Source organism: Rudaeicoccus suwonensis (assembly GCF_007829035.1).
Lineage (GTDB): Bacteria > Actinomycetota > Actinomycetes > Actinomycetales > Dermatophilaceae > Rudaeicoccus > Rudaeicoccus suwonensis.
In genome coordinates, this window is the sequence record NZ_VIVQ01000001.1 from 1832312 (window position 1) to 1888709 (window position 56398).

At 66.7% G+C, this 56398-nt stretch carries 56 protein-coding genes and 5 tRNA genes (2 of these 61 cut by a window edge); 16 read left to right on the plus strand and 45 right to left on the minus strand.

All coding sequences use genetic code 11. From position 1 onward, the window contains the following. The 12 genes from BKA23_RS08365 to BKA23_RS08420 all read right to left on the minus strand — a co-directional run. A protein-coding gene (locus tag BKA23_RS08365; RefSeq protein WP_145227199.1) for a RelA/SpoT family protein crosses the window boundary here: on the minus strand, nucleotides 1-608 show its start. The gene continues 1711 nt to the left of window position 1, outside the view; the window shows 608 of its 2319 coding nt (coding positions 1-608); the start codon lies at nucleotides 606-608; the stop codon falls past the left edge of the window. A gap of 31 nt (nucleotides 609-639) precedes the next feature. Beyond that, nucleotides 640-1161 (minus strand): adenine phosphoribosyltransferase, encoded by a 522-nt coding sequence (locus BKA23_RS08370; protein ID WP_145227201.1) that lies wholly within the window; start codon nucleotides 1159-1161, stop codon nucleotides 640-642. A 12-nt stretch (nucleotides 1162-1173) separates the two neighbouring features. Next, nucleotides 1174-2325, minus strand: coding sequence for a protein translocase subunit SecF (secF, locus tag BKA23_RS08375; RefSeq protein ID WP_145227203.1), 1152 nt, complete (start codon nucleotides 2323-2325; stop codon nucleotides 1174-1176). Next, nucleotides 2325-4355: a protein translocase subunit SecD gene (gene secD / locus BKA23_RS08380; RefSeq protein WP_145227205.1), complete on the minus strand. Its 2031-nt coding sequence runs from the start codon at nucleotides 4353-4355 to the stop codon at nucleotides 2325-2327. Before secD ends, secF begins: the two co-directional genes overlap by 1 nt. Further along, entirely contained in the window at nucleotides 4356-4751 is a 396-nt protein-coding gene (gene yajC / locus BKA23_RS08385) for a preprotein translocase subunit YajC (protein ID WP_145227207.1), read from the minus strand. Nucleotides 4752-4869: 118 nt separating this feature from the next. After that, nucleotides 4870-5961 (minus strand): Holliday junction branch migration DNA helicase RuvB, encoded by a 1092-nt coding sequence (ruvB, locus tag BKA23_RS08390; protein ID WP_145227209.1) that lies wholly within the window; start codon nucleotides 5959-5961, stop codon nucleotides 4870-4872. Between the two features lie 34 nt (nucleotides 5962-5995). Beyond that, complete coding sequence (gene ruvA, locus BKA23_RS08395; protein WP_145227211.1) at nucleotides 5996-6592, minus strand: Holliday junction branch migration protein RuvA; 597 nt, start codon at nucleotides 6590-6592, stop codon at nucleotides 5996-5998. Beyond that, nucleotides 6589-7122 (minus strand): crossover junction endodeoxyribonuclease RuvC, encoded by a 534-nt coding sequence (gene ruvC / locus BKA23_RS08400; protein WP_145227213.1) that lies wholly within the window; start codon nucleotides 7120-7122, stop codon nucleotides 6589-6591. The genes ruvA and ruvC overlap by 4 nt, the downstream gene beginning before the upstream one ends. Before the next feature lie 167 nt (nucleotides 7123-7289). Next, the gene (locus BKA23_RS08405) at nucleotides 7290-8048 is read right to left on the minus strand and encodes a YebC/PmpR family DNA-binding transcriptional regulator (RefSeq protein ID WP_145227215.1); all 759 of its coding nucleotides are present in this window, start codon (nucleotides 8046-8048) and stop codon (nucleotides 7290-7292) included. 45 nt (nucleotides 8049-8093) lie between these two features. Further along, nucleotides 8094-8708, minus strand: coding sequence for a pyridoxal 5'-phosphate synthase glutaminase subunit PdxT (pdxT, locus tag BKA23_RS08410; protein WP_145227217.1), 615 nt, complete (start codon nucleotides 8706-8708; stop codon nucleotides 8094-8096). Between the two features lie 66 nt (nucleotides 8709-8774). Then, nucleotides 8775-10784, minus strand: coding sequence for a vWA domain-containing protein (locus BKA23_RS08415; RefSeq protein ID WP_145227219.1), 2010 nt, complete (start codon nucleotides 10782-10784; stop codon nucleotides 8775-8777). 6 nt (nucleotides 10785-10790) lie between these two features. Beyond that, on the minus strand, nucleotides 10791-12197 hold the full coding sequence (locus BKA23_RS08420) for a sigma 54-interacting transcriptional regulator (protein WP_145227221.1): 1407 nt from the start codon (nucleotides 12195-12197) through the stop codon (nucleotides 10791-10793). Between the two features lie 178 nt (nucleotides 12198-12375). Here BKA23_RS08420 and BKA23_RS08425 point away from each other — a divergent pair, with 178 nt between their 5' ends. From BKA23_RS08425 to BKA23_RS08435, 3 genes are all read left to right on the plus strand, one after another. Then, nucleotides 12376-13170, plus strand: coding sequence for a deoxyribonuclease IV (locus BKA23_RS08425; RefSeq protein ID WP_145227223.1), 795 nt, complete (start codon nucleotides 12376-12378; stop codon nucleotides 13168-13170). An 80-nt stretch (nucleotides 13171-13250) separates the two neighbouring features. Continuing rightward, nucleotides 13251-13781, plus strand: coding sequence for a GNAT family N-acetyltransferase (locus tag BKA23_RS08430; RefSeq protein ID WP_170226426.1), 531 nt, complete (start codon nucleotides 13251-13253; stop codon nucleotides 13779-13781). Nucleotides 13782-13908: 127 nt separating this feature from the next. Beyond that, entirely contained in the window at nucleotides 13909-15216 is a 1308-nt protein-coding gene (locus BKA23_RS08435; RefSeq protein WP_145227227.1) for an MFS transporter, read from the plus strand. Between the two features lie 97 nt (nucleotides 15217-15313). Here the strand turns inward: BKA23_RS08435 and pdxS are convergent, their stop codons facing one another. From pdxS to BKA23_RS08465, 6 genes are all read right to left on the minus strand, one after another. After that, nucleotides 15314-16216, minus strand: coding sequence for a pyridoxal 5'-phosphate synthase lyase subunit PdxS (pdxS, locus tag BKA23_RS08440; protein ID WP_145227229.1), 903 nt, complete (start codon nucleotides 16214-16216; stop codon nucleotides 15314-15316). Nucleotides 16217-16412: 196 nt separating this feature from the next. Next, complete coding sequence (locus tag BKA23_RS08445) at nucleotides 16413-16988, minus strand: LemA family protein (RefSeq protein WP_145227231.1); 576 nt, start codon at nucleotides 16986-16988, stop codon at nucleotides 16413-16415. Further along, nucleotides 16988-18166, minus strand: a complete 1179-nt coding sequence (locus tag BKA23_RS08450; RefSeq protein ID WP_145227233.1) for a glycosyltransferase family 4 protein — start codon at nucleotides 18164-18166, stop codon at nucleotides 16988-16990. Before BKA23_RS08450 ends, BKA23_RS08445 begins: the two co-directional genes overlap by 1 nt. Further along, nucleotides 18166-19074 (minus strand): phosphatidylinositol mannoside acyltransferase, encoded by a 909-nt coding sequence (locus BKA23_RS08455; protein ID WP_145227235.1) that lies wholly within the window; start codon nucleotides 19072-19074, stop codon nucleotides 18166-18168. Before BKA23_RS08455 ends, BKA23_RS08450 begins: the two co-directional genes overlap by 1 nt. Beyond that, nucleotides 19071-19694, minus strand: a complete 624-nt coding sequence (gene pgsA / locus BKA23_RS08460; protein WP_145227237.1) for a phosphatidylinositol phosphate synthase — start codon at nucleotides 19692-19694, stop codon at nucleotides 19071-19073. The genes BKA23_RS08455 and pgsA overlap by 4 nt, the downstream gene beginning before the upstream one ends. 29 nt (nucleotides 19695-19723) lie before the next feature. Further along, nucleotides 19724-20269 carry an HIT family protein gene (locus tag BKA23_RS08465; protein WP_145227239.1) on the minus strand — a complete coding sequence of 182 codons (546 nt, stop codon included), beginning with the start codon at nucleotides 20267-20269 and terminating at the stop codon, nucleotides 19724-19726. Nucleotides 20270-20376: 107 nt separating this feature from the next. On the opposite strand from BKA23_RS08465, the gene BKA23_RS08470 reads away from it, so the two are divergent. Further along, a complete protein-coding gene (locus BKA23_RS08470) occupies nucleotides 20377-20811 on the plus strand; it encodes a nitroreductase family deazaflavin-dependent oxidoreductase (protein WP_145227241.1) in 435 nt (144 codons plus the stop codon). A 33-nt stretch (nucleotides 20812-20844) separates the two neighbouring features. Here the strand turns inward: BKA23_RS08470 and BKA23_RS08475 are convergent, their stop codons facing one another. Both BKA23_RS08475 and thrS read right to left on the minus strand, forming a co-directional pair. Continuing rightward, a complete protein-coding gene (locus BKA23_RS08475) occupies nucleotides 20845-21324 on the minus strand; it encodes a GNAT family N-acetyltransferase (protein WP_145227243.1) in 480 nt (159 codons plus the stop codon). Between the two features lie 94 nt (nucleotides 21325-21418). Then, nucleotides 21419-23401: a threonine--tRNA ligase gene (thrS, locus tag BKA23_RS08480; RefSeq protein ID WP_145227245.1), complete on the minus strand. Its 1983-nt coding sequence runs from the start codon at nucleotides 23399-23401 to the stop codon at nucleotides 21419-21421. Nucleotides 23402-23555: 154 nt separating this feature from the next. Between thrS and BKA23_RS08485 the strand changes: the two genes are divergently transcribed. Next, complete coding sequence (locus tag BKA23_RS08485) at nucleotides 23556-24794, plus strand: glycosyltransferase 87 family protein (RefSeq protein ID WP_145227247.1); 1239 nt, start codon at nucleotides 23556-23558, stop codon at nucleotides 24792-24794. Here BKA23_RS08485 and BKA23_RS08490 read toward each other — a convergent pair. Together BKA23_RS08490 and BKA23_RS08495 are read right to left on the minus strand one after the other, a co-directional pair. Continuing rightward, complete coding sequence (locus BKA23_RS08490; RefSeq protein ID WP_145227249.1) at nucleotides 24766-25869, minus strand: serine/threonine-protein kinase; 1104 nt, start codon at nucleotides 25867-25869, stop codon at nucleotides 24766-24768. The two genes, BKA23_RS08485 and BKA23_RS08490, sit on opposite strands and share 29 nt — an antisense overlap. Further along, on the minus strand, nucleotides 25866-26315 hold the full coding sequence (locus tag BKA23_RS08495; RefSeq protein WP_145227251.1) for a DUF2269 family protein: 450 nt from the start codon (nucleotides 26313-26315) through the stop codon (nucleotides 25866-25868). The genes BKA23_RS08490 and BKA23_RS08495 overlap by 4 nt, the downstream gene beginning before the upstream one ends. 253 nt (nucleotides 26316-26568) lie before the next feature. Here BKA23_RS08495 and BKA23_RS08500 point away from each other — a divergent pair, with 253 nt between their 5' ends. Together BKA23_RS08500 and BKA23_RS08505 are read left to right on the plus strand one after the other, a co-directional pair. Continuing rightward, on the plus strand, nucleotides 26569-27849 hold the full coding sequence (locus BKA23_RS08500) for a cytochrome P450 (protein ID WP_246104524.1): 1281 nt from the start codon (nucleotides 26569-26571) through the stop codon (nucleotides 27847-27849). Continuing rightward, nucleotides 27846-28961 (plus strand): glycosyltransferase family 4 protein, encoded by a 1116-nt coding sequence (locus BKA23_RS08505; protein WP_145227253.1) that lies wholly within the window; start codon nucleotides 27846-27848, stop codon nucleotides 28959-28961. Before BKA23_RS08500 ends, BKA23_RS08505 begins: the two co-directional genes overlap by 4 nt. A 28-nt stretch (nucleotides 28962-28989) precedes the next feature. Here BKA23_RS08505 and BKA23_RS08510 read toward each other — a convergent pair whose 3' ends face one another. Next, nucleotides 28990-29520: a type 1 glutamine amidotransferase domain-containing protein gene (locus BKA23_RS08510; RefSeq protein ID WP_145227255.1), complete on the minus strand. Its 531-nt coding sequence runs from the start codon at nucleotides 29518-29520 to the stop codon at nucleotides 28990-28992. Nucleotides 29521-29659: 139 nt separating this feature from the next. On the opposite strand from BKA23_RS08510, the gene BKA23_RS08515 reads away from it, so the two are divergent. Together BKA23_RS08515 and BKA23_RS08520 are read left to right on the plus strand one after the other, a co-directional pair. Then, the gene (locus tag BKA23_RS08515) at nucleotides 29660-30361 is read left to right on the plus strand and encodes a cobalamin B12-binding domain-containing protein (protein WP_170226428.1); all 702 of its coding nucleotides are present in this window, start codon (nucleotides 29660-29662) and stop codon (nucleotides 30359-30361) included. Between the two features lie 9 nt (nucleotides 30362-30370). After that, nucleotides 30371-30811, plus strand: coding sequence for a hypothetical protein (locus BKA23_RS08520; RefSeq protein WP_145227258.1), 441 nt, complete (start codon nucleotides 30371-30373; stop codon nucleotides 30809-30811). A gap of 39 nt (nucleotides 30812-30850) precedes the next feature. Here the strand turns inward: BKA23_RS08520 and BKA23_RS08525 are convergent, their stop codons facing one another. Further along, nucleotides 30851-31576 (minus strand): hypothetical protein, encoded by a 726-nt coding sequence (locus BKA23_RS08525; protein ID WP_145227260.1) that lies wholly within the window; start codon nucleotides 31574-31576, stop codon nucleotides 30851-30853. A gap of 515 nt (nucleotides 31577-32091) precedes the next feature. Here BKA23_RS08525 and BKA23_RS08530 point away from each other — a divergent pair. After that, nucleotides 32092-32637, plus strand: a complete 546-nt coding sequence (locus BKA23_RS08530) for a hypothetical protein (protein ID WP_145227262.1) — start codon at nucleotides 32092-32094, stop codon at nucleotides 32635-32637. 7 nt (nucleotides 32638-32644) lie between these two features. Here BKA23_RS08530 and BKA23_RS08535 read toward each other — a convergent pair. Together BKA23_RS08535 and BKA23_RS17975 are read right to left on the minus strand one after the other, a co-directional pair. Beyond that, nucleotides 32645-32718, minus strand: a tRNA-Val gene (locus BKA23_RS08535). Nucleotides 32719-32903: 185 nt separating this feature from the next. Beyond that, nucleotides 32904-33218, minus strand: a complete 315-nt coding sequence (locus tag BKA23_RS17975) for a hypothetical protein (protein ID WP_246104618.1) — start codon at nucleotides 33216-33218, stop codon at nucleotides 32904-32906. On the opposite strand from BKA23_RS17975, the gene BKA23_RS17980 reads away from it, so the two are divergent. Beyond that, entirely contained in the window at nucleotides 33217-33594 is a 378-nt protein-coding gene (locus BKA23_RS17980; protein ID WP_246104606.1) for a DUF4232 domain-containing protein, read from the plus strand. The two genes, BKA23_RS17975 and BKA23_RS17980, sit on opposite strands and share 2 nt — an antisense overlap. Before the next feature lie 41 nt (nucleotides 33595-33635). On the opposite strand, the gene BKA23_RS08545 is transcribed toward BKA23_RS17980, so the two are convergent. The 12 genes from BKA23_RS08545 to BKA23_RS08600 all read right to left on the minus strand — a co-directional run bounded on the left by BKA23_RS08545 (nucleotide 33636) and on the right by BKA23_RS08600 (nucleotide 45137). Beyond that, nucleotides 33636-34145, minus strand: a complete 510-nt coding sequence (locus BKA23_RS08545; protein WP_246104525.1) for a TIGR02611 family protein — start codon at nucleotides 34143-34145, stop codon at nucleotides 33636-33638. Continuing rightward, nucleotides 34108-34938 (minus strand): aminotransferase class IV, encoded by an 831-nt coding sequence (locus BKA23_RS08550; protein ID WP_145227266.1) that lies wholly within the window; start codon nucleotides 34936-34938, stop codon nucleotides 34108-34110. The genes BKA23_RS08545 and BKA23_RS08550 overlap by 38 nt, the downstream gene beginning before the upstream one ends. Nucleotides 34939-34980: 42 nt before the next feature. Then, on the minus strand, nucleotides 34981-35994 hold the full coding sequence (locus BKA23_RS08555) for a chorismate-binding protein (protein WP_246104526.1): 1014 nt from the start codon (nucleotides 35992-35994) through the stop codon (nucleotides 34981-34983). 56 nt (nucleotides 35995-36050) lie between these two features. Continuing rightward, nucleotides 36051-37145, minus strand: a complete 1095-nt coding sequence (locus tag BKA23_RS08560) for a hypothetical protein (RefSeq protein ID WP_211841629.1) — start codon at nucleotides 37143-37145, stop codon at nucleotides 36051-36053. A 59-nt stretch (nucleotides 37146-37204) separates the two neighbouring features. Continuing rightward, entirely contained in the window at nucleotides 37205-37426 is a 222-nt protein-coding gene (locus tag BKA23_RS08565; protein WP_342783597.1) for a DUF4236 domain-containing protein, read from the minus strand. A 43-nt stretch (nucleotides 37427-37469) separates the two neighbouring features. After that, nucleotides 37470-38474: a Gfo/Idh/MocA family protein gene (locus BKA23_RS08570; RefSeq protein WP_145227273.1), complete on the minus strand. Its 1005-nt coding sequence runs from the start codon at nucleotides 38472-38474 to the stop codon at nucleotides 37470-37472. A gap of 59 nt (nucleotides 38475-38533) precedes the next feature. Continuing rightward, nucleotides 38534-39511, minus strand: a complete 978-nt coding sequence (locus BKA23_RS08575) for a sugar phosphate isomerase/epimerase family protein (protein ID WP_145227275.1) — start codon at nucleotides 39509-39511, stop codon at nucleotides 38534-38536. 2 nt (nucleotides 39512-39513) lie between these two features. Then, the gene (gene iolB, locus BKA23_RS08580) at nucleotides 39514-40425 is read right to left on the minus strand and encodes a 5-deoxy-glucuronate isomerase (RefSeq protein WP_145227277.1); all 912 of its coding nucleotides are present in this window, start codon (nucleotides 40423-40425) and stop codon (nucleotides 39514-39516) included. Beyond that, nucleotides 40422-41294, minus strand: coding sequence for a Cgl0159 family (beta/alpha)8-fold protein (locus BKA23_RS08585; RefSeq protein ID WP_145228373.1), 873 nt, complete (start codon nucleotides 41292-41294; stop codon nucleotides 40422-40424). Before BKA23_RS08585 ends, iolB begins: the two co-directional genes overlap by 4 nt. 4 nt (nucleotides 41295-41298) lie before the next feature. After that, on the minus strand, nucleotides 41299-42249 hold the full coding sequence (gene iolC, locus BKA23_RS08590; protein ID WP_211841685.1) for a 5-dehydro-2-deoxygluconokinase: 951 nt from the start codon (nucleotides 42247-42249) through the stop codon (nucleotides 41299-41301). A 100-nt stretch (nucleotides 42250-42349) separates the two neighbouring features. Further along, a complete protein-coding gene (iolD, locus tag BKA23_RS08595; protein ID WP_145227281.1) occupies nucleotides 42350-44290 on the minus strand; it encodes a 3D-(3,5/4)-trihydroxycyclohexane-1,2-dione acylhydrolase (decyclizing) in 1941 nt (646 codons plus the stop codon). Between the two features lie 136 nt (nucleotides 44291-44426). Next, nucleotides 44427-45137 (minus strand): SDR family oxidoreductase, encoded by a 711-nt coding sequence (locus BKA23_RS08600; protein ID WP_145227283.1) that lies wholly within the window; start codon nucleotides 45135-45137, stop codon nucleotides 44427-44429. Nucleotides 45138-45264: 127 nt separating this feature from the next. Here BKA23_RS08600 and BKA23_RS08605 point away from each other — a divergent pair, with 127 nt between their 5' ends. Further along, a complete protein-coding gene (locus BKA23_RS08605; RefSeq protein ID WP_145227285.1) occupies nucleotides 45265-46167 on the plus strand; it encodes a LysR family transcriptional regulator in 903 nt (300 codons plus the stop codon). A gap of 150 nt (nucleotides 46168-46317) precedes the next feature. On the opposite strand, the gene BKA23_RS08610 is transcribed toward BKA23_RS08605, so the two are convergent. From BKA23_RS08610 to BKA23_RS08630, 5 genes are all read right to left on the minus strand, one after another. After that, nucleotides 46318-46392: transfer RNA gene (locus BKA23_RS08610), tRNA-Val, on the minus strand. A 19-nt stretch (nucleotides 46393-46411) separates the two neighbouring features. After that, nucleotides 46412-46484: transfer RNA gene (locus tag BKA23_RS08615), tRNA-Gly, on the minus strand. Between the two features lie 167 nt (nucleotides 46485-46651). Further along, nucleotides 46652-46725 (minus strand) — tRNA-Cys (locus tag BKA23_RS08620). Nucleotides 46726-46773: 48 nt separating this feature from the next. Beyond that, nucleotides 46774-46846, minus strand: a tRNA-Gly gene (locus tag BKA23_RS08625). 40 nt (nucleotides 46847-46886) lie between these two features. Continuing rightward, nucleotides 46887-48176: a YihY/virulence factor BrkB family protein gene (locus BKA23_RS08630; protein WP_246104527.1), complete on the minus strand. Its 1290-nt coding sequence runs from the start codon at nucleotides 48174-48176 to the stop codon at nucleotides 46887-46889. Here BKA23_RS08630 and glgX point away from each other — a divergent pair. Both glgX and BKA23_RS08640 read left to right on the plus strand, forming a co-directional pair. Then, nucleotides 48169-50289 carry a glycogen debranching protein GlgX gene (glgX, locus tag BKA23_RS08635; RefSeq protein ID WP_145227287.1) on the plus strand — a complete coding sequence of 707 codons (2121 nt, stop codon included), beginning with the start codon at nucleotides 48169-48171 and terminating at the stop codon, nucleotides 50287-50289. The two genes, BKA23_RS08630 and glgX, sit on opposite strands and share 8 nt — an antisense overlap. A 2-nt stretch (nucleotides 50290-50291) precedes the next feature. Further along, a complete protein-coding gene (locus tag BKA23_RS08640) occupies nucleotides 50292-50957 on the plus strand; it encodes a dihydrofolate reductase family protein (protein ID WP_145227288.1) in 666 nt (221 codons plus the stop codon). On the opposite strand, the gene BKA23_RS08645 is transcribed toward BKA23_RS08640, so the two are convergent. After that, entirely contained in the window at nucleotides 50929-52077 is a 1149-nt protein-coding gene (locus tag BKA23_RS08645; protein WP_246104528.1) for an alpha/beta hydrolase family protein, read from the minus strand. The genes BKA23_RS08640 and BKA23_RS08645 overlap by 29 nt on opposite strands. 90 nt (nucleotides 52078-52167) lie before the next feature. Between BKA23_RS08645 and BKA23_RS08650 the strand changes: the two genes are divergently transcribed. Next, the gene (locus BKA23_RS08650) at nucleotides 52168-53223 is read left to right on the plus strand and encodes an ATP-dependent DNA ligase (protein WP_145227292.1); all 1056 of its coding nucleotides are present in this window, start codon (nucleotides 52168-52170) and stop codon (nucleotides 53221-53223) included. A gap of 148 nt (nucleotides 53224-53371) precedes the next feature. Here the strand turns inward: BKA23_RS08650 and BKA23_RS08655 are convergent, their stop codons facing one another. Further along, the gene (locus tag BKA23_RS08655) at nucleotides 53372-54472 is read right to left on the minus strand and encodes a DNA polymerase domain-containing protein (RefSeq protein WP_145227294.1); all 1101 of its coding nucleotides are present in this window, start codon (nucleotides 54470-54472) and stop codon (nucleotides 53372-53374) included. 132 nt (nucleotides 54473-54604) lie between these two features. On the opposite strand from BKA23_RS08655, the gene BKA23_RS08660 reads away from it, so the two are divergent. Continuing rightward, nucleotides 54605-56398 carry the 5' portion of a lamin tail domain-containing protein gene (locus tag BKA23_RS08660; protein WP_145227295.1) on the plus strand. Its footprint extends 603 nt past the window's final position, so the window shows 1794 of its 2397 coding nt (coding positions 1-1794); its start codon is at nucleotides 54605-54607; its stop codon lies beyond the right edge, outside the window.

Below are 56398 nucleotides of genomic sequence, written 5' to 3' on the forward strand. Positions count from 1 at the left end.
CCGAGCCGGTGCGCCAGCGGAGCGTAGATCTCGAGGGTCTCGGTGGCCTTGCGCTGGGCGGATTCCTCCGAGACGTACCGCCACGTGCGCGCGTTGTGCAGCCGGTCGGCGAGTTTGATCACCAGCACACGTATGTCGCGGGCCATCGCGATGACCATTTTGCGAACAGTTTCGGCCTGGGCGGCATCGCCATACGTCACCTTGTCCAGCTTGGTGACGCCGTCGACGAGCATGGCGATCTCCTCGCCGAACTCGTCGCGCAACTGCGTGAGGCTGTACGGAGTGTCTTCGACGGTGTCGTGCAGCAGCGCCGCCGCGAGGGTGGCGGGCGTCATACCGAGCTCGGCGAGGATCGTCGCGACTGCCAGCGGGTGCGTGATGTAAGGATCGCCGCTCTTGCGCATCTGGCCGCGGTGCGCCTTCTCGGCGACGGCGTACGCACGTTCGATGACGCTGGTGTCGGCCTTGGGGTGCGTGGCGCGAACGATGCCCAGCAGCGGCTCGAGTTCGCGATTGCCACTGGGGCGGGGAGCCCCGAAACGCACGAGCCGGGCACGGACGCGGGACGCCTGTGAAGCTGCGCTGCCGACGCGTTCGTCCTGACTCATGGAGGGAGTCTAGTCATCGCGCCTGAGGCGATCAGTCCACCTGTATGGCGTTGACGACGTACCCGTCGAGCTTGTCGCGACCGGCAAGGAAACGCAGTTCGAGCAGCATCTCGATCCCTGCGATCCGGCCTCCGGCACGCTCGATCAGCTCGCAGGCGGCGGCAGCCGTGCCGCCGGTGGCCAGCACGTCGTCCACGAGCAGGACGCGATGTGCGTCGGCGAAAGCGTCGGCTGCGACCTCGACCACGGCGCTGCCGTACTCGAGGTCGTATTCGCAGGACACGGTCTCACCCGGCAATTTGCCGACCTTGCGGATCGGCACGAAACCGATGTCCATCCGCTGGGCCAGCGGAGCGCCGAGGATGAAACCGCGCGCTTCGACGCCGGCGACGACGTCGACCTGGCCCCGCCACCGGCCGGCGATGTCCTCCAGCACCTCCGCAAAAGCCGCGGGAGCCGCGAACAACGGGTTGAAGTCCTTGAACAGCACCCCCGCTTTGGGGAAGTCGGGCACCTCAGCTGTGTGGGCCGCCAGTGTCTCTGCAACGGTCATCGAGCGTCTGCCTCAGGAGTCGTCGCGCTTGGCGAGCGGGTGGATCTCCCGTTTGCGGACCTTGGTCGCCATCGCAGACGCGGCTGCCTTGGCGCGCTCCGGCTCCACCACACCCGAGACGGTCTCGCCGGGCGTGTCGACCTCGGCGCCCGAGGTGGCCAGCACCGCGTGCTGGCTGGTCTGGAATGCCTTCGCGCGCTTGGCGAGTTCCTGCATCTGCGGCTCACGGCCGCGCAAGGTGACCAACAGCGGGGTGGCGATGAAGATCGAGGAGTAGGTGCCGACGGCGATACCGAAGAACAACGCCAGCGCGAGGTCGAGCAGCGTGCCGGGTCCAAGGAACAGAACACCAACCACGAGGATCGCGGTGATCGGCAGCAGCGCCACCACCGAGGTGTTGATTGACCGCACCAGCGTCTGGTTGACCGCGTAGTTGGCGGCCTGACCGTAGCTGCGATTGCCCTTCTTAATCGCCTCGTCGGTGTTCTCTCTGACCTTGTCGAAGACGACGACGGTGTCGTAGATCGAGTATCCGAGGATCGTCAGGAATCCGATCATGGTCGCCGGCGAGATCTCGATGCCGGTGAGGGCGTAGATACCGACGGTGAAGAACAGGTCGTGGACCAGGGCCACCAGCGCGGCAGCAGCCATCTTCCACGTGCGGAAGTAGATCGCCAGCAGCGCACTGAGCAGGGCAAGGAAGACGATCAGCGCCTGGATCGCCTTGTGGGTGACGCTGGATCCCCAGGAAGGTCCGATGAACTCGGTGTTGACCGACTTCGGGCTGGCGTTGAAGGTCGTTGCCAGGGCGTTGGCGACCTTGTCTGTGTCGGCCGAACTACCGTTGCCCAACTTCTTGGACTCGACGCTGATCGTGTCGCTGCCGACCTTGGTGATGACCAGGTTGGCGCTGTCGCCGACGGCCTTCTGCACGGCCGAACGCGCCCGTGAGTCGAAGTTCGCAGTGTCTTTCACACCGGACACAGAGACCTGGGATCCGCCCTTGAAGTCGAGGCTGAAGTTCAGGCCACGACCGAACAGACCGACTGCCGCGATCACCAAAAGTATGGCGGTCAGGGTGTACCACGTGCGTCGGCGACCGATGAAGTTGATCTGTCGGCGACCGGTGTACAAGTCGTTACCGAACTGCGCGAAACTGGCCATCAGGCGTGGCCTCCCTCGGTGACTGCGGACGTGGTGGAGGCGGACTCCGCTCCGGCCTTGCGGTCGGCGATCGTCACGCGGCCACGACCGGCATACGTGACCCCGCCTGCGCCGAGCCGGTCAGGATCGAATCCGGACCACTTGTGGCCGCCACCGAAGAACTTGGTGCGCGCCAGCAGGGTGAGCGTCGGGTGGGTGAACATCATCACGACGACAATGTCGATGACCGTCGACAGACCCAGCGTAAATGCGAAGGCCTTCACGTTGTCCTCACTGAGGATGTAGAGCACCGCCGAGGCCAGGAAGTTGACCGCGTCGGAGATGATGATCGTGCGCCGCGCCCGCAGCCAGCCGGTCTCGACGGCCGCCCGGAGCGGACGCCCAGATCTGACCTCGTCTCTGACGCGTTCGAAGTAGACGATGAAGCTGTCCGCGGTGATACCGATCGCCACGATCAACCCGGCGACGCCGGCCATCGTCAGACGGAAGCCGCTGGTGAAACCGAGCAGCGTGACCGCGCCGTAGCTCAGGATGGCGGCCACACCCAGCGACGCGACAGTCACCAGGCCGAGGACGCGGTACTGCGCCATGGAGTACAACACCACGAGCACCAGCCCGGCCAACCCGGCGAGCAGTGCCTTCTGCAACTGGTCGCTGCCCACCTGCGGGCTGACCTGCTCTGAGGTGAGCTCCTTGAACGAGAACGGCAGCGCGCCGTACTTCAACTGGTTCGCGAGTGTCCGGGCGGAGGACTCGGTGAAGTTGCCGGTGATCTGCGCTGTGCCGTTGGTGATCGCCGACTGCGTCTGCGGTGCCGAGATGACGGTGCCGTCGATGGTGATGGCGAAGGCGTTCTGCGCCGATCCCTGCTCGAATCCCATCAGCCGCTCGGTCACCTTGGAGAAGGCCGAGGCGCCCTTGCTGTCGAAGGTGAGGTTGACCGCCACGGTGCCGGTGAGGTTGCCGGCCTGGTTGGTCGTCTGACCGTAGGTCGCATTGGTGACCTCCTTGCCGTTCACCTCCGAGGGACCCATGAGGTACTTCGTGGTGCCGGTGGCGTCACACATGACGTCCGGCTGCGACAGCGGCGCCTGTGCGGCGATCTGCCGCCACTGCTCGGCGGACTGCGTGGCGGTATCGGTGCACGGATACGCGGAGTACAACTGCGCGTACGTCTCACCCGCGGTCGCCAGGCCGTTCACGACCCAGATGTTGTCCACCGGCTGACTGGCCCACGTGGTGTCACTGGGGCTGGTCGGCGTCGCGGCCGGTGCCGTCAGCCCCTGCAAGGTGCGCTGCGGGGATGGAGTCGCCGACGGGGTGGCCGAGGCACTCGCAGAGGGATCGGCCGACGAGCCTGATGCCGCAGCCTTGGTCGAACTGGCCGTCGACGTCGGTGACGGAGAACTGGAAGCGGCCTTGAACGCCTGCGGTATGACGTCGTTCGCGCCCTTGGCACTGCTGGAGGTCGACGACGGTGTGGGCGACGCAGAGGCCGAGGCCTTGGCCGACGGTGATGCTGACGACGAGGCGCTCGGGGACGCACTGCCCGAAGCGCTCGGGCTCGCCGAGGAACTGCTGGACGGAGTGGGCGTGGCGGCAGCGGGGGTGACCGCCTGCTCCTCGATGACCGCGCGGAAGGCCAGCTGCGATGACTGCGCCAACGCGTTGAGCGTCGCCTGGCTCGGGTCACCCGGCAGCGACACGACGATGAGGCCGTTGTTGCCACTACCGGCGGTCGTCACCTGCGCCTCAGTCACACCATTGCCGTTGACGCGGTTGCGGATGATGTCGACGGCCTGGTCGAGCTGACCGGAGCTGACCGTCTCACCTTTACCAACGATGGGCTGCAGCGTGATCTGGCGGCCGCCCTCGAGGTCGAGGCCGAGCTGGGGCACCCATTTGCCTTTCGGAGACCCCCAGGCCGTGGTGCCGGCGATCGCGACATACAACGCGATGATCAGCACCAGCAAGGTGATGAGGATGCGGCGCGGCTTGCCAGCCGTCGCCCTACGGGAGCGGGTTGCCACCTATTCAGCCTTCGTCTGGGGGTCGTCGGTCTTGGTCAGATCGACATTCGCCGATGCAGGGATCTGCGCAGCCTGGTCGGCCGGGCCGGAATCACGAGTCGCATCGACTTGGCTGCGGGCGACGATCGCCCGACGGTCGAAGCGCAGTTGCACACCCGGCGCGACCTCGAGAGTGCCGACGGCATCGTCGAGCGAGACCAGGCGTCCGAAAAGCCCGGAAGTCGTGCTCACCTCGTCACCCACCTGCAACTGGCTCTGCGCGACGCGCGTCTGCTTCTGCCGCCTCCGCTGAGACCAGAACATGAAAACGACAAGAAGGATCATCACCGGAAGCAGCAAAGTGCCCCAATTCGAACCGGAGTGGTGCGCGCTGGAGTTCTGCGCCAGTGCAAGCATCGAAAGTCAATTCCTCAGGTGGGTGGTCATCGTGATCAGCGGCACAACCGGCCGACGGGTGAGTCTAGGTGAGCAACGTGACTGGCCCAAGCCCGGGTTCCGGCCGCGTGACGTGCCATCAGCCGCCGAACCTGCCACCGCCGTCCTCCAGCGGAAGCTGCTCGGCGCCTGCGACCGCATTCACCGGCGGCGTGAGGCCCAGGTGCTGCCATGCCAACGGTGACGCGGCCCGCCCCCGCGGAGTCCGTACGAGATAGCCCTCACGCACGAGGTACGGCTCAGCGACGGTCTCGACGGTGTCTGATTCCTCCCCCACCGCGACCGCCAGCGTCGACAGGCCCACCGGGCCGCCGCCGAAGCGTCGACACAATGCTTCAAGCACAGCGCGGTCCAGCCGGTCGAGGCCGCGGTCGTCGACATCGAACAGCGACAGCGCCGCACGCGCGGCTCCCTGGTCGAGAATCCCGGAGCCGTGCACCTGGGCGTAGTCACGCACGCGGCGCAGCAGGCGGTTGGCGATACGGGGGGTGCCGCGCGATCGACCGGCGATTTCTTCGATGCCCTGCTCTGTCGCGTCGATGCCCAGCAGGGTTGCGTTGCGCGTCAGGATCTGCGCGAGATCTTCGGGCGTGTAGAAGTCGAGGTGCCCGGTGAAACCGAACCGGTCGCGCAGCGGCGCCGGCAGCAGCCCGGCTCGTGTCGTTGCGCCCACAACAGTGAACGGTGGGAGTTCGAGAGGTATGGCGGTCGCCCCTGGACCCTTGCCGACGATGATGTCGACGCGGAAGTCCTCCATCGCCAGATAGAGCATCTCCTCCGCCGGGCGCGCCATTCGGTGGATCTCGTCGAGGAAGAGCACCTCCCCCTCAGCCAGCGACGACAGCACGGCGGCGAGGTCTCCGGCGTGCTGTATGGCGGGGCCACTGGTGATGCGGATCGGTTGCTCGAGTTCGGCGGCGATGATCATCGCCAGCGAGGTCTTGCCGAGGCCAGGAGGCCCGGACAGCAGCACGTGATCGGGTGGGGCCGCCCGCCGCTTCGCGGCCTCGAGCACCAGGCTCAGCTGGTCCCGGACGCGTGGCTGCCCCGGGAAGTCGGCGAGCTTGCGCGGTCGCAGCGCCGCCTCGAAACGGCGGTCCTCGGTGTCACCGCCGGGATCCACGATGCGCGCGGTCGCGTCATACGAGCTGTCGTCGTAGTCGTCGGTCACCGGGCGCGCTCCGATCCTGCGAGTGAAACCTCGGTCATCGGCCGAGCTCCCGCAGTGCTGCGCGGAGCAGGATCGACACGTCGCTCACCTCGGGCTGCGCCTCGACCACCGCAGCCACGGCGTCGTCGGCCTGTTTGACCGACCAACCCAGCCCCACCAGAGCCTCGCTGACCTGCGTGTGATGACCGGCGACGGCGGTAGCAGCGGAGCCGGTGGACGGCGACGGCACGACCGGACCGACCTTGTCCTTGAGCTCGAGCACGATGCGCTCGGCGCCCTTCTTGCCGATGCCCGGGGTCTTGACCAGTGCGGCGATGTCGCCGCCGGCAATCGCGCCTCGCAGCTGATCCGGGGTGCCGACAGCCAGCATCGCCAGCGCGATCCGGGGGCCGACACCGCTGACGGTCTGCACGAGTTCGAAGAGGTCGCGCTCATCCGGCGTGCCGAAGCCGTACAACGTCAGCGCGTCCTCGCGCACGATCAACGTGGTCGCCAGGCTGGCCGCCTGGCCTGATCGCTGCGCCGCCGCCGTGCCGGGGGTGACGTGCACCAGCAACCCGACTCCGCCGACCTCGACCACGACATGGTCGAGCCCGACAGCGGCGACCGTGCCGGTGAGGCCGGCGATCATCGGCGTGCCCCGGTCGCGGCGGCCTGCCGGCGCAGGGCGGACGCGATGCGGTCCTGGGCGCCGCCGCGCCATACCTGACAGATCGCGATCGCCAGCGCGTCGGCGGCATCGGCCGGCTTGGGGGCGGTCTCCAGGCGCAGGATGCGGGTGACCATCGCGGTGACCTGGGCCTTGTCGGCGCGGCCGTTGCCGGTCACGGACGCCTTGACCTCGCTCGGCGTGTGCAGCGCGAGCGGCAGGCCCCGCCGAGCGGCGGCGAGCATCGGCACTGCGGACGCCTGAGCCGTGCCCATGATCCCCTTGATGTTTGCCTTGGCGAATACCCGCTCCACTGCTACGGATTCGGGCTCGAAGCGGTGCATCCACTCGTCGATCTCGGTCTGCAGCGTGAACAGACGCTCAGCCGGGTCGTCGGTGACGGGCGTGCGGACGACGCCTACAGCGATCATCCGCAGCGGTTGGCCGATGCCGCCTTCGACGACACCCAGACCGCATCTGGTCAGGCCGGGATCAACTCCGAGCACGCGCACGCGAAATCCACTCCTGCTCCGGCAAGGTCAAACATATGTTCGGTCACGACCGAGCATATGCGGCGATCGACCGGCCGACGTGCAGGAGCCTCGGCGCGTCATACGTCCGCGGCACGCCTGCCGGGTCCGAGCCCGAAGGTCGGGGCCCCGGCGTCGGCCGACGCGGCTCAGTCCTCGTCCTCGAGTTCGGCGAGCACCTCGTCGGACACGTCGCCGTTGGCGTAGACGTTCTGCACGTCGTCGGAGTCCTCAAGCGCCTCGATGATGCGGAACATCTTCTTGGCGCCGTCCTTGTCCAACGGCACCTCGGTGCTCGGCATCCAGGACGACTCGGCCGAGTCGTAGTCGATGCCGGCAGCCTGGATGGCCTGGCGCACGGCAACGAAATCGGTTGCCTCCGAGACGATCTCGAAGGAATCACCCAAGTCGTTGACGTCTTCGGCGCCAGCGTCGAGCACGACCTCGAGGATGTCGTCCTCGGTCTTGTCCTCCTTCGGCACGATCACGACGCCCTTGCGGTGGAACATGAAGGCCACCGAGCCGGAGTCGGCCATCGTGCCGCCGTTCTTCTGCAGCGCGGTGCGCACCTCGGCGACGGCACGGTTCTTGTTGTCGGTGAGGCACTCGATCAGCAGCGCGACCCCACCAGGCGCGTAACCCTCGTAGGTCAGTGCGAGGTACTCCGCGCCTCCGGCCTCGGCACCGGAACCACGCTTGACGGCGCGGTCGATGTTGTCGTTGGGGACGCTGGACTTCTTGGCCTTCTGGATGGCGTCGTACAGCGTCGGGTTGCCGGACGGGTCGCCGCCGCCGGAGCGCGCCGCGACCTCGATGTTCTTGATGAGCTTGGCGAACAGCTTGCCCCGCTTGGCGTCGATCGCAGCCTTCTTGTGCTTGGTCGTCGCCCATTTGGAGTGACCGCTCATGTGCTTCCTTACCTTCAGTCGTCGTCCGTGGTCCAGCGGTCGATCTTATCGAGTCGCCGCACGCACCATGTCCACGAAGTACTCATGCACCCGGTGGTCGCCGGTGACCTCCGGGTGGAAGGACGTCGCCAGCCTGCTGTCGTCACGGATCGCCACGACGCGACCGGCGGCCGGACCGGTCGTCACCTGAGCCAGCACCTGTATGCCGGGGCCGGCCTCCTCCACCCACGGCGCGCGGATGAAAACTGCTCGTACCGGCTGTGATTCACCGTCTCGAAGGACCGGCATACTGAGGTCCTCCTCGAAGGAGTCCACCTGCCGACCAAACGCATTGCGGCGGACGGTGATGTCGAGACCACCGAGCGTCTGTTGGTCATGGGTGGCGTCGAGCACTCGATCGGCCAGCAAAATCATCCCCGCGCACGAGCCGTATGCCGGCAGCCCCTCGGCCAGCAGCCGTTGCAGGGGCTGTTGCAGTTCGAAGGCCCGCAGCAGCTTGTCCATGGTGGTGGACTCACCACCGGGCAGCACGATGCCGTCGAGGTGCTCGAGCTCGGAGGGCCGGCGCACCAGCGGCGCACTCGCTCCCGCGGACTCAAGCGCCCGGACGTGCTCGCGGACGTCGCCCTGGACGGCCAGGACCCCGATCGTTGGTTTCACGGCGGAAACGGTAGCCGCCCCGACTCGGGCGTTGACGACGAGATGGGCTCTACTGCGGCACAGTCGTCAGTCGACCCAGGAACCGCGCCAGCCCCAGCCGCCGTCGAGCCCGCCGTATGACGACCCGCCGGCACGCGAGCCGAGGTAGCCCTCGACGACAGCTGCGCCCAGGCCGTCCAGATCCGGCACCACCACGCGACCGTCGGCACGCCGGGCCAGCTGGTCCAGGAAACGCGCCAGGCCCGGATCCTCACCGAGGCGGAAGATCGTGGTCTGCGCACCCAGCCGCACCGAGTTGTCCAATTCACGCACGCTGTAGGCGACGGTCAACGGGTGCGGCGGGTAGGAGAACCACACCTCGCCGTCCGGCTCGAGGTGAGCTGTCGGCTCGCCGTCGGTGACGATCAGCAGCACCGGCTGTGCGTTGGAGTGCTTGCGGAAATGCCGGTTGGCCAGCATCAGCGCGTGGTGCAGGTTGGTGCCCTTGTCCCACTCGGCCGACAGTCCGGTGAGCTCGTCGATGTCCATCGTCTGCGCGTGCCGGCCGAAGGCGATCAGCTCCAGGCTGTCACCGCGGAAGCGGGTCTGGATCAGATGGTGCAGGGCCAGCGCGGTGCGTTTCATCGGCACCCATCGACCGTCCATCGCCATCGAGAAGGACGTGTCGACCAGCAACGCGACCGCGGCCTGCGTGCGCGCTTCTGTCTCTTGGACCTCGACATCGGCCAGCGCCAGCATCCGGTCGTCTCCCCCTGCCCTGCGCAGAGCGGCGTTGGTGAGTGTGCGCGTGACATCCCACGGTTCGGTGTCACCGAACTGCCACTGCCGGGCGGCACCGGTGGGCTCCCCCGCCATACCGGCCCGGCGTGCGTCGCGCGAGCCACCCCGCCCGGTCAGGCGGGTCGCCACATCGCGCAACAGGGTTCGACCAAGTTCTCGCATCGCGCGCGGAGACAGGCTGAGCTGACCGTCGGAATCCTTGGTGAGATAGCCGCGTTCACGCAGCGCCTTCTCCAACTCCGCAAGCGTGCGCGCCGACGCGGCTGCTTCGTCGCCGAGTTGGCGCGCGAGCGCGTCCAGATCGAGGTCGTCCATGTCGGCGCCGGCATACTGCTGCGACAGCTGCTCGGAGAGCGCGTCCAACTGAGCGAGGTCCTGTATGACGCCCGTACCGTCGCCCAGTCCCATCCCTTGTTCACCCTCGAATCCCTCTGCGCCCGACCAGTCTTCGCCCGGTCGCAGGCCCCGCAGATTGGCGTCCAGCTGGCCCAGCTGGTTCATCAGGTCCGGCGAGCCGAAGGCCTGCTGCGCGAGTTGGTCGAGTTCGGCACGCTGCTCCGGGGACAGCGAGTTGCGCATCCGTTGCGCGGCGGCTGCACGTGCTGCGAGGGAGTCCAGCAGCTCCTCGATGTTCTGCGGCTGCTCGGGGAAGAAGTCGCCGTGCTTGGCCATGAAGTCCGCAAATTGCTTGTCGGTGTCCTCGCCGCGGGCGTGTGCCTCCAGCAGCTGGTTGAGGTCGCCCAGCATCTCGCTGATCTGGGCGCGGTCCTCCTCGGTGGCGCCCTGCAGGGCCTGCTTCATGCCGGCGAACCGCTGGTCGAGCAGCTCGCGGCCGAGCAGGTCCTTGATCTGCTCGTACTTCTCGCGGGCCTCGCTGCTACGGAACTCGTAGTCGGACAACTCACTGACTGCTGCCGCGGGTGAGGCCGGCAGATTCTCGATGCGCATCTCGGCGAAACGCGCGTCGTCATCCAGATCGCGGGCGAGTTGCTTGCGCTCTGCGAGGACTGCCTCCTCGAGCAGTTTGCGGACCTCCTCGAAGGTGCCGTTCAGGTTGTTCCGGTCGAGCAACTCCTGCCGCCGCTGGGCGATCTGCCGGGCCAGGTCGTCCAGGCCCTGCTGCTGCCGGCCGCCACGGCGCAGGAACTCGCGCATCGCGTGCTCGGGGCTGTAGCCGGCCATGACGTCCTCGCCGATCGCGTCAAGGGCTTCCGCCAGGTCGACAGGCGGCACCAACGGGTCCGGCCCTCCGGCATACCTGCCGTATCGAGATCGATGAACGCTCTTGCGTGCCACGGCTTTTCAGCCTTCTCCGTAGGTCGTGTTGCCTTCGTCGTCGGTGTCCTTGCTGACCTTGCGCGCGAGGAACAGGCCTTCGAGGGCGAGTTCGACGGCAGCGGCCCGTTCGCCGGGGGTGGTCGCGTCGAGTCGCTGCGCGATGTCGTCATACAACTCGGATTCGCCGAGCACCGGCAACTCCCGCAGGAGTTCGGCGGCGGTCACCTGCTCGCCCGTGGTCACCTGGGCGCCGTCGGTCATCGCGTGGACGAGAAGCCCGAGGTCGATGCCGCGGAGGCGGTGGCGGGCGGTTTCTGCGGTTGCGGTGCGCAGCAGATGTTCGAGCACCGGCTGCTCCCGACCCTCATGGCCTGACTCGAACTCGACTTTGCCGCCGAGCACCTCGACCGCCGTCTCGAGGTCAATGACCCGTGCGACGGCTTCGTCCTCGTGCCGAACGGTCGCCCGGTGCACCGCCGCCGCGGCCACCGTTTCCGCGGCCGCGATCGCGAATCGCGCTGATACGCCTGACCGTTGGTCGACCGCGCTCGACTCGCGCAGCCCTCGTGTGAACCTCGCCAGGATCTCGATCAGGTATGCCGGGACGGTGGCCGACAGCTGCGCCTCCTGCTGGATCACCGCGATCTCGCCCTCGACCTCGAGCGGATAGTGCGTGCGGACCTGCGCACCGAAACGGTCCTTCAACGGCGTGATGATGCGGCCGCGGTTGGTGTAGTCCTCCGGGTTGGCGCTGGCGACGATGAGCACATCCAACGGCAGTCGCAGCGTGTAACCGCGCACCTGGATGTCGCGTTCTTCCATCACGTTCAGCATCGAGACCTGGATGCGTTCGGCCAGGTCGGGCAGCTCGTTGATGGCGACGATGCCGCGGTGGGAACGTGGGATCAGCCCGAAGTGGATCGTCTCGGGGTCGCCGAGGCTGCGCCCTTCGGCGACCTTCATCGGGTCGATGTCTCCGACCAGGTCACCGACGGATGTGTCTGGCGTTGCGAGCTTTTCGGCATACCGCTCGTCTCGGTGGCGCCACTCGACGGGCAGGTCGTCGCCGAGTTCAGCGGCCCGGCGCCGGCTCGCGGGAAGGATCGGGGCGTAGGGATGCTCGCCCAACTCGGACCCGGCAATGACCGGGGTCCACTCGTCCAGCAGCCCGACCAGAGTCCGCAGCAATCGAGTCTTGCCCTGCCCGCGCTCCCCCAGCAGCACGATGTCGTGCTCGGCGATGAGAGCCCGCTCGAACTGCGGCAGGACGGTGCCCTCGAAGCCCTGTATCCCGGGCCACGGATCCTCACCGGCCGCGAGTTTGGCCAGCAGATTGAACCGGAGCTCCTCGCGGATGCCGCGGTGCACGTGGCCGCTCGCGCGCAATTCTCCGACGGTGTGAATGGTGGGTGCAGGAGTCGAATCGCTCACCCCCGCAACGCTACGCCTGATCCGGCCGAATCGACCGGGGTCTCATCCGAGGGGGTGGGTGGGCCTGGTCACGACTGATTGAGCATCCATCGGCCGCCACCGTAGCCGTTTCCGTCGGGTGGGTGCTCGATGGCGCGAGGTCCATCGGCTGTCAGGCTGGCTTCCTAGGCTGTGCCGTATGACGATCGCCATCGGTGCCCATGTCGACCAGACCGACCCGCTCGCCGAGGCCGCAGCCCGTGGCACGACCGTCGTGCAGTTCTTCCTCGGCGACCCACAGAGCTACAAGAGGCCAGAAGTTCGGTATGCCGGGGGTGCTGCTGCGCTGCGCGCTGATGCCGACGCGGCGGGCATCGCGCTCTATGTGCACGCGCCGTACATCATCAACGTCGCCGCCACGAACAATCGCATCCGCATCCCGAGCCGCAAACTGCTGCAACAGCACATGGATGCTGCGGCGGAGGTCGGCGCCAAGGGCCTCATCGTCCACGGCGGTCATGTGGGCAAGGTCGACGATCCGGCCACCGGCTTCGACAACTGGCGCAAGGCGATCGAAGCGACCGACCTGAAGATCCCGCTGCTCATCGAGAACACCGCCGGCGGAGACAACGCGATGGCCCGGCACCTCGATCGGATCGCCGGTGTCTGGGCTGCGATCAGCACTGCCGACGGGCACGAGAACGTCGGCTTCTGTCTCGACACCTGCCACGCGTGGGCCGGCGGCATCGAACTCAGCGAGGCCGTCGAACGGATTCACCAGATCACCGGCCGGATCGATCTGGTGCACGCCAACGACAGCCGCGACTCCTTCGACTCCGGCGCCGACCGCCACACGAATTTCGGTGCAGGACATATCGATCCGGATCAGCTCGCAGCTGTCGTGCGCGACGCCGGTGCGCCTGTCGTATGCGAGACACCCGGCGGAGCAGACGAGCACATCGCTGACATCGCGCTCCTGCGCGACCGGCTCTGAGCGCGGACTGTCAGCGGCGTTACGACACCGGGCTGAGACGGTTGATGGCCGTCGCGGCGACCGGACTAACCTGCCCAGCTGTGACACCGTTCCAGATCCGACCACGCACCGACGACGATCTGCCCGCCCTCGCCGGCCTGCTCGAACGACAGCAGGAGCGCACCAAATATCCCTTCGTGTGGCCCTTCCCCGCACCGGTGGAGCACTTCCTCAAACGCGACACCGAGTTGCACGCGTGGGTGGCCGACGTCGACGGCACGGTTGTCGGTCAGGTCGCGATCACCTCGGTCACCGACGACGAGGATCCGATCAGCCGCTCGTGGGCCTCCGCGCACGGCGTGCCCATGAGTGAACTCCGTTGCATCTCAGCCTTCTTCGCCGACATCGACCGTGCCGGCAGCGGCATCGGCTCGGGCCTGCTCGCGACGGCGACAAAGGTCGCGTTGGCCGAGGGCTACCCGGTGCTCGACGTGGTCGCCGCGCACGAGACACCGGTCCAGCTGTATCTGCGACGCGGCTGGCAGATCATCGAAACCACTGACGCGCCGTGGCATCCCGGCATCAAGATCCCGATCCACCTGATGATGCTGCCGCGCGCGACGGACGCCTGACGAGCCCGGATCGGAGCGGGTGCCGCCGCCTCTGCTCCCGCACCATCGTGCGTGCTCGCGCGCCGATTCGGTGCACCGGATAATCGTTGTCCTCAAGTCCACTTGAGGTGAAAGACTTTGGCATGTGATGCGACGGCTCGGAATCCCTGACATCCGCGGCCAACGATCGTTCGTCGCGGCTGTCGCCGTCGATGCCGTCGGCACCGGACTGTTCATCCCGGTGTCGCTGCTCTACTTCATCGCGACCACCGATCTGTCGGTCGAACAGGTCGGTCTGACCTCCTCGATCGGAGCGCTCATCGCCCTGCCTGCAGTGCTCGGCGTCGGTCACCTCGTCGACCGTGTCGGCGCCAAACCGGTGCTGCTCGCCGCGAATGTGCTCATGGCGGCAGGCTTCGTCGGATTCCTCTTCGCGACATCGTTCTGGAGCGTCACCGTGCTGATGGCGGTGGTCGGTGTCGGTGGCGCGGCATTCTGGGCGTCGGAAGCACCCCTGGTCGCGAGCATCTCGCAACGCGGTGAGCGCGAGTTGTGGTTCGGGTTCCTCGGAGCCCTGCGCAACATCGGGTTCGCGCTGGGCGGCCTGGTCGGCGGATTGGCCGTCACCATCGGCACGACGTGGGCGTATCACGCGATCGTCGTCGCCAACACTGCGTCGTTCATCGGGTGCCTGCTGCTGTTGCTGCGGGTTCCGGCGCCGACACCGGAGAAGCACAGCGACGATGCCGCTCCGTCGTGGTCGATTGCGCTGCGCGATGCGGAGTACCGCTGGTTGATCGCGAGCAACGTCGTCTACGCGCTGAGTTCGCTGACTCTCAACGTCGCCCTGCCGATCTACGCCAAGGAGGTGCTGCACCTGCCCGGTTGGGTCGTCGGCGCGATCTTCACCGTCAACACGGTGCTTGTCGGCTTCGGTCAGGGCTTGGTCGTGCGATGGATGACCGGCAGGATCCGCTACCGCCTGGCCGTTCTGTCCAACCTCGCGTTCGCGCTGGGTTACGTGCTGTTCGCCGGACTCGACGTGCTGTCGATAGGTATGGCGAGCGTGGTCATCATCGCCGTCACGGCGGTTTACACGATCGGTGAACTCGTCGGTGGACCGGTGCTGACGACGATCGCTGTCGACAGCAGGCCGGACACTGTGCGCGGTCGCTACGTTGCGGCATACCAACTGTCCTGGATGGCCGCGGGCATCGTCGCGCCTGCGGCATACACCTGGCTGCTGTCTCGCAGCAGCACTACGTTGTGGGTCGCGCTGATCGGGATGTCCGTGATCGGCGCAGCGATCAACATCGGCATGCGTTCGCGGCTGCCGTTGGCCGCCGCGAACGTGACCAATGCCGCTGTTTCGGAGCCCGCCGAGATTGGTTGCGACGAAAACACCACGATTTCAGGTGTTTTCACACCCGTGAGGAGAGAGGACACCTCTATCTGACGGGCGAGATCGGGTGGACCGCTCACCGACGGACTGAGCCCACGCTGCCGGACTCGGCAGCGTGGGCTCAGTCATGAGCTGGTGTGGGACCGGATGGTCACCAACCGCGCTCGGCGAGCCGGTGCGGCTCGGGGATCTCTTCGACGTTGATGCCGACCATGGCCTCGCCCAGACCGCGCGACACCTTGGCGATCACATCGGGGTCGTCGTGGAAGGTGGTCGCCTTCACGATCGCCTCGGCACGCTGAGCCGGGTTGCCGGACTTGAAGATGCCCGAGCCGACGAAGACACCCTCGGCGCCCAACTGCATCATCATCGCGGCGTCGGCGGGAGTTGCGATGCCGCCGGCGGTGAAGAGCACGACCGGCAACTTGCCGAGTTCGGCGACCTCCTTGACCAGCTCGTAGGGCGCCTGCAGTTCCTTGGCCGCCACGAAGAGCTCGTCCTCGGGCAGGTTCTGCAACCGACGGATCTCGGCACGGATCTTGCGCATGTGGGTCGTCGCGTTGGACACGTCACCGGTGCCCGCCTCGCCCTTGGAGCGGATCATCGCCGCGCCTTCGGTGATGCGGCGAAGCGCCTCGCCCAGGTTGGTCGCACCGCACACGAAGGGAACGGTGAACTCCCACTTGTCGATGTGGTTGGCGTAGTCGGCCGGGGTCAGCACCTCGGACTCGTCGATGTAGTCCACACCCAGGCTCTGCAGCACCTGTGCCTCGACGAAGTGACCGATGCGCGCCTTGGCCATCACCGGGATCGAGACCGCCTCGATGATGCCGTCGATCACGTCCGGGTCGCTCATGCGCGAAACGCCGCCCTGTGCGCGGATGTCGGCAGGCACGCGCTCCAGCGCCATGACCGCGACGGCGCCGGCGTCCTCGGCGATCTTGGCCTGCTCGGCGGTGACGACGTCCATGATCACCCCGCCCTTGAGCATCTCGGCCATGCCACGCTTCACGCGGGCGGTGCCGATCTGGGAGGTGGTGGTGTCGCTGCTCATCGAGGGTCCTTCATGATCAGGGGAGGTCGCGGCATACGGCAGAAGCGCACGTATGACGCACTTGGTATCCCCAGGGTAGCGGTCGCCCACGGCAGCAAAGTGCCACATTCCATGCCGTGACACCTTTCGGACACGGCAGCTGTGCGCCAAGGCGTTCGACGGCGCCCGATCAAGAGCACACCCGCCTGGTTTCGGGTCACACGCCTTCCGGCAACTGGTCGTCGAACTCCACCGGCTGCGGCAGCTGGGTGAAGCCGGCCAGCCGGAACAGTCGCACCTGAGGCATCGCGCGTACCTTCCGCACGTCGCGCACGGCCTCGTTGTGAAACCGTCGGGCGATCTCCACCCGCTGCCCCGCCGAACGCAACCGGTCGACGGCATCGGGCACGTCCTCATCGCTGTCACGCAATTCCGCGAGCGCCTCGGCTGACAGCGTCGCGCGCAACGTCTGACTCAGCGCCGTCTCGATCTCCGCCCGGCGCGCGTCGACACCGTGTTCCTGGACCTCGGCGTGGATCGCTGCCTCGTCGGAGGCGTCGAGCGACGCGGCAGCCGCATCCGCGAGCAGGATTGCCGAGGCCGGATCGAGAATCCCCGAGTGGGCGACTTCGAGGACCACCTCCGCACGACGCACGATCTGCGCGTCCAAGGAAGCGGCCGAACCCTCGACCTTCGAATGCAACCGGTCCAGGCGCGCGGCGGTGTAGGACAAGTACCACGCCAGCAGCGCCACGGCCGCGATCGCAAGCAAGACCCAACCGAGCACATGCATCAGAACCGACCTCTCAGGCGTCGCATCGGGCGCTTGGTCTGAGCGGACGTGGTGACCGGGCCGGCTTGCGCGGCCACGCAGGTCTCATAGACGTCGACGATGTCGGCAGCCACTCGGCTCCAGTCGAACGCACGCGAACGCAGCCGTCCGCGTTCGCTGAGCATCTCCCGCAAGGGCGCGTCATCGAGCACATCGACCATGCATCGGGCCAGGTCAGCTGCGTCCTCGGTGTGGAAAAGCACGCCGTCCGCGCCGTCCTCCAGCACATCGGCGAAGGAAGCGAGATCGCTGGCGATGACCGGCGCACCTGCGCTCATCGCCTCGACCAGGATGATGCCGAAGCTCTCGCCGCCGGTGTTGGGAGCGATGTAGGCGTCCACAGACACGAGCAGTCGCTCCTTGTCCTCGTCGGTGACCATCCCGAGGAACTCGCACGCCGCCACCGCTCGCGACTGCGCGTCACGGCACAGCTCCGTGGGGTCGCCAGGACCGGCGACCAGCACACGCAGTCCGGGAAACGCGTCGAGCACCGCCGGTAGCGCCGCCAGCAGCACGGCCAGGCCTTTGCGTGGTTCCTCTAGCCGGCCGAGGAAGGCGACCGTCGGTCGGCCCTGCGCACTGCGCCACTCGTCACGGGGCCGGGCGTGCGCGAAACGATCGACATACACACCGTTGGGGATGATGACCGCGTCACCGCCGCCCTCGTGCCGGTGGATGGTGCGCAGCGCCTCGCGTGAGACGGCGATGCGCCCGGTGAGCTTCTCCAGGTGGGGTTCGAGCAAGGGCATCGACGCCAGCAGCACCCGCGAGCGGGCGGTGCTGGAATGGAAGGTGCCGACCACAGCGCCCTCACCGGCCATCATGGCCAGCATCGACAGGCTCGGCGAGAAGGGTTCGTGCACGTGCAGCACGTCGTACTTGCCGCGCTCGATCCACCGGCCGACCCTGGATGCCGTGACCGGGCCGAACAGCAGACGCGCCACCGAACCGTTGTAGGGCACCGCCACGGCTTTTCCGGCGGAGTCGACGTAGTCCGGCAGTTCGGCGTCCTCGTCCGACGGCGCGAGAACCCGCACGTGGTGACCTTCGCCGAGCAGATGCTCGGCCAGTCCCTTGACGTGCAACTGGACGCCGCCGGGCACATCCAGCGCGTACGGGTTGACGATGCCGATACGCATCAGTCGAGCTCGTCCACGAAGACGCGTTGCATCATGTGCCAGTCCTGGGTGTGCTCGCGGATCACGCCGCCGAGCGAGTCGATGCACTGCTGGGTCATGTCCTGGACCTGCTCCGCCGGTCCCCCCGTGCCACTCGCCGTCACCCGCGGGCCGAAGTGCGCGACCACCCGGTGTGCCGCCCGGCCGGGCACCGGCTCGTAGGTCACGGCCAGGGGAAACAGGGCGGCGCCGGTCTCCAGGGACAGTCGCGCCGGGCCGGTCGCGGCACGCATCCGGTGCCCGCACATCGTGACCTCGACTCCGTGTGAGGTCAGATCGCGGTCGGCCAGCAGCGGCACGAATCCACCGTTCGCGATGGCGTCCCGCAACTGGGGAAAGACCTCCGGGCCACCTGTCAGCGGCAGTATCCGCATGCCGAGCGACTCGCGGAAAGCCACGAATTCGTCGTACACCTGCTCGGGTTTGAGGCGTTCGGCCACGGTGGTGACCGGCGCGAAGTGGAACGTCGCCCACGCGCCGCAGAAGTCCCAGTTGCCCAGGTGGCCGAGGAAGAGGACCAGCGGCTCGCCGCGGGCGACGATGGCCCTGGCCTCCTCGTCGTGCCCGGTGAGCCGGATCCCCTCCTCCAGGCTCTCGGGCGTGTGCCGCGGCAGCCGGAAGGCATCACACCAGTAACGCAGGTACGACCGGACGCCCTGCGTCACGAGCGCGTCGAGTTGCGCGTCAGCCAACTCAGGGCGGATCCGGGCGTAGTTGGAACGCATCCGCTGGACGGACTTGCCGTTACGCCGAGCCATCACGTCGGCGACGCGGTCGAAAGTGCTGTATGCCGCCCGCTCCGGCAGCATGCGCACCACCGACCAGGCGAGGCGATAGCCGGCCACCTCCAGCCGGTCGCGCACCTTCACTTCGCCGCGCCCAGCGCCTGTCGTCGGACGGTGAGCATGCGCTGGAAGACCGTGACCAGGCTCGCCAGCGCCAGCAACGCGAGCACCACACCGAGCACCGCCATCGGCAGGTGCAGCCAGTGGATGCCGACCAGTCCGGTCGTCACCAACACCGCGACGAGTCGTTCGGAGCGCTCGGCGATGCCGACGTTCGCCGTCATGCCAAGGCCCTCGGCACGCGCCTTGGAGTACGACACCACGCTGCCGAGAATCAGGCAGGTGAGTGCCAGGCCGGCCATCAGCAGATTGTGACCGTGCCCGGCGAAATAGAGGACCAGCCCGCCGAAGACGGCCGAGTCGCCGACCCGGTCGAGCGTGGAGTCGAGGTAGGCGCCCCACACGCTCGAGCGACCCGACAGCCGGGCCATGTTGCCGTCCAGGGTGTCGGAGAACACGAACAGCGTGATCACGATCGTGCCCCAGAAGAACTCACCGCGCGGATAGAACCCCAGCGCTCCGAAGCAGACGCCCAGGGTTCCGACGATGGTCACGACATCCGGACTGATGCCCAGCCGCAGGAACAGCTTCGCAAGGGGCGTGAGGATTCGGGTCATCGCCGCCCGGGCGTATCGGTTGAGCATGGTGGCGCCAGACTACTGGCCGGTCGCTGTCAGGGGCATGGCCAGGCTGCGGCGAGCCGTTCTCGGGTGTCCTCCAGCAACGCCGGAAGCGCTTTGGTCTGCGCGATGATCGGCAAGAAGTTCGCGTCACCGCCCCATCGCGGCACGACGTGCTGATGCAGGTGAGCAGCCACACCGGCTCCGGCGACCGCGCCCTGGTTCATGCCCAGGTTGAACCCGTGCGGCGCCGACGCGTCGGTCAGCGCGCGCACAGCCTGTTTGGTCAGCTCGGTGAACTCCAGCGTCTCGTCATCGGTCAGCTCGATGTATGACGCGACGTGCCGGTTCGGGCACACGAGCAGGTGTCCGGGGTTGTAGGGAAAAAGGTTCATGATCACGAAGCACGTCGTGCCGCGGTGCACGATGAGTGCCTCCGCATCATCCTTGGGCTGCGCGGCGCAGAACGGGCAGGCGTTGTCGTCGTCGTGCTCGGGTTTGTCACTCTGGATGTACGCCATCCGGTGAGGCGTCCACAGTCGCTCGAAACCGTCCGGGACGCGCGCGAATTCGGTTTCCGGTTCCGTCTGCGAAGGCATTCCCGAATCGTAGGCTGTCAAGCGGAATAAGCCCCCGGGCTGTCGTCCTTGCACGTGATGGTGCATCTGACGGCGAGCGCCGGGTGCGACATGTCGAAGGAGATCTGATGCCGCTGCAGGGCGAGTACGCCAAGGAGAAGACCAGCTGGGTGGCCGACCAGCTTGAGAAGATCGACGAGACCGGCACCACCGAGTCGGTCTCCGTCCAGGGGATGCACGTCGTGGTGTTCACGATGCGTGGCGCGAAGAGCGGCCTCCTGCGACGAGTGCCTCTCATGCGAGTGGAGCACAACGGCACGTATGCCGCAGTCGCCTCGAAGGGCGGTGCTCCGAACCATCCGGCTTGGTACAACAACATTTCGGCCAACCCCGACGTCGAGGTGCAGGACGGCAGCACCAAGCACGACGGTCGCGCCCGCGAGATCACCGGCGCCGAGCGCGACGAGTGGTGGGAGCGAGCCGTCGCGGCATACCCGGCGTATGCCGAGTACCAGGAAAAGACCGACCGGCAGATCCCGGTGCTGCTCATCGAGCCGGTGTGATGAATCGCGGGCGGCCGGCGTCGGCCGCCCGCTTCACCGCTCCGATGCGAGATGCAATTGCATGAAGCGCGCGGCGGGCGCCCCGAAACCCGCGCGGCGATAGAACTCTGTCGCGGCGTCCGCGGAGTTGAGCTGCAGTCGGGTGACACCGTGCTGCGGGCACCAGTCGACCACTGATTCCAGAAGTCGCGCACCGATGCCCTGGCCGCGCAACTCGGGTGCGACATACACCGAGGCCAGGTGGAGCCAGGCGGTTGCCGGTCTGCGCAGGCTGGGCAGCTTGCGCACCAGCGACGCGATGACCACTCCGACCGGGTCGCCGTTTGCCTGCACGGCAAGCCAGGTCGGTCGTGAGGCGCGATCGGCCAGCCAGGCGTCGGCGAACTCGTCGATGAACCCGGGTCGCATCGGTGCGCCTTCGGCCAGATCCCATCGCAGGATCAGCGCCGCGACGGCGAAGGCGTCCTCGGCGTCGGCCAGGCGAACGTCGATGCCTGCGGTAGTCGTGGTCACGGGCCGAGTGTTCCATGAGCGGGCCTACTGACGCCGGGTATGGCGCAGCCCCCGTGGCCTCGAGACCTCAGGGGCTGCATCCGGTCAAACGGGTTCAGACCTGTCGACGTTCCTGAATCGCCGAGCGGATCTCTTCGATCGCATCCTCGATCGAGACGCCGTTCTTCTGGGAGCCGTCGCGGTAACGGAAGGAGACGGCTCCGGCGGAGCGGTCCTCCTCCCCCGCGATGAGCACGAAGGGCACCTTGGACTTGCTGGCATTGCGGATCTTCTTGGGGAAGCGGTCGTCGGACTCATCGAGTTCGACGCGAATCCCGTTGACGCGCAACTGATCCAGTACACCTGCGAGGTAGTCGGCGAACTCCTCGGCGACCGGGATGCCCAAGACCTGCACCGGCGACAGCCAGGGCGGGAAGGCGCCTGCGTAGTGTTCGACCAGCACTCCGAGGAAGCGCTCGATGGACCCGAATTTCGCCGAGTGGATCATCACCGGCTCCTGCCGGGTGCCGTCGGATGCCTGGAACTCGAGGCCGAACCGGTGCGGCTGATTGAAGTCGTACTGGATCGTCGACATCTGCCAGGTGCGCCCGATCGCATCTCGCGCCTGCACCGAGATCTTCGGACCGTAGAACGCAGCGCCACCGGGGTCGGGAACGAGTTCGAGACCGGAGTCGGTCGCGACCTTCTCCAGAATCGCCGTAGCGGTCTCCCACTGCTCGTCGGAGCCGATGAACTTGTCCTTCTTGTCACCTTCGGTGTCACGCGTCGACAGCTCGAGGTAGAAGTCGTTCAGGCCGAAGTCACGCAGCAGCGACAGGACGAAGTTCAGCAGGTGGTTGATCTCGGCCGGGGCTTGCGCGGCAGTCACGTAGGAGTGGGAGTCGTCCTGCGTCATACCTCTCACCCGAGTCAGACCGTGCACGACACCGGACTTCTCGTAGCGGTACACCGAGCCGAATTCGAAGAAACGCAACGGCAGCTCGCGATAGGAGCGGCCACGCGACTTGTAGATGAGGTTGTGCATCGGGCAGTTCATTGCCTTGAGCCGGTATTCCGCGCCCTCCAGCTCCATGCCAGGGAACATCGTGTCGGCGTAGTACGGCAGGTGACCCGAGGTGTGGAACAGACCGTCCTTGGAGATGTGTGGGGTCCCGACGTACTGGAAGCCCTCCTCAATGTGCCGGCGGCGGACGTAGTCCTCCATCTCGCGCTTGATGACACCACCCTTGGGGTGGAACACCGGCAGACCCGAGCCCAACTCGTCGGGGAACGAGAACAGATCCAGCTCCGCACCGAGCTTGCGGTGGTCACGCTTCTCGGCCTCGGCCAACCGGTCGAGGTAGGCCTTCAGTTCGTCCTTGGACGGCCACGCCGTGCCGTAGATCCGCTGCAGCTGCGGGTTCTTTTCCGACCCGCGCCAGTAGGCCGCGGCCGAACGCATGATCTTGTACGCATTGCCGATCAGCTTCGTGGATGGCAGGTGCGGCCCGCGACACAGGTCGCCCCAGGCGCGGGAGCCGTCACGACGCAGGTTGTCGTAGATCGTCAGGCCACCGTCGCCCACCTCGGCGTCGGCTCCCTCGGCCGCCTCGCCGGCTTTCGACTTCAGCCCGATGAGCTCGAGTTTGTACGGCTCCGAGGCGAGTTCGGCCCTCGCGTCGTCATCGCTGATGTCACGACGATGGAAGGTCTGCCCCTCGTTGATGATCTTCTGCATGGCCTTCTCGAGGGCCTTCAGATCATCCGGGGTGAACGGCGTCTCGACGTCAAAGTCGTAGTAGAAACCGTCCTTGATCGGGGGCCCGATGCCGAGCTTGGCCTCGGGGTTGATCTGCTGGACGGCCTGGGCGAGCACGTGCGCGGCCGAGTGCCTCAGGACATTGAGGCCGTCCGGGGAGTCGATGTCGACCGGCTCGACCGTGGAACCGGCCGGCACCACCCGGAACAAGTCCTGCAACTCGCCATCGACCTTCATCGCGACGACCCGACGATCCTCACCGAACAGCTCTGTGCCCGTGGTCGCCTGCTCCACCTGTCGCGCGCGGTCGGCGAGGGGCGGCGTGGACTGGGCAGACACGGTGGTCTCCTTCGTGCTGTCGGGAGCGACGTATGCCGGAGCTCCGGTCACCGGCAGGTCGCCCGACCGGTCGTCGATCGGGCGAAGTCAGGTTAGCGGGCGCGACCGTGACCACTGACGTCGCGTTCGGCGACCACGTCATACGGTGGCGCTCGTGAATTCGTCGCGCTATGCCGCCCTGCGCACCCGTCGCCCGGTCGTCTGGACCGTCGCGTCATGGCTGATCACGCGCGCGGTGATGATGCTGGCTGTCAGCCGTGAGGGTGCGATCGGCGGCGACATTCTGCACTATTTCCAGTCACTCAACGGCACCCGCGGCCAGGGCAGCATGCTGCCGGAATACCCGTTGCCGATGGTGTGGCTGATGTGGCCGATCCACCTGGTCGCAGGCCACAGCGAGCGGGTGTTCGCCACCATCTTCGTCATCTCGATGCTCGTGCTGGATGCCGCCTTCACCGCTCTGTTGCATCGCGTCTCTCGAGGCGCGCTGACCGCCGTCGACGCCTGGCTGGTCTTCGGCGTGTGCCTCGGCCCGCTGATGTTCTACCGCTTCGACCTGCTGCCGGCCGTCCTGGCTGCAGTCGCGATCGCTGTGGCACTGAGGGCACCTGCAACGTCGGGTCTGGCGGCGGCAATCGGCTTCGCCAGCAAGCTGTGGCCGATCATGTTCGTGCCGCTGCTGGCCGTGTCTCACCGGCGCGCGTGGCGGCTGGTCGTAGGTGCTGTCGCCTCCGCCGCTGTCATCGTCGAGGCGTGCGTTCTGGCCGCTGGGATGACCCGCACCATGTCGCCGCTGACCTGGCAGACCGACCGTGGTCTGCAGATCGAGTCGCTGGCGGCGACTCCCGAGATGGTCGCCAGGGCGTTCCACCCGGGTTCCTACGTGATCGGCTTCGTGAACAACTCCTATGAGCTGACCGTCGGCCCGGGCGTCACAGCAGCACGTCATGCCAGCAGCGTGCTGATCGTGATTGCCATGGCCGTTGTCGCCTGGCTGGCGTGGCGCTGCTGGCGGACGCGGCATACGGCATCGGCAGCCTCGGCGTGGCTGTGCCTGTCGGCGACCGCTCTGCTGGTCGTCACCGACAAGACGTTCAGCCCGCAGTATCTGTTGTGGCTGGCAGCGCCCGCGGCGGTCGTCTTCGCCCTGCAGCCGGCCGACCGCGTCGCGCGCCACATGTGGTGGTCGCTGCTTGCGCTCGGTGTGCTCACCCAGTTCGTCTACCCGCTCACGTATGACGATCTGCTCAATCCGAACAACAACGGTCTCACCATGGTGGTGCTCGCGCTTCGCAACCTTGGACTCTTGGGTCTTGCAATCGCGCTGTGCGTCAACGTGTTTCGGCAGACATCGACGCCTACGATCAGTGCAGAACGATCGCCAGCAGGATGACGACCAGGCAGATGACGACCGCAACGATCGCAGCCAGCCACAACGACTGGCTGGTGCCGGATTTCGCCGTCTGAGCAGCGCGCGAGCCGTGCCGCGCGGCGACTCGGGGTTGCTCGGCGACGGGCACCGGCGGCACCGGTGCTCGGGTCGCCTGCGGCGGCGTCTGCGGTTGTTGCGCGTGTGCAGGCTGCCGCACCTGCGCAGCCGTCGCCGGAGCAGTGGATCGTGCCGTGGCCGTTTCCCGGATCGCGTGCTTCGCCGCATCCACCAGAGCCCGTGCTGTCGCAGGTCGTTGCGACGGGTCCTTCGCCATACCGGAGCGGATCACGGTGTCGAGACCGACTGGCAGATCGGGGCGCAGACTGCGCACCGACGGTGGCTGCTGGGACATGTGAGCCGAGACCACCTCGGTGATCTCGGTCGACGGGAACGGTTTGCTGCCGGTGAGCACCTGAAAGAGCACGACCGTCAGCGCGTAGATGTCGCTGCTCGGGTCGCCGTGATTTCCGAGGTCGAAACGCTCGGGCGCCAGATAGGCCGCGCTACCAACGATCTCGCCCACCTGGGTCAGGTCACGCTGACCCGCTGAGGCGGCGATGCCGAAGTCGACCAGGTAGGCGAAGCCGATTCGGTCGATGAGGATGTTCGACGGCTTGACGTCGCGGTGCACCAGACCCTCGCGATGCGCCGAGTCGAGCGCGTCGGCGATCTGGCTGATGATGTCGACGGCTCGGTCGACATTCAGCTGACCGCGGGTGAGCAGCTCGGCCAGGCTGCGCCCCTCGACCAGCCGCATGTCGAGGTAGAGCTGCCCCTCGATCTCGCCATACCCGTGGATCGGTATGACGTGCGGATCGGTCAGCCGCGCCACGATCTTGGCCTCGCGCTCGAATCTCGCACGGAAACCCTCGTCGGTGGCCACCTCGTGGTTCATGACCTTGAGTGCGACATCACGCTGCAAGCGGGTGTCGCGCGCCCGGATCACCCGCCCCATGCCGCCGCGACCGATGACCGAACCCAACTCATAGGGCCCGAACATCTGCGCAGGCTGGGCCGCCTCTTCGGCTGCGGTCATGCGCCAGGCCGGTAGACCATCAGCACCACGATCGCGGCGAAGAGCACGCCGATCACTCCGCCGCTGGCGGCGACCCGAGCGGTGAGCTCCTTGACAGGCTCGCCGGCTCCGATCCGCTGGGTCGCCTTGTCCAGCCCAGGGGTCACCAGTCCGATGGCAGCGGCGGCGGCCACCACCCACAGCACCAGCGACAGCCAGACCCACGTCTGACCGAACGACCCGGCCGGCTTGTGGGTGTACGGCGACTTCATCGACATGAGACCGAATCCGACGACGACCACGAGCACCGATGCCGCGGTGTACATGCGCACCATGCGCGCCGAGGCGGCCGTGGCGGAAGCGTCAGCCGTCCGCAGACCGCGGCCGGCAGTGGTGACAGCGTGCACCAGCGGGCCCACCGCGAAGACGGCGAGAAGGACGTGAAGGGCCAGAATCACTTTGAACACCACGCCAGATTAGCGACTGCACCTTGTCGCCCGCCCGTGCGTTCCCGCGTGCCTGGCATCCCGGGGTGCACCGGTCGGTTACCGTTGAGGTTGAAGAATCGGGCAGTGTCGGCAACGATCGACGCGCCCGCGTGAGCCTCACCTGACCGTCTCTGGCCTCCGCCACGCGCCGTGTCCACTCTCGGATGCCGGTGGTCTGAGCCCGACGGTCGGGGTGATTCACGACTTGTTTGAGCCACTCAGGAGAGCACTAGTGAACGCGACCACCCCGATCCGCCGGTGGGTGGGCAGGCGACTGCTGTCGACCGCCGCCGCGGGGCGATCCTCCGGTGTGGCCGGCATCTCGGTCCTGCCCAAGAAGCTCACGATGCCCCTGCGACGTGACGGCCTCGACCCCCTGCCGGCCCTGAATACGATGCGCGAGCAGACGCCGGTTCATCGACTGCGACGTGTGTTCGGCATCAATGTCTGGTTGGTCAGCGGGTATGACGAGGCTCGGTCGGTCTTGGCCGACACCACGAGCTACAGCACCGACATACGGCCCATGCTCGGCATGGATCACGACGTCAGCATCGGCGGCCTCGGGTTCACCGATCCCCCGGAACACACGCGGTTGCGCAAGTTCCTGACGCCGGAGTTCACGATTCGGCGTTTGGCCCACCTGCAACCGGTCATCGACCGGATCGTCGCCGAGCGCCTCGACGCCATGGAGGCTGCCGGACCGGTGCCCGATCTGGTGCAGGAGTTCGCCTTCCCGATCCCGTTCCTGGTGATCTGTGAGCTGCTCGGCCTGCCGGTGGAGGACCGCGAGCGCTTCCGGGCGCTCGGACACGCACGCTTCGATGTCACCGGTGGCGGTGCGGGGACGTTCGGCGCGATGTCGGAATCACGCGAGTTCCTGCAGGAGGCCGTGCAACGCCAGCGAGTCGACCCCGGCGACGGCCTGCTCGGGCAGATCATCCGCGACATCGGTGACGAGGTCACCGATGAGGAGCTCGGCGGACTCGCCGACGGCGTCTTCACCGGCGGTTACGAGACCTCCGCCAGCATGTTGTCCCTCGGCACACTGGCGCTGTTGCGCGACCCTGCGTCATACCGCCTGGCGGCCAGCGAACAGATCGACGCGGTCGTCGACGAGTTGCTGCGCTATCTGACCGTGGTGCAGATCTCCTTCCCGCGGTTCGCCAAGGCCGACATGGAGCTTTTCGGCAAACGGATCAGCAAGGGCGATGTTGTGATCGTGTCGCTGTCCGGCGCGAATCGTGACAGCGCACTCGGCGACAACCCCGACACCATCGACCCCACCGCGATCCGACCGACCCACCTGGGCTTCGGCCACGGGTTCCACCGCTGCGTCGGCGCCGAGCTGGCCCGCATGGAGCTTCGTGCGGCCTTCCAGGGATTGTCGCGTCGCTACCCGCAGCTGCAGTTGGCAGTGCCGCCCGAGGAGCTGCAGTTCCGTGATCTGTCGATCGTGTATGGCGTGGAGTCGCTCCCCGTCCGGCTGCACCCGAGGGATTCCGCCGAGGCATGAGAATCGTGCACGCGGCCGATTCCTTCGCACCGGATGTCGGCGGCATCGAGCGCCAAGTCGAGGCGCTGGCGTTGCAGCAACAGGTTGACGGTCACGATGTCACCGTCATCACTGCGGTCGGTGACGAGTGCGATCTGCCGCTGGACGTTCACCGCGGCTTGAAGATCCGCTGGCTGACGGTGGCCTTCCCGTGGCTGAATCACGCCATGGTCGCCACCGTGCTCGACGACCGCGACATCGACGTCGTCCACGCGCACTTCACGGTCATCTCACCGATAGCGATCTACATCACGCGGGCGGCCACCAAGCGCGGCATACCGGTGGCGATCACCGTGCACTCGGTGTGGTGGAAGGTCGGCCTGGCGACAAGGCTGTCGACCAAGGTCTTCTTCGGGCCGTCGCGCATGCGTGCGATCTACTCCGGGGTCAGCAGCGTCGTCGCCGGGCACATCTCGCGCACGTTGTCACGCGTGGGTCGGGTGTCGGTGGTGCCCAACCTGGTCAACGTCGACTGGTGGGCGCCGACCCAGCCGGCGACTCATCGCGCCGGCGAGCCGGACTTCAAACTGGTGCTGGTCGGACGTCTCAAACCGCGCAAGCACATCAACGAGTTCATTGACATCATGGCGAAGGTCCGTCCGAAAGTCCCTGCGGGCACTCGTGTTTCGGTTTCCATCGTCGGCGACGGCCCGCGCCGCGAACAGTTGCAGGCACAGATCGACCGGCTCGGGCTCGGCGACTGGATCACGCTGCTGGGCAATCGCAATGCCGAGCAGATCCGTGACCTGCTGCACGAAGCAGATCTGTTCATCGCACCCTCGCGCAAGGAAGCGTTCGGCATTGCGGCACTTGAGGCCCGCGGTGCCGGGGTGCCGGTCCTGGGTTACCGGTTCACCGGCCTGGTCGACTTCATCGAGAACGACGTCGAGGGCATCCTCGCCACGGATGACGAGGACATGGTCGACACCCTCGCCAAACTGCTGGTGGATCCTGCTCGGCTCGAGCGCCTCAAGGCGTCCACGCGCGCCACCGCACCCTCGGTGACACCCGAGGACGCGATGGCCGCGACATACGCGCTGTATCGGCGCGCACAGACCGAGCTCTACCCCTGACCGGCGGCAGACGCAGGCCTGAGCCGGCTCAGCCGCCGAGTGCGGCCAGAAGCTCCCGGTTGAACGCCGGAAGGTCGTCGGGATTACGGCTGGTGATGAGGTTGCCGTCGACGACGACCTCCTCGTCGTGCCACTCGCCGCCGGCGTTGCGGATATCGGTCTGCAGGCTTGGCCACGACGCGAGCTTCTTGCCGCGCACCACGTCGGCTTCGACGAGGGTCCACGGCGCGTGGCAGATGGCGGCAACCGGCTTGCCGCTTTCGACGAACCGGCGTACGAGCGCCACGGCGTCCTTGTCCCTGCGCAGCGCGTCGGGGTTGGCGACCCCGCCGGGCAGTACCAGACCGGCATAGTCGTCGACATCGGCATCCGCGACAGTGACATCGACCTTCTGTTTCTGGGCTGGGTCGAGGTGGTTGAACAGCTGCACCTCGCCGCTCTCCGGGCTGACGAGCACAGCTTCGTATCCGGCGTCCTGCACCGCCTTCCAGGGGTCGGTGAGCTCGACGGCCTCGATTCCCTCGGCTGCGGTGAGGAAGGCGATCTTGCTGTTGGACATGCCGTACTCCTTTGTCGTGCATCGGTTTTGACGTACATCAACGACCGTATGTCGATCGTCCGGCGCCCGCACTACCCATTGGGGTTAGTTCACCGCCAGAACAGTGCTGCTTGCGAATAGCTGACCTATGATCGAAATGATGGGGACGATTCAGGCGACACCAGTCAGTGCCGAGATCGTGCTCGAGACACGCAACGACGTCTTCGACGCGATTCTCGGGCTCGACGGCGATCTGTTGCATCACGATCTGGTCGCCTATCACGATCGGTTCGGCAGCGATTCGCTTGTGGCGGACGTGCTCATCCCGGTCCTGCGCAATGTCGGGGACATGTGGGAGCAAGGACAACTCGGGGTGCTGCACGAGCACCACGCCTCGGGCATCATTCGATCCGTGATCGGCACGATTCGTCGGCCGGCGTTCAGCACGAGCGCGGCCGGCAATGTCGTGGTCTTGGCGTGCCCACCGCGCGAACTGCACGATCTACCGAACCACTTGTTCTCGCTGATGCTGCTCGACCGCGGCCTCGCTCCGGTGGTGCTGGGGGCGAACACCCCGTGGAAGGCGCTCACCGCCGCCTTGCACTCGACCGGTGCGGTCAGTTGCGTTCTCTCCGGGGTGAATCCGGTGCTGATCCATCGTTACCCGCTGTTGTCACGGCTGGCATCGATCACACCCATCCATCTCGCTGGGCCGCTGGGCGACGGAGTCGAAGTGGCCGGTGTGCATCGACTTTCAGATGACTGGCGTGCGGCCGCAGACGACATCGCAGCCGTCAAGGTCGGCGTGACCGCCGCGGCGCTTCTGACGCCGGTACCGGCGCAGCCGCCCACCGCCGGATAGGTTTCGCGTATGTCGCCTCTCGGTCGTGCGCTGTGTGCAGGCGTCGTCGTTGCGCTGAGCGCTGCGGTGATCGGGTGCAGCGCGAGTTCCAGGTTCGCGGCTACCCAGTCAGCTGCGGCGATCGGCACGAGCGGGGCGCGTCAGGCTGCCCTCAACCTCGCCCGCGACAACGGCGACGGGGCGCCGCGAACCATGGTCGCCGTACGCACGACCAGGTCCGCTGTGCAAGCGTCGGCACCCTCGTTGGTGTCGAGTGGCGGCGCCGAAAGTGTCGTGGTGGTCTCCATGACCGGCCATTTTGTCGGGTATGCCGCGTCTGGCCCTTCTGGCGCCGCGATTCCTACTGGCTCGGCGTTGACCGTGGTCTACAACCCCGCGACTCGGGCGGTCACGGACTGGTCCATCACCGACAACTCGTATCAACTGCCGGGTACTTCGCAGACGCGCTAATCGCTCACGAGACCACGCAGAACGGTCCACCTGCGATCGTCAGGTGTAGAGATCCACATTCGCCACCTGATGCGCGTAGTTGCGTTTCCAAGCGGCAACGGCAACCGGGAGAGAGACGCCGAAATGTTTGTTGAAGAGCGCGTCGACATCGGGTGTGTTCTGGGCGATGGCGTCCTGATAGAACACGAGGGCTGTCTGCCATGAGTAGACGTACTGCAGATATCCCACGAAGCTACCGGCGTCGTAGTAGTACGGGGCATTGTCGGCACTGTGGATCTGTGCATACGTCGGGAGGACCGGGTTCTTGGGGTGCATACTGCTAACAACTTGCGCTGAGTGGCCGCTCGTCCAGACCGCGTAGCCCTCGATGACCCACGCCGGCGCATAGACCCACTTCGACGGAAGTGTCACCGCGTGGAAGGTCTCGTGATAAATGATGTCCGAAATCAACGGTGTCTCAGCACCGGTGATCAACGTGTCGTTGCCATCGAGCATCTGGTTGACAACGATCCAACCAGGTTTCCCGGACAGTCCTCGAACCGTCATTGCCCCGCTGTCCACGGTGACCTGCGGATTCACGCCCTGCCACCGTGAATATTCGGCCGATGAACGTGGCAGCAGGATCAACAGCGGATGATCAGCGCGCGCATTTGCCAGGGCGAGCGTAGCCGGAACCGCGTTCTCCGCGATGGCGGCGATGCTGTCGATGCTGGCCTGATCGACATCCCCGACCACAATGGCCTGCGTTCCGACGCTGAACTTCATACCTGGCGCTTGCACGGAGACCACACCGTCTAGGCCACTCTCGGCGATCCGAGCGGAAGCGACCTCCCGCTGATGTGCCGCTGACGACGTCGTTGAGGGCGACGGTGCCGCGGACACGGACGACCTTGGTTGCCGCGAACTTGCCGATGAACAACCGGCCAGACCGGCGGATACCAGCGCTGCACCACCACATTGCAGCAATGACCGGCGATTCAGCACGGCAGTCCCCCTTGCAATCGACGCTGCCGTTCGTCGCAGCGGAACCAACTTCCTGTGGTCGGGAGAAATGTTGCGCCGGGAGATGAATGCCACCTGTGAGAACCGCGGTGAACACACTCCGGTGCGTCGAAAGACGTGACGAAGGGACTGGCACCGGGTTCTTCGCCCGCACGTTGAAGGAATTCGGCTCGGACGAAACCGGAGCCGCCAGAAGAGATTGGGTTTAACCTGACCCGATGAGATGGCCGGTCGCCGTTGTCGTCGTGGGGTTTGTTGCAATTCTCGCGGTGCTCGGGGTGTTCGCGATGTTCTCCTTCAGCCCTGCCGAGAGCCGAACCGGCGCGCTTCCCGCGCCGCAATCGGTCGCCGCAAAACAGACGCTTGCCAGCACCATCGGCGGCACCGCGTCCGCGACCGTGATGACTTCGAGCTGGGTCCGCGTGCCGGGCGACAAGGTATCGCCGTCATGCCTGGCCGCATTGGGTGAGTCAACGGCGGATGGCCCCAAACAGCAGGAGGCCTACTTCGAATCGACCGCGAAGCTCACCACGACGTTCGCGTCATCCGACGGACGCTCTTGGCCCTCCGCGGAAACAGTGTCCGCCACGTCCGACCAGACATCGTCGAATTTCAAACTCAATGCCTGGACGATCAGCGGTATTGCTGCAGCGGGGAGTGATGTGCCGAGCGATTTCGGGATCGTGCTCAAAACATCGCCGCAACAGCCGGTCGACACCATCGGAATGTGCGCTGAGATGAGCACGTCACTGCTGGCTGCCGCGGCGTTGCCGCCACACATCTCGTTCAGCCAGTACGGCGACATCACAGCCGCAGCAGGATGAGACAGAGTGGATGTGAAGGGACTCGAACCCCTGGCCTCTCGCGTGTGAAGCGAACGCTCTAACCAACTGAGCTACACATCCAGATTGCCGCGCCGAGCGATCTGCACCAGCGTTGCGACCGCCAACATTAGCCGACCGCGCACCGGCATACCTAATCGGGTCCGCCGCAACGACAACGAGGTTCGAGACAACCGGATGACCTCGTTCGGCGTCCACTCATCGACGGGGTCGTACGTTGGCTCCGACCGTGAAGGGGGCTTCGCGCCTCACCGAAACGAGCAGATGGAGAACGTCATGAAGACACGCACCGCACAGCTCGCGGGAATCGCCGCCACCGTCGCAGCGGCAAGCATGGCCGTGGCAGGTTGTGGCGGCGGAAGCAGCAGCAGCGCGGCGAGCAGCCTCCCGAGTTCGTCCTCCGCTTCCCCGTCGATGTCGACCGGCCAACCGAGCGGGCCGAGCACCTCCCCCGTTTCGAGCACCTCACCGACGGCGACGTCATCCGGCAGCGGCGGCACCGGCACACCCCGATGCACAGTCGCCAACCTGCAGATCACGATCGGCGACGGCAATGCCGACATGCAGGGTTCACATGTCGCACTCCGTTTCAAAAACACTGGCTCCAGCGCGTGCGAGCTCACCGGCGCGCCCGGTGTCTCCTATGTGACGAATTCGTCCGGCACCCAGGTCGGCGCACCCGCAACCCGAATCAAGGGCTTCACGCCGGTGACGATTGCGCCGGGTGCCACCGCGTCCGCGGGTCTGTTTCTGTCGAGTGCGCCGGAGAAAACCCCCAGCTGTCAGACGATTTCGGTGCGCGGCCTGCGGGTCTACCCGCCGGACAGCACCGAGGCCGCGTTCGTCCCGACAACCCAGACGGCATGCAAAGCCCCGATGAACGGGCCGTTCCTGAAGGTCGGCCCCATCCAGCCGGGCGCCGACAACGCCGACGTCTGACCACGGCGTCCGGTCTCCTGACCTGCCACCGCCGGTGGTGGTCAGGAGACGCCGGGCAGCTTTCTCAGCAGATTCTCGATGCTGTCGGGCAGCAGACCGGGCACACCGCTGATCGCGAACATCGCCCACATGGCGCCGAGCACGAAGGCACACACAACCAGTCCGACCAGTGCCTTGACCCACCACGGTTTCGGCGCGAGCCACTGGTTCCACCCGTGAACCTTGCGCCGGGCGAAGTGCAACAGGTCTCTCGCCCACGCGAATTCGGTGCCCCAGATCCCGAGGCCGGCGAAGACAATGAGCCAGCCCGGCCCTGGCAGCGGCACCGCGGCGGCGCCGACAGCAACGACGACCAGCCCCAGAAAACCGATACCGATCCGGTAGGCGGCGTTCAGCGGCGGCTTGGTGCGCAGCCTCGCGCGCCATTCGAAACGGTCGATCCAGGCCGCGTCGTCAGGCGCGTCGCGGTGCATCTCTGTTCCGGGCTCCTCCTTCGGGTCCGGCACGCCCGGCTCACCGTCGCCCGGCGGCAGCAGCCTTCGCGAAGACATCAGCTGCGGCTGTCGTGAGCGGCCCGGGCGCGGGCAGCACACGATCGTCGACGGCGTGGACCGGCTGCACATCGCGTGTCGAGGAGGTGATGAAAACCTCGTCGGCAGAACGAAGTACGTCCAGCGGCAGAGTCTGCTCACGTATGGCGATGCCGGCCTCCCCGCACCACTCGAGCACCAGCGCGCGGGTGATGCCGGCCAACGGCCCGGCCGACAACGGCGGCGTGAGGATCTCGCCGTCGACGACGACGAAGATGTTCGATCCGGTGCCCTCGCACAGCTCGCCACGGGTGTTGGCGAAGATCGCCTCGCTGCCACCCTGGCTCTTGGCATGCGCGAGCGCGACGACGTTCTCGGCATACGAGGTGGTCTTGAGGCCCGCCACGGCGGAATTCTCGTTGCGCGTCCACGGCACGACAACGATCTTGGTGCTGCCCTGCGGGCGTTCGAGCTCGACCGCGGAGACGATGTAGGTCATCGGAACGTCGGACCGGTCGGAGCCGAGCGGGCCGAGACCACCGGTCACGGTGAACCGCAGTCGCCCAAAATCCATCGGCTCGCGCAACACTGCAGCGATGCCCTCATCCAGGTGCGCCCGGTCGGCGGCCTGGAGGCCAAGGCCACGCAGCGAGTTGTCGAGGCGGTCGTAGTGCCGTTCGAGCACGAAGACCTCCCCGCCGTCGATCTTGCAGGTCTCGAAGACGCCGTCACCCACAGTCACCCCGTGGTCGAGGGCCCGCACACTGGGCTTGTCGTCGACCCGCTCGCCGTCGACCCACACTCGCGTGTTCATCAATCGCCTTTCCTGGATGTGGTTCTGCCGAGAGGCAGTCTGTCACTGACCGGCGTCGCCACCGAAGGCGTCGTCGGCAAGTCGGATCAACCGGGCGGCCTTCAGCTCGGTCTCCTCCCACTCCCCCAACGGATCAGAACCCCAGGTGATCCCCGCCCCCGTGCCGAAGTTGAGCGTGCGAGCGCCGTCACCGTCGCTCGTGGCCCAGAACGTACGTATGCCGACCGCCAGTCGTGCTGTCGAGGAGTTGTTGTCCACGTAGCCGATCGCACCGCAGTACGGTCCGCGCGCGATCGGTTCGAGCGCGCGAATCGCCTGTAGGGCAGTGGTTTTCGGTGCACCGGACACCGATCCGGGCGGGAAGGTCCCCGTCAGTATCTGCGACCAGGAGACTCCTGGTCGCAGCCGACCAGCCACCGTGGACACCAAGTGAACCGAACCGTAATAGGCCTCAGGCACGCACAATCCCCGCACCTCCACCGACCCTGCAGCACAGACAGTGGACAGGTCGTTGCGCACCAGATCGGTGATCATGACGTTCTCGGTGTAGTCCTTGGCCAGCATCGCCTCGGTGGAGATCGCCGTCCCCTTGATCGGGCCCGAGCGAAGCACGTCCGCCGTGCGAGCCAGGAAGAGTTCCGGAGACGCACTGACCACGTCAAGATCGGCCTGCGAGATATGGATGCGTGCGGCATACCTGCTCGGATGCCGTTGCCACAGAAGCGAATTCAGCACATCGAGACTCGCGCCGGCCGGCAGCTCCCGCGACAGCACCCGGCAGAGATTGACCTGATACACCTCACCGGCCGCGATGAGTTCCCGGATGCGCACCACCGCGCTCTGGTAGTCAGCCGCCGTCAACGAGCTGCGCCATACAGCCGGTGAATGCTGTTGCTGCGCACCATGATCCACGTGGCGAGAACGAGAGTCACGAGATACGTGCGCCATCCGGGCTGCGATGAAATCGCCCTCGAAGGAAGCCACCACCACCCAGAAACCGGGCTCGTCCAGGCACCCGTGATCGTGGCGGACCTCAAGCACACCGCTGGCCCGCACGGTCCCGAAATGTGCCTCACCGGAACCACAACTGTGATCCGCCGACGCATCTGCGGTCATCGGTGCCGCGCGCCGGTGCGGCGGCCGTAACGCGCAAGCATCCCGAAGACGCCGGCCTGCACAGACCCCTCCAACAGCACGATGAACTGGTCGAAGTAGGCGAGAGTGAAATTCACTCCCACAAGAAGCACCCCGAGGGACACCATCCCCCAGTGCACCCCTCCGCTGAGATCGTCCGAGTCACGCCCGAGCCTACGCACGGCCAGCACCGCGGAGACGCCCGCCACCAGGCCGGAGACCGCGGCAACAGCCGCAGCCGTCCAGGCAACCGGGCCGGGGCTGTCACCGAGGAGGCTGTTGTTGCCCCGCAGCTGGTCTGGGCCGAACAGGTGCCACAGGGCGAGCGCGAGCACTCCCGGCCCGGCGACCAGACCGATTGCCGCCACCAACATGAGCGCCACTCGCGACCATTTGCGCAACCGATCGACGGGAAAGGCGCGTAGTTCCCACCGGCGCAGCAGCGCCCGGGCGCGACCCACCGCGGTCGTCTCTCCGCCGGCGGTCTGCTCAGTGGAGTCCAGCGTCTGTTCGAGGCCCGCGATGAGCGGGTCGAGTGCGTCATTCGTGCCAAGCTGCTTGGCTTTGTTCACATGGTGCCTCGCGGCCTCGAGTTGCCGCTTGGTCATGGTCCCGTCGAGGGCCGGCTTGAGCAGCTCGAGCGCGGCATACAGGTGAGATCGTCGCGTGTCCCGGGTCACGCGTCCCGCGCGGTAGGCCGCAGCCGCGAACGCCACCAGCACGCCATACGCCAGGGGCGCCGCCAACCGGAAGAAGTAGTCGTTGTCCTGGGTGATGAATTTGCCGATTTCATCGATGAACAACCCGGCGCCGATCCCACCCAGGATGCCCGCCGCAGGTGCGGCCCAGGCATTGGCGATGGCGAGCGCGACGAACAGCCCGACCATCAGCAGCAGGCCGCCCCAGACGGCATGCGCGATGTGGAAGATCTCGCCGCCGACCTGCGGATAGCCGGTGAGGACCAGGTAGAGGCGGGTCACCAGAATCGTGATGGTGGCAGCGGCCACCATCCAACCCACGCTGGTCCCGGCCGCCGATCGAGTCACCGGGCCACGTCGCCGCTGCGTTTGCATCGGGACATCTCACCACGGCCGCGGCGGGAGCGTCGCCCGTCGGTGAACAGCAGGCTCGATCAGATCTTGCCGCGCCACCTCAGCCCGCGACCCAGGTTGACCGAGATGCGGCCGCGTGAGTTCACTGTCACCCGGCCTGCTCGACGGGACGCGCTCACTCCTGACTTGCTGACATTGAGCGAAGTGTTGCGGCCGACCCGCTGACGACGTTGAAAGCTGAATCCCATAGGCCCATCGTCCTCCACAACGTTCGATATGGCTCGCGTCACGCACGTCGACATGTCGACGACGGCCTTCGGACCAGGAATTGGCGACAACTTTTCGTCAGCGGTAAAGCGCAGGCCGTTCGATCATGCTGACACTCGTCGCAGCCTCGGCATGTATGGCGCGGACCGCCGCGTCGCACACACTCGCTGCCGCGTAACCGTCCCAGCTCGACGGGCCGGTGCACTCCCCATGCGCGACAGCAGCGACCCATTGCTGCAGTTCCGCGTCGAAGGCGGCCGCGAAGCGCTCGTTGTGATCCATCGCCAACCGATGCCCGCGACCGGCGGTTCCGCTGCGCTCGACCACCTGCTGGTCGGTGAGTCGCACGGTGCCGGTCTCAGCGACGAGCTCGCCCTGCACGTCATACGCGTGCTGATTGTTCACGAAGATCTCGACGTCCACCCACACCCCCGAGGTCGTGCTGAGGATCAGGATCAGCGGATCCTGCAAGCGGCCCGGCCGGTGCCGTGTCGCGCGGGGTGTGTCGACGCGCACAGTCGTGACCTCCTCGGCGAGCAGCCACCGCACGATGTCGATGTCATGGATAGCGGTGTCGTTGATGGCCATGTCCGGCGTGTACTGCAACGGCACAGCGGGATTGCGATGAGCGCTGTGGAAGATCAGCGGCTCGCCGATCTCGCCGGATGTGAGGATGTCTTTCATCTGGACGTACCCCGGATCGAAGCGGCGCATGAAGCCCACCGTCACGAGTCGGCGACCAGCTCGCTGCTCGGCATCCATGATGTCCAGACACTCCGAAGCCGTTGGCGCGAGTGGCTTTTCGCAGAACACCGGCTTGCCCGCGTCGACGGCCGCGACCACGTCGTCGCGGTGGGCAGGACCGTGGCTGCAGATCATCACCGCATCGACGTCGGCTGCGGCGATCAACTCCGCAGACGTGGGGTATGCCGCAGCACCGATCTGCATCGCGACCGTTCGGGCGTGCTCATCGTCGAGATCGCTGACGGCCACCACCTCGGCGCCGGCGATCCGGCGACGAATGCGCTCGATGTGCGAGCGCCCCATCGCGCCAGGGCCGATCATCCCGATTCGGACTGTCATCGATCTCTCCTTCGAAGGACTGCGGGCGTAACGACGCGCTCGGCCGAGGGGTGTGTCGCTCAGCGCAGGCCGACACCGTGGGCGGCGAGAAACTGTCGCGTGCGGATCGCGTTGGGCTTGGGGAACACCGGATCGCAGCCGTAGATGTCCTGTTCGCAGATGAGATACAGCGGCTTGCCGAGGCCGGCCAGCGCGTCGATCACCGGCGGCAACGACGGCGCACCGGCCGGCGGCGCCACCGAGCAGTGCCGGCGGACGGCGATGCCAAAGGACCAGTCCTGCTCGTGCGCCTGTCGCACGACCTGCGGATCCATGACCTTCAAATGCGCGTAACTGATCCGGTCCGGGTAGTCGCGGATCAGTTCGAGGCAGTCGCCGCCGCCATACTCGATGTGCCCGGTGTCCAGGCAGAACCCGACGTATGCCGGGTCGGTCGCGGTGAACACGCGGTCGATGTCGGCACGGCTTTCGATGTGCGAATCGCCGTGCGGATGCAGCACCATCTGCAAGCCGTAGTCCTGCTTCATGATGCGGCCGAGCCGGTTGGCGTTGTCGACATACGTGCGCCAGGCATCGCCGGTGAGCACGCGTTCGTCGGTGAACTCGCCGGTGAGTTCGTCGCGGTACATCGGCGGGAGGTGCACGATGAACTCCGCGCCGACCGCGGCATGAGTCTCCGCGATCCGGCGGAACTGCCGCTCGGTCTCGGGCCACGCTTCGGGGCGGTGCAGCACGCCCCAGCCGGTGCCTGCGACGACCCGCATCCCGCGAGCGCCGACTTCAGCCGCCATACGTTCGGGGTCGGTCGGCAGATACCCGAACGGCCCTGTCTCGAGCACGCTGAAACCCGCCTCGGCCATCTCGTCCAGCGCCTGCTGCCAGGGGATCTGCACCGGGTCGTCGGCAAACCACACGCCCCACTGATCCGGGCAGACCCCGACGGTGAGCCGGTCGTATGGCGGGGTCGGGTTAACCGAGCGGTCCGGTCGCGACGGCCCCGATGGTTTCGAATCTGCTGTCACAGCAACATCTTTCATCGTCAGAACGGTAGCCGTGGGTCGATCGGCTGATCCGCCCACGTGTCGCGGACCCAGTCGTGGGCGGGGTCGTCGCTGATCAGCCAGCGACGCTCTGGCCCGGGACCGGCCATGACGTTGAGGTAGTAGAGGTCGTAGCCCGGCACCGCTGTCGCGGGTCCGTGCCAGCCAGCCGGCACCAACAGCACGTCACCGTCGCGAACGCACCAGCTGGCCTCATCGCCCCCTGATCCGCCGACGCGACAGAATCCGATCGGGTCGGCGTTATCGGGTGCGGCCGGATCGGCTCGCAGCCGGAAGTAGTAGATCTCCTCGAGCTCGGATTCGATTCCCGGCACCGTGCAGTCGTGGCGGTGCGGCGGGTAGGAACTGCTGTTGCCACCCGGCGTGAGCACCTCGCAGGCGATGATCGCGGTCGCGTCGATGGCGTCGGGTGTGCCGAAATTGCGCACCTGCCGGGAGGAGCAGCCTGCTCCGCGCAGCTCGACCGGAGTGTCCGGAGCGCGCAGGACAGCCGGCGGCAGATCGCCGGTGGCTCTGGCCGCGCACAGTGCGACCTCGACCGGCCCGCGCGCGGTCACCGTCACCTGGTGGTCCCGCGGGACATAGGCGCAGTCGGCGGCCGCCGAGAAGACGTCCTCCCGCCCGCGCAAGATCTCGTGAAGCGTCCCGGACCTCAAATCCACGTCGCCGCCACCAGACAGCGGCAGCAGGAGATATTCGTCAGGGCCGGACGACAGCTCGTAGGCCTCCCCGTCCCGCAGCGCGAGGACAGTCAGACCGGTATGCCGCAGCGGCTCCCCGTCGGGTTGCACGGCCACGCGCAACCCGGTTGCGGTCGTCAAGGCAGCGGGACGGAACCACCGGTCAGGTCCGGCACCACCGTCACGCCGAGGCGTTGCGTCATACGTCATCCGTGCACCATCTCCGCGGCTCGCTCGACGGCGGAGGCGACGTCGCCGTCCGGTGGGTAGAGCAGCGCGCGCCCCACGACCAGGCCTGCGGCCGTCGGCGCCAGCAGGGCATCGGCCCACCGCTGGTAGGCGTGCTCCGAATCGCCGCTGGGGTCACCCCCGAGCAGCAGCACCGGCAGCGTCGTCGACTCCAGCACCCGGCGCATCTGGTCAACGACGGGAAGCTTGAGCCAGGTGTATGCAGAGGTGCCTCCGAGACCGGCAACCACCTGGGCTGCACGCATCACCGACTCCGGGTCGAGCAGGTTGCGCACCTGTCCCTGCGTGCGGACCGACCAGAACGGCTCGATCATCGCCATCAGCTCGATTTGGGCCAATTCGCTGACAAATCGGGCACATTCGGCCATGGTGCGCACAGTGCCCGGGTCGTCCAGACAGATCCGTAGGAGCATCTTGCCGCCGTCGAGACCGCGTGCGGCGATGTCCGTCGAGGTGTATGCCGTGCCGCGGTCGTCGAGTTCGAAGCTCGCACCCTGTAGGCCACCGCGATTCATCGAGCCGATGACGATCTTGTCCTCAAGCAGTCCGGCCAGCAGCAGGTCTTCGAGCACGTCGGCGGTGCCGAGCACACCGTCGACCCCCGGGTGCTTCAGCGCGGTGGCCAGCCGTTGCAGCACATCCGGTCGCGACAGCATCGCGGTCGGATCGTCGCGCACCCCGAACGAAGCCCGCGCCATGTGATCGGCGGCCACGATGAGCAGCCGCCCGTCATCCGGCAACAGCGGTCTGCGGGAGCGGGCTCGCCACGCTTCGGCGATCGCGCCTGGGTCCTGCCGCCTGATCCTGGCCACTCGCGCGACATCCACCATCACGTCAGACTCCTCGCGTCTGCAGGAACAGGTCGAGCTCGGGTCCAGACGGCATCGCCGAGGAACATTCGACCCGGCCGGCCACGATGGCGCCGGCCGCATTGGCCCGGCATACGGTCTCTCGCAGCGAACGGCCCTCGAGAAGCCCGACGCACAGTGCACCACCGAAGGCGTCTCCCGCGCCGAGCCCGTTGACCACGTCGACGCGGATCGGCGCAACGACGTGACACTCCGTGCCCGACATCGCCAGCACGCCTTCGGGGCCCTGTTTGACGATCGCGATCTGCACCCCGAGGTCGAGCATCGTCCGGGCGGCAGCGACAGGATCGTCCTCGCCGGTTGCGACTGTGCACTCCTCGCGGTTGCCGACCGCGATCGTGCACTGCGGCAGCGCTGCACGCGCGGCCTCTCCGGCGTCATCCGGGGACTGCCAGAACATCGGCCGGTAGTCCAGATCGAGCACGGTGTGCGACCGCCGTCCACGCAGCTGCCAGGCGCGCAGGTGCGCCGCACGACTGGGCTCGGTGCACATGCCGGTGAGAGTCGACCAGTAGATCGGTGCCTCGCGAATCTCCCGCTCCGGCAACTCGTCGGCCCGGATCATCAGGTCGGGCGCGACCGGGAATCTGTAGAAGTAGAGCGGGAATTCGTCCGGAGGAAACATCTCGCAGAAAGTCACCGGCGTCGGCAGGTCAGGCACCGCCGACACCGCGCCGTCGTCGACACCGAAGTCGCGCAGGCTGCGGTGGATGAAGCGGCCGAACGGGTCGTCGCCGGTGCGGGTGACCACCGCTGCCGAGCGACCCAATCGCACGACGGCCACCGCGACATTCGTCGCCGTGCCACCGAGGAATTTGCCGAACGTGGTGACGTCCTCGAGCCGGACTCCGACCTGTTCAGGGTAGATGTCGACTCCGGTGCGGCCGATCGTCAGCACGTCGGGTGTGCAGCTCAGTGCCACGGGACTGATCGTCCTTCCACGCTGCGTCGGTCCGCCGTGAACCTCACCATCCAAGCAGCCATCGGGGCGGATCGGAACCCATCGCGCGGCAACCTCACAGGTAGTAGCGTTGGGCGTCTTTGGCCGTTTCGTATGACACGCGGGCGGCCTGCGTGGACTCAAGCTCACTCACCTCGGCCACCGGCACATCCCACCAGGCACTCAACGGCGGATTCGGGCCGAGCGGGTCGACCTCCACGTAGAGCACGGTCGTCGTGATGCTCTGCCTGGCCAGCCGATAGTTGTCCCTGAACTCGCGAACACTGTGGCATTTCAGGACATTCGCGCCCCAGCTCGCCGCGTTGGCAGCAAGATCCACCGGACTGCGAGCGCCGTCGAGCCGGGCGGTGTCGGCATTGCGCGAGACGAAGCTGGTGCCGAAGCGCTGACTGCCGAGGCCTTCGCTCAGCGCACCGATCGAGGCGTACCCGTGGTTGTCGAGCAGCACGACGATCACCTTCAGCCCTTCCGACACGATGGTCGCCAGTTCCATCGGCAGCATCTGGTAGCTGCCGTCGCCGACGACCGCCACCACCTGGCCGGACGCGCCCTTCGCCATACGCACTCCCATTGCTGCTGGGATCTCGTATCCCATGCAGGAGTAGGCGTATTCGAGGTGGTACTGCTGCGGATTCGGCGCACGCCACAGGCACTGCAGGTCTCCGGGCATCGACCCCGCGGCGTTGACAAGTACGTCGTCGCCGGTCATGAGTTCATTGAGCGCGCCGAAGATCTCGGTCTGCGCCGGCAGCGGCTCGTGGCCGAGGTGGTAGCACCGGTCGACCACCTCCCGCCACTGTCGAGCACGCTCGGTGATCTCCGCCGTGTATGCCGGCGCGACTCGGTGGCTCGCCAATTCTGTTGCGAGGGCTGCCAATCCGGCTCGCGCGTCGGCGACCACCGCGGTCGAGCTCTGCTTCGCGGCGTCAAATCCCTGCACGTTGATGCTGACGAAGCGCACGTCCGGATTCTCGAAGATCGTGTGGCTCGCGGTGGTGAAGTCGCTGTAGCGGGTTCCGACGCCGATCACCAGATCTGCGCTGCGGGCAAGCTCGTTGGCGGCCGCAGTGCCCGTGGCGCCGATACCGCCCACGGCACATTCGTGATCCCAGTTCACCGCGCCCTTGCCGGCCTGGGTGTCGGCCACGGGAATCCCTGTGGCTGAGGCGAATTCGCGCAAGACATGCGATGCGTCGGAGTAGATCACGCCACCACCGGCGATGAGCAGCGGTCGGCGCGCCTGGCGGATCCCGGCAGCCGCACGTTGCACCGCCGCCGGGTCTGGGACGGGTCGCGCGACGTGCCAGACACGCCTGTCGAAGAACTCAAGAGGCCAGTCAAACGCCTCGGCCTGCACGTCCTGAGGCAGGCAGAGTGTCACGGCGCCAGTCTCCCCCGGGTCGGTGAGCATTCGCATCGCGGCAAGTGTCGACGAGATCAGTTGCTCAGGGCGGCTGATCCGGTCCCAGAAACGGCTCACCGGCCGAAATGCGTCGTTGACCGAGATGTCGGGGGTGCGCGGGTCCTCCAACTGCTGCAGCACGGGATCCGGCATACGGGAGGCGAAGACGTCCGATGGCAGCAGCAGCACGGGCAGCCGGTTGGTCGTCGCGAGCGCGGCCCCGGTGACCATGTTGGTCGAACCGGGGCCGGTCGACGCCGTGACGGCGAGGGTTTGCAGCCGGTTGGCGGTCTTGGCGAAACCGGTCGCGGCGTGCACTGCGCCCTGCTCGTTGCGCGCCATCAGATAGGGCATCGCGCCGGGCGCAGGGTCGCAGATGCCGCTGCTCCAATCGCCGGAGCCCGCCTCCGACTGCACCTGGTTCTGCAGCAGCGCCTGCCCGACGCCGGCGACATTGCCATGTCCGAGGATCCCGAAAACGCCTGCGATCAGACGCCTTTCGATGCCGTCACGCTCGGTGTGCTGCGCCGCGAGGAAACGGACCAGCGCCTGCCCGACGGTGAGGCGGACCACCTGCGACGTGGGCAACGGCATCTCCTGACTTCGGTGTGGGCGGCGTGACGCCACCGGCCAGCCCATCGTAGGAGCGTGATCACCGGCCAGCCAGGTATGACGCGGCCGCGCGAGCGGTCCCCCGGCGCCGCACAACATCCACCGCGGCCGGTGGCGGTCACGCGAGACGCCCACCGCCATCCACGTGGATCGTGCTGCCGGTGACGAAGGTGTTGTCCAGCGCGAGCCGGATCGCGCTCACGACATCCTCGACCTGTCCGACGCGACGCGCGGGGTTGGCCGCCGCGGTCTGCTCGAAGAGCTCCTGCTTGCCGGCGCCCATCCCGTCCCAGGCGCCGGAGTCGATGATGCCGGGAGAGACGGCCACGACGCGGTGCGGCGCGAGTTCGACGGCCAGCGCCTCGGCCAGGAAGCTCACGGCGCCATTGGTGGTGGCCATGACGCTCAGCCCGGGCGCGGGCTTCCACGCCGCCACTCCGGAGAGGAAGACGAAGGCTCCGTGTTCGGACAGCACGCCGTCGAGGTGCTTGGCCAGCAGCAGCGGTCCGACCACCTTGGCGTCGAAGGCGCCATGGATCGCGTCGCGGGTCAGGTCGCCGATCGGGCCGTTGGCATGGTTGGCCGCCAGCGACACGACGTGCTCGAACGGGCCGCCGGCCGCGACCGCAGCGATGGAGTCCTCGTCCGCAAGGTCGAGGCGGACACTGCGGACGACCTCACGGAGTTGCTCGGGCAGCTTGTCCTGCACCTGCTGCGGATTGCGGGATCCGAGCACCACCTCGAAGCCGTCGGCCACCAGGTTCACGGCCAGGGCGCGGGCGACGCCTGAGCCACCGCCGACGATGAGAACTCGTTTGGTGTCAGTCATCTGCATCCTCCTGATGTATGCCGCACCGCCGACTGCGGTGCGCTGTCACCACGTACAACCAGGGGGTCGGCGCGATTCCTTCCCCAACGCGGATGCATGTTTCTTGCGCCAGCCATAAACTTTGCTCATGCCTAGCTTGCGTGCCCTGGAGATCCTTGTCGCCGTCGCCGACGAGGGGTCAATCACCGCAGCCGGTCAACGGCTCTATCTGACCCAGCCGGCCGTGTCGCATCAGCTCAAAGCTCTGGAGTCCGAGTTGGGTGCGACGCTGGTCGATCGGTCGGCGTCGGGTGCGGCGCTGACTCCGGAGGGGCGAGCGGTGCTGCCGCATGCCCGGGAGGCGATCGCCGCGGCCGGGCGCGCGGCTCTTGCGCTGCAGGAGCAAGTGGATCCGATCGTGCGTATTGCCTGCGCTGAGAGTTTCACGGTGCCGCTGCTGTCCCCCGCCATACGTGCGTGGACTCACCGGAACGAAAGCGCCCGGTTGGAGCTGATCGAGGCGACCAGCTCCGAGGAGGTCTTGGACGCGGTTCGATCAGGCCGCGCCGATCTCGGCATCACGCCGTTGCAGGGTGGTGCCGGTGGACTTTTTGTCACGGAGCTCGCTGCCGAGGAGGTCGTCGTCACGGGGTCAGCGGAGCACGACATCCTGCAACAACCGGTGACGCTCCGCCGGGTGGCGCGAGAACGATTGGTCGGGGTCGATGCGCAGAACGGCTTCAGCGCCTGGCTCACCGACCAGTTCGCGGCTGCAAAATCTGTGCAGCACAACGAGATTCGGGTGCGATCACTCACAACGGCAGCCGCGCTGGCCGGCGCCGGAGTGGGGCTGGCCGTCGTGCCGATGAGCGCTCTCTCACCCGAAGCACCATGGGTGTCACTTCGGCCGCCCCTGATGCGCGACGTCGCGGCGGTTACACGCAGTAAGCCCGCGGGAATCGTCGGCCGCTTCGTCGAGATTCTGGCTAAGGCCAACCCGCCGCGCGACATACACAACCGGAGCGGAAGGTCGGCATCTGGCGCCCTGTGATCCACCGCTCAGATCTGGCGGTCAACCCGACTGCACGAACCCAACACGGGATCCGCGCAGCGGGGGTCATCCATGGGCCGCTTGTTGTTCCACGCCGTGCAACGAAAAGTCCCCTGACTTTGCGTTTCCGCAGGTCAGGGGCTTTCGTGGTGGTGGGCGATACTGGGATCGAACCAGTGACCTCTTCCGTGTCAGGGAAGCGCGCTACCGCTGCGCCAATCGCCCATTGCGATGCTGATCGCAGAGCGGACAACCGGGCTCGAACCGGCGACCTCAACCTTGGCAAGGTTGCGCTCTACCAACTGAGCTATGTCCGCCTGTAACCCCGCCGAAGCTGGGCAACGAGAATGAACTTTAGCCGACGGCCAGCGGAACACCAAAACGGGCTTGTCAGCACGTGATTCGCCCGGATGCAGGACCCCGGAAACAGCGAAACGCCGCCCGCGGCTGCCAGCCGGGACGGCGTCATACGTCATACGTGCTCTGGAGGTGGAGACGGGATTTGAACCCGTGTAGACGGCTTTGCAGGCCGTTGCCTCGCCTCTCGGCCACTCCACCGTGGTGCTCGATCCGTCGCCCTCGTGTCACCACGAGAGGATTGATCAGAGCGGACAACCGGGCTCGAACCGGCGACCTCAACCTTGGCAAGGTTGCGCTCTACCAACTGAGCTATGTCCGCCTGCCGCGTGCGGGAAACCCGCTGTGCGTGCTGCGAAACACTAACTGATGGTCTGGCGCGACGCCAATCGGGCGGCATCCGTGTCGGATTCGTCTGACTCCGTCGCTGGAATGACGCTCGCCTCATCAGCCTCGGACTTCTGGGCACGTATGACGCTCGCCTCGTCACCGGCGGCCTCACGCGCCGGCTCCCGCCCCTCCGCTGCCGACGCCGGCTCGTCATCAGCACACGGCTCCGGCTCCCTGGACGGCTCGTCCGACGACTCCCCCGACGCGTCGTCGCGGTCGGTCAGCCGTGGCGTGAGGTCGCCGATCCATTCCTTGGCGCGGTCGCGCACCCGCGGACGCTCCGGCGGCGGCCACAAGCGCACCGACGCGGCATTCAGACCGGCCCCGATCAGCACGGCGATGCCCAGGAAGTACAGCCAGGTGAGCACGACGATGGTCGCGGCCAGCGGCCCGTAGATGCTCGTGCTGTGGTCACCCACCGACCGCCCGAGGAACCAGCGCAGCGCCATCGAGGCGATGACCCAGATGACCAGTGTCAGCGTCGCGCCGGGCAGGTCTCGCGCCCACGGGGTCCGCGCCGGCGTCGCGATGTAGAAGAACGTGGCCAGGCTGAGGATCGTCAGCCCACCCACCAAAGGCCAGTAGAACGTCATGAGGAACTGCAGCCCGGTCGGCAGCCAACTCGACAGCAGGTCCGGACCGATGACGATCAGCGGGATCACGATCGCTCCGAACGCCAACCCGCCGAAGTACAGCGACAGGCTCAGCACCCGTGTCTGGACGATGCCGCGCTTGCCGCCCTGGCCGTACATGATCGACACCGTGTCGATCATCACGTTGAGCGCGCGCGAGCCGGACCACAGCGACAGCAGGAAGCCGACCGAGATCACATCCGGCCGGCCGGCGCTCAATGCCGAGTTGATCGTGGGCATCAGCACCTGCCGCAGGCTCTCCTCGGTGAGGAACTGCGAGGCGTAGCTCTCGATGTTGACGGTGACCCGGTGCACGGTGTTGGGGCCGATCCATTTGCCGAGGTATCCCACCGCGCCCAACAGCCCGAACACCAACGGTGGTAATGACAACAGCGCGAAAAAACCGGCCTCCGCGGCCAGCCCGGTGACGCGATAGCGCATGCAGATCCGGATGGTCCCCATCGTCAGGCGGACCAACTGCAACAGCCCCGGCACGCGCGACAGGCGACGGCGCAGCGCAGCCTTGCGCCCGGTCACCTCGCCCCGCCATTCATGCCGTCGTTGATCACGCGCACCACGGTAGCTGTGCGGCGGCGAAACCTCGTGGACCACAATGCTCCCCATGGACATTTGGCCCGGTACTCCTTATCCCCTCGGATCCACGTATGACGGCACGGGCGTCAACTTCGCGATCTTCTCCGAGGTGGCCGACCGGGTCGAGCTGTGCCTCATCGATTCCGACAACGCCGAGCAGCGCTTCGAGCTGACCGAGGTCGACGGCCATGTCTGGCACGCTTACCTGCCGGGGGCCCAGCCCGGCCAGCGCTACGGCTACCGCGTGTACGGCGAGCACAATCCGGAGACCGGCGACCGCTGCAACCCGGCCAAGTTGCTGCTCGACCCCTACGCCAAGGCGTTCGACGGTCAGATCGACGGCGACGAGTCGCTGTTCAGCTACCACTTCGACAACCCGGACGAGCTCAACACCGACGACTCTCTCGGCCACACGATGCTCTCGGTCGTGGTCAACCCGTTCTTCGACTGGGGCCACGACCGCCCACCGCGGCACGAGTACCACGACAGCGTGATCTACGAGACCCACGTCAAGGGCTTGTCGATGACGCACCCGGATGTGCCGGAGGAGATTCGCGGCACGTATGCCGGTATGGCGCACCCGTCGGTCATCGAACACCTCACCGACCTCGGCGTGACCGCGGTCGAGCTGCTGCCGGTCCACCAGTTCGTGCAGGACACCACCCTGGCCGAACAGGGTATGTCGAACTACTGGGGTTACAACACGATCGGTTTCCTGGCGCCGCACAACGGCTACGCCAGCTCCGGCACCGACGGCCAGCAGGTCACCGAGTTCAAGGCGATGGTCAAGGCGCTGCACGCGGCTGACATCGAGGTGATCCTCGACGTGGTCTACAACCACACCGCAGAAGGCAACGAACTCGGCCCGACGATCGCCTTCCGCGGCATCGACAATGTCGCCTACTACCGCCTCGTCGACGACGACAAGTCGCACTATTACGACACCACCGGCACCGGCAACAGCCTGCTGATGCGCAGCCCGCACGTGCTGCAGCTGATCATGGACTCGCTGCGCTACTGGGTGCAGGAGATGCACGTCGACGGCTTCCGCTTCGACCTTGCGGCGACGCTGGCCCGGCAGTTCCATGAAGTCGACCGGTTGTCGGCCTTCTTCGACATCATCCAGCAGGACCCGATCATCTCCCAGGTCAAGCTCATCGCCGAGCCGTGGGATCTCGGCGACGGCGGCTACCAGGTCGGCAACTTCCCGCCGTTGTGGACAGAGTGGAACGGCAAGTACCGCGACACGGTCCGTGACTTCTGGCGAGGCGAGCCGTCGACGCTCGGCGAATTCGCCTCTCGTCTCACCGGATCCAGTGATCTTTATGCCCACTCGGGTCGTCGTCCGATCGCGTCGATCAACTTCGTCGTTGCGCACGACGGGTTCACCCTGCGCGACCTGGTGTCCTACAACGAGAAGCACAACGAGGCCAACGGTGAAGGCGGACGCGACGGCGAGAGCCACAACCGCTCCTGGAACTGCGGGGTGGAGGGCCCCACCGACGACCCGGACGTCAACGCCCTGCGGTTGCAGCAGCAGCGCAACTTCCTCGCGACGCTCCTGCTGAGCCAGGGCGTGCCGATGATCGCCCACGGCGACGAGCTCGGCCGCACCCAGAACGGCAACAACAACGTCTACTGTCAGGACAACGAAACCTCCTGGGTCGACTGGGATCTCGACGACGACCAGCGGTCACTGCTGGAGTTCACCCAGCAGGTGATCGAGCTGCGACGCGAGCACCCGACGTTCCGGCGGCGCCGGTTCTTCCAAGGGGATGCCGGCCGCGGCGGCGCCAATGAGAGCGGTGACATCGAGTGGTACTCCCCCTCTGGATCGCCGATGAGCGAGCTCGACTGGCGCAACGGCTACGCCCGCACGCTAATGGTCTTCCTCAACGGTGAAGCGATCCGCACGCCCGACGAGAACGGCCGCGAAGTCGTCGACGACCACTTCCTGCTGTTGTTCAACGGCCACCACGAGGACGTCGAATTCACCATCCCTGAGCAACCATCGGACAGCGAGTGGCACGTCGCGCTGCACACCGCCGACCTGGCGCAGCGGGACGGCGACACGACATACGACGCGGGTGCGGTGCTCACAGTGCCCAGCCGCTCGGTCGTGATTCTGCAGGCACCGACCAAGCACTGACCGTGCGCCTGCTGCTGCCCGTCCGCCCCGAAGCGTCCGAGGTCACCGACGACGACCTGATCGAGCTGTATGCCGGAGCGTCCTCCCACAAGCTCGTTCGGCTGAATATGGCTGCCACCGTTGACGGTTCGGCCACCGGGGCGGACGGCAGGTCCGGATCGATCAACACCGACGCCGACCATCGCGTGTTCGGGCTACTGCGGGCATGGGCGGATGTCGTCGTCGCCGGCAGCGGCACGGTGCGCGCCGAGGAGTATGACGCGCCGGTCACCGAGCAGCGCTGGTCGCAGCTGCGGGCGGGGCGGTCGGCGCATCCGAGCCTGTGCGTGCTGAGCACCGGCGGGGCGGTGCCGGCTTCGGTGGCGTCAGCCGAGGGCGGCGATGTCTTTGCGTTGCAGTCCGATTCGACGACGTCACTGCACGACATCGTGACCCAGTTGCGTCAGCGGGGCCACGATCGCGTCCTGCTCGAAGGCGGTCCGACCATCGCCGGACTCGCCTCGGCCGCAGGCATCATCGAGGAGTACTGCCTGACCTGGTCACCGATGGTCGTGGGTGGTGATGGGCCGCGCATCATGCACGGACCCGCAATTGCTCACGCTCTTGAGCCGGTGTCGTTGCTGGAGTCCGATGGCACCCTCATCGGTCGTTGGCGGATCCAGGACTGACTGGGGCCGCGTGAACCGGTGGCTGCGGCGGTCCGCAGAAGTCGGCGACGAGGTCCTCCCACCGCTGTGAGTCGACGTTCCACTCGCGGCAGTGCCGACCGGATTCCCACGTGGCCAGTTGCACCAGGTCCGGCCGGGTCTGCGCGAGGAGCGCGGACGGCTCGTAGGGCACGAATTCGTCGACGCGCGAGTGGATGACGAGCGTCGGCGTCGTCAGCTGTACGGCCTTGGTCAGCCAATCGGTTTCACGGACGTCGACAACGTCGGCGACGCCGGTCAGCGGACCTCTGGCGGGGCTGCGCAGCATCCACTGGCCGTATCTGCCGACCCGACGCGGAAGCCGATTCTGCTTCGCGTGGAAGTCCATCACCCGCTGCCAGTCGAGCACCGGCGCGTCCAGCACCACGCGGCTCACGTGCGCTGCGAGGGCCGAGCGATCAAGGGTCTGCAGCACCACCGCGCCGCCCATCGACCAGCCGAACAACTGCACCTCGCGGGCGCCATGATCGGCGGCATACCGAATGGCTGCCTCGATGTCCTGCCACTCGGTCAATCCCAAGTGATACAAACGGTCTTCGCTTGCCGGCGCATCGACATCGTTGCGATAGCTCGGCAGCAGACAGCTGATACCGAGACGCTGAAGCGTCGGCACGGCACGCAAGCCCTCGGCACGAAGCGCCCCCCGGCCGTGCACCAGCACAGCCCACCGGTCACCCGGCACCTGCCCGCACCAGGCCGGCATCGGTCCAGCCGCACCGTCGATCATCACCTCGTGCAGGTCGAGGCCGGGTGACGTCGTCGGTGGGCCGCAGAAGTAGTAGCCGTTGAGCCGGGCGGGGCCAGGTCGCAGGATGCCGCGGTCGATGCCGTCGATGCGCCGGACCACGTGATGCTCGTCGGCGGTCAGCACCTCACCCAGGCGCGCGTGGGTCTGAAAGCCGTTCTGCCACAGGCCATATCGGCCCGGCTCGGTCGACTCCGCTGTTGCGGTGAGCGTGATCGCGTCGCTTGTCACCGCGACGACGGTGAGGTCGTCCACGGGAGTGTCCGGAGTGATGACACGGCGCACGAAGTATGACGCGAGGCCCGTCGTGACCGCCGCCCCCAGCGTTGCGGTCACACCCACACCTGCGCCGACACCCACGGCTGCTGACCGAAGCGAAGATCGCGACACCACGCCATCGTCGCAGCAGAGCGGCACAATGACCGCATGGACCTGCCCCTCGAACTGCCGATCACCCCGATGCTCGCCAAAGCTACGCCCGATGTGCCGGAGGCCGACAGTGTCGAGGGCGGCTATCTGTACGAACCGAAGTGGGACGGCTTCCGCTGCATCGTGATGCGCGACGGTGACGACATCGAGATCGCCTCGCGTGGGTCCAAGCCGCTGACTCGCTACTTCCCCGAAGTCGTCGAAGCCGCGCGGCAACTGCTGCCGGACAAGTGCGCACTGGACGGTGAGATCGTGGTGCGGTCCGGCGAGCCCGGCGCACAACGACTCGACTGGGAGGCCCTGGGTCAGCGGATCCATCCGGCAGACTCGCGGGTGCGCAAACTGTCGCTCGAGACCCCGGCAGAGGTGATCTTCTTCGACGCGCTCGTCGTTGACGGTCGGTCGTTGCTCGACGTCGAGTTCGAACAACGACGCGCCGCGCTGGTGGACGCGGTGCAGGACGCCGGGCATCCGTTCCACGTGACCGCGATCACCGATGACGCCTCGGTTGCCCGGGACTGGTTCACGCGGTTCGAGGGCGCCGGGCTCGACGGAGTCGTCGCAAAGGCGAGGCGCTCGACATACCAACCGGGTAAGCGCACGATGCTCAAGATCAAGCACTCGCGCACGGCCGAGGCCGTTCTGCTCGGATACCGAATTCATAAGAGCGGCAACGGTGTCGGCTCTCTGCTGCTCGGCCTGTATGACGATGCCGGTCACCTGCGCAATGTCGGCGGAATCCTGGCGTTCACCACGAAGCGGCGACTGGAACTCATCGACGAACTGGCACCTCTGGTCGAGACCGACGACGCCGGCGAGGCGATGCGCGGTGAGACCGACCGCTCGCGATTCAGCTCGAACAAGGACGTGTCGTTCGTCCGGCTGCGGCCCGAGCGGGTCGTCGAGGTCAAGTTCGACCAACTCGAAGGCTCACGATTCCGCCACGGCGTGAGCTTCCTTCGCTGGCGCCCTGATCGCGATCCGCAGTCATGCCTGCTGGAGCAGGTGGACCGGGCTGCGGCATACGACCTCGGCGAGGTCCTCGCCACCTGACGCGGCGGTGAGACCCTCGTCAGCCTCTGGCGTCACGTGCGCACCGCACCAGCGGTCGAGATGTCGATCGCTACCGTTTTTCCGTCGACTACTCGTTAGTAATCGTCATCACAGCCACGTTGCGGCGACACATGTGGGAATCGTGGCGTCAGCCGTCGAGCTTGTTGCCGTCCGAATCCCAATGGCCGGCAACCTTCTTCGACGGTTGGACCCGAGGCGGCTCACCCGGCATCTTGGGGTGGTCCGGCGGGAAGTTCAGCTCTCCGCCCGGCAGCGACTCCCACAACTCGAGCAACGGTTCGAGTGAGTGCGCGACGTCGTCGATCTGCGCCCACGGATCTCCGTCGGCCAGGTATTCCGGCACCGAGAACACGTTGAAGTCACGCGGGTCGGTCACGTCGGCCAGTTGTGACCACGACATCGGCGTGCTGACCGGCGCACCCGGCCGAGGTCGCAGCGACCAGGCGCCCGCAACGGTCCGGTCGCGCAGATTCTGGTTGAAGTCCAGGAAGATCGATCCCGCCGGACGCTCCTCCTTCCACCACCTGGTGGTGGCCCCCACGCCGCGGCGTTCCAGCTCACGGCCGAAGCCGATCGCCGCGTGCCGCACCTCGTCGAAGCCGAAGCGCGGCTCGATGCGGACGTAGATGTGGATTCCACGGTTGCCGCTCGTCTTGGCAAACCCGCGAATCCCCAGTTCCGCCAACAATTCCCGGCTCGCGTCGGCGACCCGTTGCGCATCCGCAAAAGTTGCGCCCTCCTGCGGGTCGAGGTCGATGCGGAATTCGTCGGGGTGCTCGACGTCGCCCGCCCGCACCGCCCACGGGTGGAATGTCAGCGTGCCCATCTGCGCCGCCCAGACCGCTGCCGCGGGCTCAGTCAGGCACAACTCGTCGATCGGTCGACCGTTGGGAGTCGTGACGCGGACGGTCTCGATCCAGTCCGGCGCGCCCTTGGGCAACCGTTTTGAATAGAAGCCCTCCCCCTGCTGCTGTGCTGCCGGCCCGACCGTCAGCTTCATACCTTCGCGCCACCCGCTGGGCCAGCGTTCCAACGCCACCGGGCGGTCACCGTTGGCGGCCATGAAGGCATCGCCCACGGCAGCGAAGTATTCGCACACCTGCAGCTTGCTGACCTCCGAAGTGCGATCGGTCGCTTCATAGACCACCCGATCCGGACTCGAGACGCGCACCTCACGCGGCTCGCTCTTCGTCGGCACCGACACCGTCGTCGCCTTGCTCGGACTCATGTCCGGACGATACCGCCGGCATACGTTCCGTGCTGTTCATCCGACAGCAAGCCGCTAAACCCCACAACAGCGCCGGCAACCCCTACAGTCCCAAGTTCAAAACACCCCGAGTTTAATCTGAGAGGTTGCCCCATGAGTCTTCCGGTCAAGCGTGTGAGGCTGGTGACGATGCTTGCGGCATCGACACTCGCCACAGGTATGACGATCTGCCTGGCCCCTGCACCAGCCCACGCAGCGTCCTCCGGTCTGGTCATCGCCGAGGTCTTCGGCGGTGGCGGCAACAGCGGCGCACCGTACAAGAACGACTACATCTCGCTCTACAACAAGAGCGCCAGCGCTGTAGACCTCACCGGTTGGAGTGTGAGCTACCGATCGTCGGCCGGGAGCGCAGGCGGCTCCACCGCACTCAGCGGCAGCATCGCGGCCGGCGCGCACTACCTGGTGCAGGAGGGCGCCGGTGCGAGCACCACTGCCGCCGACCTGCCGACGCCGCAGGCGACCGGAACGCTGAACCTGTCCGGCACCAGCGGCAGCGTCATACTCGCCAACGGCTCCACGACGGTCGACACGGTCGGTTACGGCGCCGTCACCTCGACGTATGTCGAAGGCTCCCCCGCACCGGCGCTGTCGAACACGACCGCCGCCTCGCGCACCTCGGGCTGCGTCGACACCGACGACAACGCCACCGACTTCACCGCGATCGCGCCGCAGCCGCTGAATTCCTCGGCGCCGATCGGCCAGTGCGGCACCGGCGGCACGGGTCCGATCACACCGCCCACCGGCGACCCCGCCACGATCGAACAGGTGCAGGGAACCGGATTCCAGTCCCCTCTGGTCGGCAAGCAGGTGACCGAGGTCAAGGGTGTGGTGACTGCCAAGAACGGCTCCGCCGGCTTCTGGATCCAGTCGACCACCCCCGACAAGGACCCGCGCACCAGTGAGGGCCTGTACGTCTACGGCTCCACCTCGGCCGCGAAGGTGAAGGTCGGTGACGCCGTCACCGCGGCCGGGACCGTAGCCGAGTTCCGCCCAGGCGGCTCGACGGGCACCACCAACCTGACGACAACCGAACTCACCAGTCCGACGGTCACCGTCGACAGCTCGGGCAACGCCTTGCCGGCGCCCGCGGTCATCGGCTCCAAGGGCCTGGTTCCCCCCGCACAGACGGTGGAGTCGGGCAACCCCGGCAACGTCGACAACCTCTCGCTGTATCCCGCCACCAACGCCCTGGACTTCTGGGAGTCGTTGGAAGGCATGAGGATTCAGGAGAACGACGCACGAGCCGTCGGACCGACCAACACCTCCTACGGTGAGACCCCGATCATCGCGGGCAACACCAAGAATGTCGTTAAGACCCCGCACGGCGGTGTCATCTACGGCAGTTACAGCCAGCCGAACGCGATGCGCCTGACGCTGTCGGACGCGCTGCTGCCCAAGGGATCTGTCGCCCCCGCGACGGTCGGAGACACGTATGCCGGTGCAACCGTCGGTGTGGTCGACTACAGCTTCGGCGGATACGACCTGCTCGCCACCCAGGTCGGCACGCTGAAGTCCGGTGGCACCGTCCGCGATGTCACCGCGGCGGCCACCAAGAAGCAGGCCGCCATCGCGACCTTCAACGTCGAGAACCTCGCGCCCAGCGACCCGCAGACCAAGTTCGACCGGCTGGCCGCACAGATCGTGCACAACCTCGCTGCACCGGATGTCGTTGCGCTGGAAGAGATTCAGGACAACAGCGGCGCCACCGACGATGGCACGGTTGACTCCACCCAGACCACCGACAAGCTCATCTCCGCCATCACCGCGGCGGGCGGCCCGTCATACACGGCGGTCTGGATCAACCCCACCAACGACGCCGACGGCGGACAGCCGGGCGGCAACATCCGGCAGGTCTTCATCTACCGGTCTGATCGTGGCATGGCGTTC

Excerpts from the sequence above, each read along its gene's own strand:
- BKA23_RS08370 (WP_145227201.1), bottom strand. The coding sequence starts at position 1,161 with ATGACCGTTGCAGAGACACTGGCGGCCCACACAGCTGAGGTGCCCGAC.
- secF (WP_145227203.1), bottom strand. The coding sequence starts at position 2,325 with ATGGCCAGTTTCGCGCAGTTCGGTAACGACTTGTACACCGGTCGCCGA.
- yajC (WP_145227207.1), bottom strand. The coding sequence starts at position 4,751 with ATGCTTGCACTGGCGCAGAACTCCAGCGCGCACCACTCCGGTTCGAAT.
- ruvA (WP_145227211.1), bottom strand. The coding sequence starts at position 6,592 with ATGATCGCCGGCCTCACCGGCACGGTCGCCGCTGTCGGGCTCGACCAT.
- BKA23_RS08405 (WP_145227215.1), bottom strand. The coding sequence starts at position 8,048 with ATGAGCGGTCACTCCAAATGGGCGACGACCAAGCACAAGAAGGCTGCG.
- BKA23_RS08425 (WP_145227223.1), top strand. The coding sequence starts at position 12,376 with ATGACGATCGCCATCGGTGCCCATGTCGACCAGACCGACCCGCTCGCC.
- BKA23_RS08435 (WP_145227227.1), top strand. The coding sequence starts at position 13,909 with ATGCGACGGCTCGGAATCCCTGACATCCGCGGCCAACGATCGTTCGTC.
- pdxS (WP_145227229.1), bottom strand. The coding sequence starts at position 16,216 with ATGAGCAGCGACACCACCACCTCCCAGATCGGCACCGCCCGCGTGAAG.
- BKA23_RS08445 (WP_145227231.1), bottom strand. The coding sequence starts at position 16,988 with ATGCATGTGCTCGGTTGGGTCTTGCTTGCGATCGCGGCCGTGGCGCTG.
- BKA23_RS08450 (WP_145227233.1), bottom strand. The coding sequence starts at position 18,166 with ATGCGTATCGGCATCGTCAACCCGTACGCGCTGGATGTGCCCGGCGGC.
- pgsA (WP_145227237.1), bottom strand. The coding sequence starts at position 19,694 with ATGCTCAACCGATACGCCCGGGCGGCGATGACCCGAATCCTCACGCCC.
- BKA23_RS08465 (WP_145227239.1), bottom strand. The coding sequence starts at position 20,269 with ATGCCTTCGCAGACGGAACCGGAAACCGAATTCGCGCGCGTCCCGGAC.
- BKA23_RS08470 (WP_145227241.1), top strand. The coding sequence starts at position 20,377 with ATGCCGCTGCAGGGCGAGTACGCCAAGGAGAAGACCAGCTGGGTGGCC.
- BKA23_RS08490 (WP_145227249.1), bottom strand. The coding sequence starts at position 25,869 with ATGACCGCAGCCGAAGAGGCGGCCCAGCCTGCGCAGATGTTCGGGCCC.
- BKA23_RS08505 (WP_145227253.1), top strand. The coding sequence starts at position 27,846 with ATGAGAATCGTGCACGCGGCCGATTCCTTCGCACCGGATGTCGGCGGC.
- BKA23_RS08510 (WP_145227255.1), bottom strand. The coding sequence starts at position 29,520 with ATGTCCAACAGCAAGATCGCCTTCCTCACCGCAGCCGAGGGAATCGAG.
- BKA23_RS08515 (WP_170226428.1), top strand. The coding sequence starts at position 29,660 with ATGGGGACGATTCAGGCGACACCAGTCAGTGCCGAGATCGTGCTCGAG.
- BKA23_RS08520 (WP_145227258.1), top strand. The coding sequence starts at position 30,371 with ATGTCGCCTCTCGGTCGTGCGCTGTGTGCAGGCGTCGTCGTTGCGCTG.
- BKA23_RS08525 (WP_145227260.1), bottom strand. The coding sequence starts at position 31,576 with ATGAAGTTCAGCGTCGGAACGCAGGCCATTGTGGTCGGGGATGTCGAT.
- BKA23_RS17980 (WP_246104606.1), top strand. The coding sequence starts at position 33,217 with ATGCAGGGTTCACATGTCGCACTCCGTTTCAAAAACACTGGCTCCAGC.
- BKA23_RS17975 (WP_246104618.1), bottom strand. The coding sequence starts at position 33,218 with ATGTCGGCATTGCCGTCGCCGATCGTGATCTGCAGGTTGGCGACTGTG.
- BKA23_RS08545 (WP_246104525.1), bottom strand. The coding sequence starts at position 34,145 with ATGTCTTCGCGAAGGCTGCTGCCGCCGGGCGACGGTGAGCCGGGCGTG.
- BKA23_RS08550 (WP_145227266.1), bottom strand. The coding sequence starts at position 34,938 with ATGAACACGCGAGTGTGGGTCGACGGCGAGCGGGTCGACGACAAGCCC.
- BKA23_RS08560 (WP_211841629.1), bottom strand. The coding sequence starts at position 37,145 with ATGCAAACGCAGCGGCGACGTGGCCCGGTGACTCGATCGGCGGCCGGG.
- BKA23_RS08565 (WP_342783597.1), bottom strand. The coding sequence starts at position 37,426 with ATGTCGACGTGCGTGACGCGAGCCATATCGAACGTTGTGGAGGACGAT.
- BKA23_RS08570 (WP_145227273.1), bottom strand. The coding sequence starts at position 38,474 with ATGACAGTCCGAATCGGGATGATCGGCCCTGGCGCGATGGGGCGCTCG.
- BKA23_RS08575 (WP_145227275.1), bottom strand. The coding sequence starts at position 39,511 with ATGAAAGATGTTGCTGTGACAGCAGATTCGAAACCATCGGGGCCGTCG.
- iolB (WP_145227277.1), bottom strand. The coding sequence starts at position 40,425 with ATGACGTATGACGCAACGCCTCGGCGTGACGGTGGTGCCGGACCTGAC.
- BKA23_RS08585 (WP_145228373.1), bottom strand. The coding sequence starts at position 41,294 with ATGGTGGATGTCGCGCGAGTGGCCAGGATCAGGCGGCAGGACCCAGGC.
- iolD (WP_145227281.1), bottom strand. The coding sequence starts at position 44,290 with ATGCCGTTGCCCACGTCGCAGGTGGTCCGCCTCACCGTCGGGCAGGCG.
- BKA23_RS08600 (WP_145227283.1), bottom strand. The coding sequence starts at position 45,137 with ATGACTGACACCAAACGAGTTCTCATCGTCGGCGGTGGCTCAGGCGTC.
- BKA23_RS08605 (WP_145227285.1), top strand. The coding sequence starts at position 45,265 with ATGCCTAGCTTGCGTGCCCTGGAGATCCTTGTCGCCGTCGCCGACGAG.
- glgX (WP_145227287.1), top strand. The coding sequence starts at position 48,169 with ATGGACATTTGGCCCGGTACTCCTTATCCCCTCGGATCCACGTATGAC.
- BKA23_RS08630 (WP_246104527.1), bottom strand. The coding sequence starts at position 48,176 with ATGTCCATGGGGAGCATTGTGGTCCACGAGGTTTCGCCGCCGCACAGC.
- BKA23_RS08650 (WP_145227292.1), top strand. The coding sequence starts at position 52,168 with ATGGACCTGCCCCTCGAACTGCCGATCACCCCGATGCTCGCCAAAGCT.
- BKA23_RS08655 (WP_145227294.1), bottom strand. The coding sequence starts at position 54,472 with ATGAGTCCGAGCAAGGCGACGACGGTGTCGGTGCCGACGAAGAGCGAG.